The 55,163-nt window shown below is 68.2% G+C and carries 54 protein-coding genes (2 of these 54 running past the window's edge); 34 read left to right on the forward strand and 20 right to left on the reverse strand.

Annotated elements, in window-relative coordinates:
* The 3 genes from A9Z05_RS20755 to A9Z05_RS20765 form a co-directional block, all read left to right on the forward strand.
* On the forward strand, positions 1-101 hold the 3' portion of the coding sequence (locus A9Z05_RS20755; RefSeq protein ID WP_069619727.1) for a LysR substrate-binding domain-containing protein. It extends 862 nt beyond the left edge of the window; 101 of the gene's 963 nt are visible here — the last part of the coding sequence; the start codon falls outside the window, past its left edge; the stop codon is at positions 99-101.
* A 219-nt stretch (positions 102-320) separates the two neighbouring features.
* On the forward strand, positions 321-986 hold the full coding sequence (locus A9Z05_RS20760) for a nitroreductase (RefSeq protein WP_069619728.1): 666 nt from the start codon (positions 321-323) through the stop codon (positions 984-986).
* Positions 987-1,047: 61 nt separating this feature from the next.
* Positions 1,048-1,512, forward strand: a complete 465-nt coding sequence (locus A9Z05_RS20765) for a sodium:proline symporter (RefSeq protein WP_069619729.1) — start codon at positions 1,048-1,050, stop codon at positions 1,510-1,512.
* 81 nt (positions 1,513-1,593) lie between these two features.
* Here the strand turns inward: A9Z05_RS20765 and A9Z05_RS20770 are convergent, their stop codons facing one another.
* From A9Z05_RS20770 to A9Z05_RS20780, 3 genes are all read right to left on the reverse strand, one after another.
* Positions 1,594-1,833: a glutathione binding-like protein gene (locus A9Z05_RS20770; RefSeq protein WP_069619730.1), complete on the reverse strand. Its 240-nt coding sequence runs from the start codon at positions 1,831-1,833 to the stop codon at positions 1,594-1,596.
* Positions 1,834-1,883: 50 nt separating this feature from the next.
* Complete coding sequence (locus A9Z05_RS20775; RefSeq protein ID WP_069619731.1) at positions 1,884-3,056, reverse strand: porin; 1,173 nt, start codon at positions 3,054-3,056, stop codon at positions 1,884-1,886.
* 174 nt (positions 3,057-3,230) lie between these two features.
* On the reverse strand, positions 3,231-5,084 hold the full coding sequence (locus tag A9Z05_RS20780) for an ABC transporter ATP-binding protein (RefSeq protein ID WP_069619732.1): 1,854 nt from the start codon (positions 5,082-5,084) through the stop codon (positions 3,231-3,233).
* 287 nt (positions 5,085-5,371) lie between these two features.
* Here A9Z05_RS20780 and A9Z05_RS20785 point away from each other — a divergent pair, with 287 nt between their 5' ends.
* The 6 genes from A9Z05_RS20785 to A9Z05_RS20810 all read left to right on the forward strand — a co-directional run bounded on the left by A9Z05_RS20785 (position 5,372) and on the right by A9Z05_RS20810 (position 9,576).
* Positions 5,372-5,938, forward strand: coding sequence for a TetR/AcrR family transcriptional regulator (locus tag A9Z05_RS20785; protein ID WP_069619733.1), 567 nt, complete (start codon positions 5,372-5,374; stop codon positions 5,936-5,938).
* Positions 5,939-6,163: 225 nt separating this feature from the next.
* Positions 6,164-6,592, forward strand: coding sequence for an organic hydroperoxide resistance protein (locus A9Z05_RS20790; protein WP_069619734.1), 429 nt, complete (start codon positions 6,164-6,166; stop codon positions 6,590-6,592).
* Between the two features lie 53 nt (positions 6,593-6,645).
* Complete coding sequence (locus tag A9Z05_RS20795; protein WP_069619735.1) at positions 6,646-7,680, forward strand: alpha/beta hydrolase; 1,035 nt, start codon at positions 6,646-6,648, stop codon at positions 7,678-7,680.
* 253 nt (positions 7,681-7,933) lie between these two features.
* Positions 7,934-8,305 carry a CidA/LrgA family protein gene (locus A9Z05_RS20800; RefSeq protein WP_069619736.1) on the forward strand — a complete coding sequence of 124 codons (372 nt, stop codon included), beginning with the start codon at positions 7,934-7,936 and terminating at the stop codon, positions 8,303-8,305.
* On the forward strand, positions 8,302-9,036 hold the full coding sequence (locus tag A9Z05_RS20805) for an LrgB family protein (protein ID WP_069619737.1): 735 nt from the start codon (positions 8,302-8,304) through the stop codon (positions 9,034-9,036). The genes A9Z05_RS20800 and A9Z05_RS20805 overlap by 4 nt, the downstream gene beginning before the upstream one ends.
* A 231-nt stretch (positions 9,037-9,267) precedes the next feature.
* Entirely contained in the window at positions 9,268-9,576 is a 309-nt protein-coding gene (locus A9Z05_RS20810; RefSeq protein WP_069619738.1) for a hypothetical protein, read from the forward strand.
* Between the two features lie 114 nt (positions 9,577-9,690).
* Here A9Z05_RS20810 and wrbA read toward each other — a convergent pair whose 3' ends face one another.
* Positions 9,691-10,293 carry an NAD(P)H:quinone oxidoreductase gene (gene wrbA, locus A9Z05_RS20815; RefSeq protein ID WP_012337108.1) on the reverse strand — a complete coding sequence of 201 codons (603 nt, stop codon included), beginning with the start codon at positions 10,291-10,293 and terminating at the stop codon, positions 9,691-9,693.
* A gap of 61 nt (positions 10,294-10,354) precedes the next feature.
* Positions 10,355-11,080 carry a pirin family protein gene (locus tag A9Z05_RS20820; protein WP_069619739.1) on the reverse strand — a complete coding sequence of 242 codons (726 nt, stop codon included), beginning with the start codon at positions 11,078-11,080 and terminating at the stop codon, positions 10,355-10,357.
* A 129-nt stretch (positions 11,081-11,209) separates the two neighbouring features.
* Between A9Z05_RS20820 and A9Z05_RS20825 the strand changes: the two genes are divergently transcribed.
* The 3 genes from A9Z05_RS20825 (at position 11,210) to A9Z05_RS20835 (ending at position 14,805) form a co-directional block, all read left to right on the forward strand.
* Positions 11,210-12,127, forward strand: a complete 918-nt coding sequence (locus A9Z05_RS20825; protein ID WP_069619740.1) for a LysR family transcriptional regulator — start codon at positions 11,210-11,212, stop codon at positions 12,125-12,127.
* Positions 12,128-12,218: 91 nt separating this feature from the next.
* Positions 12,219-13,340, forward strand: a complete 1,122-nt coding sequence (locus A9Z05_RS20830) for a Fic family protein (protein ID WP_218077817.1) — start codon at positions 12,219-12,221, stop codon at positions 13,338-13,340.
* A 496-nt stretch (positions 13,341-13,836) separates the two neighbouring features.
* Positions 13,837-14,805, forward strand: coding sequence for a lysozyme inhibitor LprI family protein (locus tag A9Z05_RS20835; protein WP_371090906.1), 969 nt, complete (start codon positions 13,837-13,839; stop codon positions 14,803-14,805).
* Between the two features lie 16 nt (positions 14,806-14,821).
* On the opposite strand, the gene A9Z05_RS20840 is transcribed toward A9Z05_RS20835, so the two are convergent.
* Positions 14,822-15,898: a LacI family DNA-binding transcriptional regulator gene (locus A9Z05_RS20840; protein WP_069619742.1), complete on the reverse strand. Its 1,077-nt coding sequence runs from the start codon at positions 15,896-15,898 to the stop codon at positions 14,822-14,824.
* A gap of 242 nt (positions 15,899-16,140) precedes the next feature.
* Between A9Z05_RS20840 and rbsK the strand changes: the two genes are divergently transcribed.
* From rbsK to A9Z05_RS20865, 5 genes are all read left to right on the forward strand, one after another.
* Positions 16,141-17,067 carry a ribokinase gene (gene rbsK, locus A9Z05_RS20845; protein WP_069619743.1) on the forward strand — a complete coding sequence of 309 codons (927 nt, stop codon included), beginning with the start codon at positions 16,141-16,143 and terminating at the stop codon, positions 17,065-17,067.
* A 61-nt stretch (positions 17,068-17,128) separates the two neighbouring features.
* Entirely contained in the window at positions 17,129-18,448 is a 1,320-nt protein-coding gene (locus A9Z05_RS20850; protein ID WP_069619744.1) for an MFS transporter, read from the forward strand.
* A gap of 43 nt (positions 18,449-18,491) precedes the next feature.
* Positions 18,492-19,439 (forward strand): dihydrodipicolinate synthase family protein, encoded by a 948-nt coding sequence (locus tag A9Z05_RS20855; protein WP_069619745.1) that lies wholly within the window; start codon positions 18,492-18,494, stop codon positions 19,437-19,439.
* A 606-nt stretch (positions 19,440-20,045) separates the two neighbouring features.
* A complete protein-coding gene (locus tag A9Z05_RS20860; protein WP_069619746.1) occupies positions 20,046-20,459 on the forward strand; it encodes a DoxX family protein in 414 nt (137 codons plus the stop codon).
* A gap of 194 nt (positions 20,460-20,653) precedes the next feature.
* On the forward strand, positions 20,654-21,619 hold the full coding sequence (locus tag A9Z05_RS20865) for an SDR family oxidoreductase (RefSeq protein ID WP_069619747.1): 966 nt from the start codon (positions 20,654-20,656) through the stop codon (positions 21,617-21,619).
* 38 nt (positions 21,620-21,657) lie between these two features.
* Here A9Z05_RS20865 and A9Z05_RS36330 read toward each other — a convergent pair whose 3' ends face one another.
* The gene (locus A9Z05_RS36330) at positions 21,658-21,915 is read right to left on the reverse strand and encodes a hypothetical protein (RefSeq protein WP_141723451.1); all 258 of its coding nucleotides are present in this window, start codon (positions 21,913-21,915) and stop codon (positions 21,658-21,660) included.
* A 220-nt stretch (positions 21,916-22,135) separates the two neighbouring features.
* On the opposite strand from A9Z05_RS36330, the gene A9Z05_RS20870 reads away from it, so the two are divergent.
* The 10 genes from A9Z05_RS20870 to A9Z05_RS20915 all read left to right on the forward strand — a co-directional run bounded on the left by A9Z05_RS20870 (position 22,136) and on the right by A9Z05_RS20915 (position 31,770).
* On the forward strand, positions 22,136-22,996 hold the full coding sequence (locus A9Z05_RS20870) for a transporter substrate-binding domain-containing protein (RefSeq protein ID WP_059638965.1): 861 nt from the start codon (positions 22,136-22,138) through the stop codon (positions 22,994-22,996).
* 89 nt (positions 22,997-23,085) lie between these two features.
* Positions 23,086-23,808, forward strand: a complete 723-nt coding sequence (locus A9Z05_RS20875; RefSeq protein WP_069619748.1) for an ABC transporter permease — start codon at positions 23,086-23,088, stop codon at positions 23,806-23,808.
* A 12-nt stretch (positions 23,809-23,820) separates the two neighbouring features.
* Entirely contained in the window at positions 23,821-24,567 is a 747-nt protein-coding gene (locus A9Z05_RS20880; protein WP_069619749.1) for an ABC transporter permease, read from the forward strand.
* Positions 24,568-24,595: 28 nt separating this feature from the next.
* Positions 24,596-25,387 carry an ABC transporter ATP-binding protein gene (locus A9Z05_RS20885; protein ID WP_069619750.1) on the forward strand — a complete coding sequence of 264 codons (792 nt, stop codon included), beginning with the start codon at positions 24,596-24,598 and terminating at the stop codon, positions 25,385-25,387.
* Positions 25,388-25,394: 7 nt separating this feature from the next.
* The gene (hutH, locus tag A9Z05_RS20890; protein WP_069619751.1) at positions 25,395-26,888 is read left to right on the forward strand and encodes a histidine ammonia-lyase; all 1,494 of its coding nucleotides are present in this window, start codon (positions 25,395-25,397) and stop codon (positions 26,886-26,888) included.
* 50 nt (positions 26,889-26,938) lie between these two features.
* Positions 26,939-27,694 carry a histidine utilization repressor gene (hutC, locus tag A9Z05_RS20895; RefSeq protein WP_069619752.1) on the forward strand — a complete coding sequence of 252 codons (756 nt, stop codon included), beginning with the start codon at positions 26,939-26,941 and terminating at the stop codon, positions 27,692-27,694.
* A gap of 328 nt (positions 27,695-28,022) precedes the next feature.
* Positions 28,023-29,372, forward strand: a complete 1,350-nt coding sequence (locus A9Z05_RS20900) for a reverse transcriptase family protein (protein ID WP_069619753.1) — start codon at positions 28,023-28,025, stop codon at positions 29,370-29,372.
* Positions 29,373-29,696: 324 nt separating this feature from the next.
* Entirely contained in the window at positions 29,697-30,026 is a 330-nt protein-coding gene (locus A9Z05_RS20905) for an H-NS family nucleoid-associated regulatory protein (protein ID WP_069619754.1), read from the forward strand.
* 302 nt (positions 30,027-30,328) lie between these two features.
* Complete coding sequence (locus A9Z05_RS20910; protein WP_069619755.1) at positions 30,329-31,576, forward strand: MFS transporter; 1,248 nt, start codon at positions 30,329-30,331, stop codon at positions 31,574-31,576.
* Positions 31,573-31,770, forward strand: a complete 198-nt coding sequence (locus tag A9Z05_RS20915; protein WP_069619756.1) for a hypothetical protein — start codon at positions 31,573-31,575, stop codon at positions 31,768-31,770. Before A9Z05_RS20910 ends, A9Z05_RS20915 begins: the two co-directional genes overlap by 4 nt.
* A 73-nt stretch (positions 31,771-31,843) precedes the next feature.
* Here A9Z05_RS20915 and A9Z05_RS20920 read toward each other — a convergent pair whose 3' ends face one another.
* Together A9Z05_RS20920 and A9Z05_RS20925 are read right to left on the reverse strand one after the other, a co-directional pair.
* A complete protein-coding gene (locus A9Z05_RS20920; protein ID WP_069619757.1) occupies positions 31,844-34,252 on the reverse strand; it encodes a hypothetical protein in 2,409 nt (802 codons plus the stop codon).
* A gap of 38 nt (positions 34,253-34,290) precedes the next feature.
* Positions 34,291-35,853: a DASS family sodium-coupled anion symporter gene (locus A9Z05_RS20925; protein WP_256122048.1), complete on the reverse strand. Its 1,563-nt coding sequence runs from the start codon at positions 35,851-35,853 to the stop codon at positions 34,291-34,293.
* A gap of 165 nt (positions 35,854-36,018) precedes the next feature.
* Here A9Z05_RS20925 and A9Z05_RS20930 point away from each other — a divergent pair, with 165 nt between their 5' ends.
* The 3 genes from A9Z05_RS20930 (at position 36,019) to A9Z05_RS20940 (ending at position 39,867) form a co-directional block, all read left to right on the forward strand.
* Complete coding sequence (locus tag A9Z05_RS20930; RefSeq protein ID WP_069619759.1) at positions 36,019-36,804, forward strand: GntR family transcriptional regulator; 786 nt, start codon at positions 36,019-36,021, stop codon at positions 36,802-36,804.
* Positions 36,805-37,183: 379 nt separating this feature from the next.
* Positions 37,184-38,539, forward strand: a complete 1,356-nt coding sequence (locus tag A9Z05_RS20935) for an MmgE/PrpD family protein (protein ID WP_034175433.1) — start codon at positions 37,184-37,186, stop codon at positions 38,537-38,539.
* Positions 38,536-39,867 (forward strand): LLM class flavin-dependent oxidoreductase, encoded by a 1,332-nt coding sequence (locus tag A9Z05_RS20940; RefSeq protein WP_069619760.1) that lies wholly within the window; start codon positions 38,536-38,538, stop codon positions 39,865-39,867. Before A9Z05_RS20935 ends, A9Z05_RS20940 begins: the two co-directional genes overlap by 4 nt.
* 1 nt (position 39,868) lies before the next feature.
* Here A9Z05_RS20940 and A9Z05_RS20945 read toward each other — a convergent pair whose 3' ends face one another.
* The 4 genes from A9Z05_RS20945 to A9Z05_RS20960 are packed head-to-tail and all read right to left on the reverse strand — an operon-like array spanning position 39,869 to position 43,043.
* Positions 39,869-40,708, reverse strand: a complete 840-nt coding sequence (locus A9Z05_RS20945) for an amino acid ABC transporter ATP-binding protein (protein WP_069619761.1) — start codon at positions 40,706-40,708, stop codon at positions 39,869-39,871.
* Positions 40,695-41,480 carry an amino acid ABC transporter permease gene (locus tag A9Z05_RS20950; protein WP_059541707.1) on the reverse strand — a complete coding sequence of 262 codons (786 nt, stop codon included), beginning with the start codon at positions 41,478-41,480 and terminating at the stop codon, positions 40,695-40,697. The genes A9Z05_RS20945 and A9Z05_RS20950 overlap by 14 nt, the downstream gene beginning before the upstream one ends.
* Entirely contained in the window at positions 41,470-42,204 is a 735-nt protein-coding gene (locus A9Z05_RS20955; RefSeq protein ID WP_046423283.1) for an amino acid ABC transporter permease, read from the reverse strand. The genes A9Z05_RS20950 and A9Z05_RS20955 overlap by 11 nt, the downstream gene beginning before the upstream one ends.
* The gene (locus tag A9Z05_RS20960; protein WP_006481078.1) at positions 42,201-43,043 is read right to left on the reverse strand and encodes a transporter substrate-binding domain-containing protein; all 843 of its coding nucleotides are present in this window, start codon (positions 43,041-43,043) and stop codon (positions 42,201-42,203) included. Before A9Z05_RS20960 ends, A9Z05_RS20955 begins: the two co-directional genes overlap by 4 nt.
* 414 nt (positions 43,044-43,457) lie before the next feature.
* On the opposite strand from A9Z05_RS20960, the gene A9Z05_RS20965 reads away from it, so the two are divergent.
* The 3 genes from A9Z05_RS20965 to A9Z05_RS20975 all read left to right on the forward strand — a co-directional run bounded on the left by A9Z05_RS20965 (position 43,458) and on the right by A9Z05_RS20975 (position 45,920).
* Complete coding sequence (locus tag A9Z05_RS20965) at positions 43,458-43,658, forward strand: hypothetical protein (protein WP_069619762.1); 201 nt, start codon at positions 43,458-43,460, stop codon at positions 43,656-43,658.
* A gap of 14 nt (positions 43,659-43,672) precedes the next feature.
* Positions 43,673-44,590, forward strand: a complete 918-nt coding sequence (locus A9Z05_RS20970; RefSeq protein WP_069619763.1) for an AEC family transporter — start codon at positions 43,673-43,675, stop codon at positions 44,588-44,590.
* Positions 44,591-44,834: 244 nt separating this feature from the next.
* The gene (locus A9Z05_RS20975) at positions 44,835-45,920 is read left to right on the forward strand and encodes a sigma-54-dependent Fis family transcriptional regulator (protein ID WP_006481080.1); all 1,086 of its coding nucleotides are present in this window, start codon (positions 44,835-44,837) and stop codon (positions 45,918-45,920) included.
* 55 nt (positions 45,921-45,975) lie between these two features.
* On the opposite strand, the gene A9Z05_RS20980 is transcribed toward A9Z05_RS20975, so the two are convergent.
* Genes A9Z05_RS20980 through A9Z05_RS36335 form a run of 7 tightly spaced genes read right to left on the reverse strand, consistent with a single transcriptional unit; the run spans position 45,976 to position 54,023 of the window.
* Positions 45,976-47,085 carry an LLM class flavin-dependent oxidoreductase gene (locus tag A9Z05_RS20980; RefSeq protein ID WP_059500453.1) on the reverse strand — a complete coding sequence of 370 codons (1,110 nt, stop codon included), beginning with the start codon at positions 47,083-47,085 and terminating at the stop codon, positions 45,976-45,978.
* Positions 47,082-47,834 carry an LLM class flavin-dependent oxidoreductase gene (locus A9Z05_RS20985; RefSeq protein WP_059543307.1) on the reverse strand — a complete coding sequence of 251 codons (753 nt, stop codon included), beginning with the start codon at positions 47,832-47,834 and terminating at the stop codon, positions 47,082-47,084. Before A9Z05_RS20985 ends, A9Z05_RS20980 begins: the two co-directional genes overlap by 4 nt.
* Positions 47,831-48,889, reverse strand: a complete 1,059-nt coding sequence (locus tag A9Z05_RS20990) for an LLM class flavin-dependent oxidoreductase (protein ID WP_006481081.1) — start codon at positions 48,887-48,889, stop codon at positions 47,831-47,833. The genes A9Z05_RS20985 and A9Z05_RS20990 overlap by 4 nt, the downstream gene beginning before the upstream one ends.
* Positions 48,886-49,908 (reverse strand): LLM class flavin-dependent oxidoreductase, encoded by a 1,023-nt coding sequence (locus tag A9Z05_RS20995; protein WP_069619764.1) that lies wholly within the window; start codon positions 49,906-49,908, stop codon positions 48,886-48,888. The genes A9Z05_RS20990 and A9Z05_RS20995 overlap by 4 nt, the downstream gene beginning before the upstream one ends.
* Positions 49,905-51,278 (reverse strand): LLM class flavin-dependent oxidoreductase, encoded by a 1,374-nt coding sequence (locus A9Z05_RS21000; protein ID WP_069619765.1) that lies wholly within the window; start codon positions 51,276-51,278, stop codon positions 49,905-49,907. The genes A9Z05_RS20995 and A9Z05_RS21000 overlap by 4 nt, the downstream gene beginning before the upstream one ends.
* 13 nt (positions 51,279-51,291) lie before the next feature.
* Positions 51,292-53,637: a TonB-dependent receptor gene (locus A9Z05_RS21005; protein WP_084044398.1), complete on the reverse strand. Its 2,346-nt coding sequence runs from the start codon at positions 53,635-53,637 to the stop codon at positions 51,292-51,294.
* A 38-nt stretch (positions 53,638-53,675) separates the two neighbouring features.
* The gene (locus A9Z05_RS36335; RefSeq protein ID WP_141723453.1) at positions 53,676-54,023 is read right to left on the reverse strand and encodes a hypothetical protein; all 348 of its coding nucleotides are present in this window, start codon (positions 54,021-54,023) and stop codon (positions 53,676-53,678) included.
* On the opposite strand from A9Z05_RS36335, the gene A9Z05_RS21010 reads away from it, so the two are divergent.
* On the forward strand, positions 54,022-55,163 hold the 5' portion of the coding sequence (locus tag A9Z05_RS21010) for an SfnB family sulfur acquisition oxidoreductase (protein ID WP_069619766.1). It continues 100 nt past the right edge of the window; 1,142 of the gene's 1,242 nt are visible here — the first part of the coding sequence; the start codon lies at positions 54,022-54,024; its stop codon lies beyond the right edge, outside the window. The genes A9Z05_RS36335 and A9Z05_RS21010 overlap by 2 nt on opposite strands.

The following is a 55,163-nucleotide window of genomic DNA, read 5'->3' on the forward strand; positions in this document are numbered from 1 at the left end:
AGGTCGATTCGCTGCTCAGCTATCACTTCGTGCATGCGAAGGGCGAGAATCGGCCGGAGGTCCTCGCATTGATGGAGCGGATGGTGAAGGCGCTGCGGTAGCGCGCACCCGGCGGTTCGCGCAGGCGAGCGCTTCGGCACGCGCGTCGTGCATGTGGCGGGCCGCTGTCACGTTCGTTCGGCCGCGGCCGCCAAATCGTTACAATGCAGCCGCGGAATACGGCGAGATCGCCGCAGTGAAGCGGAATCGAGCCTTTGCCCGACGGCAGGGCAATCACCAACCATTACAGTACGGGTTCAAATTTGCATAAAAGGGAACCGATGAACAGACCAGACAAATCGTCGAAAGCGCGTGCGGCGCTGGATCAACTTTTTTCCGGCCTGGCGCCCACGGACGCGAAGCGTGAATCGCCGCGTCCGGGCAATCCGTTCGCAACGGACGACGAGGTGTCGAGCGCATCCGGCGGTCGCGGCGGGGTGGAAGTCACGCTGTCGACCCGCATCCAGTTGCGCGGCTATCCGAGCGCCGACGCGTTCATGAAGCGCATGGCCGAAGCGTGGGGCCTCGAGTGGGGCACGTACGACAGCATCCGCGCGGTGGCGACGCTGCCTGCCGGATGGCGCTCGCGCCGGCTTCCCGAAGTCACGCAGATCGTCGACGAGCGCGACGTGCTGCGCGCCGAGAGCAGCCTGCAGGGCGGCGAGATGTCGTATCTGAAGGTGCATCCGCGCTACTACATCGATGCGCGCAAGCGTTTCGGCTGGAGCAAGTCGTCGAAGGCATCCGACGATCCGGATCTCGACGGCCCCGACTGGAACTGCTTCGTGATCGATCGGGAAAAGTCCATCGAAGTGCACGAACTGACGACGTCGTCGTTGAAGGCCGATATGGACAATGCGCGGGCGACGCTGCTGAAATGGCTGGACGAGCACTATCCGAAACATCGCGATCCGTTTGCGTACTGGTCGGACTGCGAAGGGGCGTAGTACGCCGCTTTGCACGGCGGTGCGCTCGATGCATCGATCGGCCCCGCCATGAGGACGAGCATTGAAACAAGCGCGTGTGGTTTCGATTCTCTGGGCAGCATTTGGCGCGGCGGTCGGATCGACCGTCGTCGAGTTGCTGCTCTGGGCAATCGCCGGCGACGACGCCGTCCAGAATCTGTTCCGCGACGCGCGCCTCACGGCCGCGATCGTGATGGGGCGAAGCGTACTCGGTGCGCCCGGCGGCTTCGATCCGCTGGTGATGGGCGTGGCGACGCTCGTGCATGCGATGCTTTCGTTGGCCTATGCGGCCGTGCTGGCACGGCTGGTTCACGGTCTGTCGTGCGTGGCCGCGCTGTTCGCGGGCGGCGCGTTCGGGCTTCTCCTGTACGGCGTGAACCTGTACGGGTTCACGGCGATCTTTCCGTGGTTCATCCCGGTGCGCGGTGCGATCACGCTGATCGCTCACCTGATCTTCGGGATTACGGCGGCCGCGGTCTACTATGTCGCCCGACGCGAATCGGCGTAATGGCTTCGAACCGGGTGCGTTGCGGTATGGCCCGCGATCGCGTCGTGCGCGAGGCGGCGACGCTGCCGCCCTCGCACCCGCTCAGCCGCGCTTTCCGCGCAGATCGTCGAATGGAATCGTCACGTGCGTGCGATACGCGGGGCGCGCCTTCAATCGTTCGTACCACGCGGTGACGGGCGGCACGTCGGGTCGCGCGATATCGAGTTCGAAATACCGGTAAAGGTGCGTGCCGGTCGCGATGTCGGCGAGCGTGACCGCATCGCCGGCAAGAACCGGCTGCCGGGCCAGCACGGTGTCGAGCAGCCGGAATACCGCGCGCATTGCGCGATGCACACGGTATCGCGCTGCTCGGGCGGCGTGCAACGCGACGATCAGAACTTGTGGCGGATGCCGACGATCGCGAGTTCCTGCGTATCGGTGCCCGAGTTCACGCCGTACGAGCCGACCGACGCGGCCGCTTTCACGGTCGCCCCGCTCGCGTTGAGCGTATTGCCGCTCGCTTTCTGATAGCCGAACAGCGCATACAGGTCGGTGCGCTTCGACAGCGCGTAATCCGCGCCGAGGTTGACCTGGTTGTAGTGCGCGGAAGCCGGGCCCGTCAGCGACGTGTAGTTGTAGCCGACGCCCGCGCGCAGAGCCGGCGAGAACTGCCAGTTGAAGAACGCCGAGCCGTTGTTGAACTTCGCGTTCTGGCTGAACGCCGACAGCGTGTCCGCGCCGTACTGCGTATTCGAATACGCAAGGCCGAAGGTCGCCGGCCCGGCCACGTACTGGCCGGCCACGCGCACGATCTGGATCGACTTCGCGCTCGAGAAACCCTGGTTGATCACGGTGTTGAACAGCGTGTCCGAGCTGCTTGACCACGTGCGCACGCCGTTCGCGACCGTCGTGCCGCCATTCGCGTAGAAGAAGCCGGCGCCGAGCGACAGCGGGCCGTTCGCATAGCTCGCGCCGAAGCTGTACGTGCGGCCGCTGCCGGTCGCGCCCGCGACGCCGCCGAAGCCGTACAGCGCCTCGAACTGGAAGCCGGAGATCAGCGGGCTCGTGTATTTCACCGAGTTGCTGACGCGCAGGCTGTTGTCGTAGTTGTCGAGATCCCCCGGCGTCGCGAACACGCCGCCGAAGTAGTTGTCCTGCGTGAGGCCCTGCACGAGATCGACGACCGGATCGTACTGGCGGCCGAGCGTCACGGTGCCGTACGTGCTGCTCGCGAGGCCGACGACGGCCTTGCGGCCGAATTCGCGCTGGCCCTGGCCGAGCGCGCCGGTGCCGATGTTGAAGCCGTTCTCGAGCTGGAACAGCGCGGACAGGCCGCTGCCGAGATCCTCGATGCCGCGCAGCCCCCAGCGGCTGCCCGACAGGTTGCCGCTGCTGAACTTCACGAGGCTCGACGCGTTGCTGCCGTTCGCGTTCTGCGCGTTGTGGACGTACGCGATGCCCGCGTCGGCGATGCCGTACAGCGTGACGCTGCTTTGTGCGTGGGCGCCGGCGGCGACGAGCGCGGCCGGCAGGGCGAGCAGCGCGAATGACCGGATCTGTTTCATGGTTGGATTCCCCCGTTGGTCGATTGGTCTGACGAATCGGTGAACGATACGGACGGCGTATCGTCGAGGGAACCAATAAATTGTCGGATCCTTATGAGGCGGCGCGGCGATGGATGCGCATGCAACGGATTGACGCGCGGCGCGCGGATATCTCGTGCATCGTGCAGGCAGTCCCTACTGCGCCACGCTTTCCGCTTCCGCCGTTTCGCCGAGGAACCCGCCGCTCTGGTGCGCCCACAGCGCCGCGTAAATGCCGCCCGCCTGCAGCAACTGCTGGTGCGTGCCTTCCTCGACGATGTGCCCTTCGTCGAGCACGATCAGCCGGTCCATCGCGGCGATCGTCGACAACCGGTGTGCGATCGCGATCACCGTCTTGCCGTTCATCAGCGTGTCGAGGCTGCGCTGGATCGCGACTTCGACCTCGGAATCGAGCGCGCTGGTCGCTTCGTCGAGCACGAGGATCGGCGCGTCCTTGAGCATCACGCGGGCGATCGCGACGCGCTGGCGCTGGCCGCCCGACAGCTTCACGCCGCGTTCGCCGACTTCGACGTCGTAGCCGCTGCGGCCGTGGCGGTCGCGCAGCCGGTCGATGAACTCGGCCGCTTCCGCGCGCACGGCCGCGTCCTGCATCTCGCGCTCGGTCGCATCGGGGCGGCCGTACAGCAGGTTTTCGCGCATCGTCCGGTGCAGCAGCGACGTATCCTGCGTCACCATCCCGATCGCGGCCCGCAGGCTGTCCTGCGTGACGTGCGCGATGTCCTGCCCGTCGATCCGGATCGCGCCGCCGTTCACGTCGTAGAAGCGCAGCAGCAGGTTCACGAGCGTCGACTTGCCGGCGCCCGAGCGGCCGATCAGGCCGATCCGCTCGCCCGGCCGGATCGTCAGGTTCAGCCCGTCGAATACCGCGCGATCGTTGTCCTCGTGCGCGAACTGCACGTTGTCGAACACGATTTCGCCGCGCTGCACCGTAAGCGGCTTCGCATCGGGCGCGTCGACCACGCTGCGCACCTTCGTCAGCGTGTTGATGCCGTCCTGGATCGTGCCGACGTTCTCGAACAGCTCCGTCATTTCCCACATGATCCAGTGCGAGTAGCTCGACAGGCGCAGCGCCATCGCGATCACGGCCGCGACGACGCCCGCGCTCGCCTCGCCGTGCATCCACAGATACAGCGCGAGCCCGGCCGAGCCGACCAGCAGCAGCGTCGACAGCAGGTGGTTGACGATCTCGAACGCACTGACGAGCCGCATCTGCGCGTCGCCGGTCGCCTTGAACGCTTCCATCGCGCGGCGCGCGTGGTCGGCTTCGCGCCGCGTATGCGAGAACAGCTTCACGGTCGTGATGTTCGAATACGCATCGGTGATGCGGCCCGTCATCAGCGCGCGCGCGTCGGCCTGCCGGCTGCCGACGGCGCCCAGGCGCGGCACGAAATACGCGCATGCCGCGCCGTAGCCGAGCGCCCACAGCACGAGCGGAATCATCAGCCGCCAGTCGAAGCTCGCGGCGAGCGCGAGGATGCCGATCAGGTAAGCGGTGACGCCGATCACGACGTCGACCGACATGAACAGCGCGTCGCGCACCGCCAGCGCGGTCTGCATGATCTTGGTCGTCACGCGGCCCGCGAACTCGTTCGCGTAGAACGACAGGCTCTGGTCGAGCATCAGCCGGTGAAACAGCCAGCGCAGCCGCATCGGAAAGTTGATCGCGAGCACCTGGTGCTTGACCATCGTATGCAGCGCGATCAGCAGCGCGCTGCCGACGAGAATCGCCGCGAAACCGGCGAGCGTGCCGAAGTGGCGGCCGCCGAATTCGGCCGGCGTCGACGACGACAGCCAGTCGACCACGTGTCCCATCATCGCGAACAGCGCGGCTTCGTACGCGGCCAGTGCGGCCGACGTCAGCGCGATCAGCAGGATCCAGCCGCGCGCGCCTTTCGTGCACGCCCAGACGAACGAGAAGAATCCCTTCGGCGGCGTGACGGGATCTTCGAGCGGGAAAGTCGGCAGGCGCCGTTCAAACCACGAATACATCGACTTGTTCTCCTTATGCGGCCTGACGCGGCGGGCCGGCCGGTGATGCCGGGCCGGACGCGATATGGTGATCGTGCGCCGGCACGTCCGTCCAGCCGACAGACGTTGCGCCGCGATCGTATGGCCCGGCGCCAAGTGTCGCATCGATTCGATCGTGCTGCAGGCCGGTTGTAAGTCGCGTCGGCCCTGCGAATGACGCCGGACCGGCGCATCGGCTCGCAGGCGGTTCATCACGCCCTTAAAAAAACCGCTTGACTATCTATCTATGAGTAGATAAAGTTCGATCCATGGAAACGAAACCGACCGTCCGCGAACAGATTCTCGACCACGCGATCACACTGATGATGCAGCGCGGTTACAACGGCTTCAGTTATCGAGACCTGTCCGACCTGGTGGGCGTGAAGACGTCGAGCATCCACTACTACTTCCCGTCGAAGGACGATCTCGTGCTGGAAGCGGTGGCGGCCTACAGCGATGAAGTCCTCGCGGCCGTGCGGGCGATCGATCCGGCGTTGCCGGCCGACGTGAAGCTGAGCCTGTACACGAAGATGTTCGGCCGCACGCTCGGCGACGGCAACCTGATCTGCCTGTGCGGGATGCTCGCGTCCGACATCGAAACGTTGCCGGAGAACGTGCGGCAGGCCGTGCAGGCGTTCTTCAAGGCCAACGAAAGCTGGCTTGCGGAATTGCTCGCACAAGGCGCGAAGGAAGGCACGCTGCAGTTCAGCGGCGAGCCGGAAACCGCGGCGCGCACGTTGTACGCGGCGTTCCAGGGCAGCGTGCTGGCCAGCCGGTTGTTTCACACGCGGGCGCGTCTCGAGGACGTCGAGGCCGTCTGGAAAACGCGGCCCTGACGGGCGGCGGAAGCACTGAGGCGGTTCGCCGCCTTTTTATTGAATCTCGTTGTCTATCATGCAGTAGATAGACAATCTGGCGCAGACGGATCATCCGGCTGCATTTTTTGGGGATGTTTATCTATCTATGAGTAGATAAACGAATGCGAAGCCGAGGCGGGAGCCGCCGGCGCGCGCTCCCCGGTTCGAAGATTGTTTCATTCATTTGCTGAAAAGGAGTCTGTCATGTCGATCGAAAAAGTGCTGTACCGCGCCCATGCAAAAGCCACCGGCGGCCGCGACGGCCGTGCGACGGTGCCCGAAAGCGGCCTCGACCTGAAGCTGACCACGCCGCGCGAGCTCGGCGGCGCGGGCGGTGCGGGCGCGAACCCCGAACAACTGTTCGCCGCCGGCTACAGCGCGTGCTTCATCGGCGCGATGAAGTTCGTCGCGGCGCGCGACAAGATCGCGATCCCCGCGGACGCGGCGATCGAAGGCAGCGTCGGTATCGGCGCGATCCCGAACGGTTTCGGCATCGAAGTCGAACTGAAGATCTCGCTGCCGGGCCTCGATCGCGACATCGCGCAAGCGCTGATCGACCGCGCGCACGTCGTCTGCCCGTACTCGAACGCGACGCGCGGCAACATCGACGTCACGCTCACGCTCGTCCAATAAGTCGCCTGCCAGCCATTCATCGTCATTCGAAGATTCGACCAAGGAGTCGCACCATGAAGATCGTCAAGCCGCTGCTGATCGCCGCCGCCGTCGCAGCCGCACTGTCCGCCGTACCTGCCGCGTTCGCCGCCGGCGCCGATGCCGTCGGTCCCGATGCGAAGACGAGCGCGTTCCTCGCCGCGCTGAACGGCCAGAAGGGCCCGGGCCTCGAAACGTTGAGCCCCGCGAAGGCGCGCCAGGTGCTGGTCGACGCGCAGAGCGGCGTGAAGGTGGATCTGTCCGGCATCGACGTGTCGAACCGCACGATCGAACAGGACGGCTTGTCGGTGCCGGTCACGATCGTGCGCCCGCAAGGCGTGACGGGCACGCTGCCGGTATTCGTGTTCATCCACGGCGGCGGCTGGGTGCTCGGCGATTTTCCGACGCACGAGCGCCTCGTGCGCGATCTCGTCGTGCAGTCGGGCGCCGTCGCGGTGTTCGTGAACTACACGCCGTCGCCGGAAGCGCATTACCCGGTCGCGATCAACCAGGCGTATGCGACGACGAAGTGGGTGGCCGCGCACGGCGCGGAGATCGGCGTCGACGGCAGCCGCCTCGCGGTGGTCGGCAACAGCGTCGGCGGGAACATGTCGGCCGCCGTCGCGCTGATGGCGAAGGACAAGGGCGGCCCCGCGATCCGCTTCCAGGGGCTGATGTGGCCGGTCACGGATCACAATTTCAACACGGGTTCGTACAACGCATACCAGCAGGGCCACTTCCTGACGCGGCCGATGATGAAGTGGTTCTGGGACGCCTATACGAAGAACGAAGCGCAACGCAACGAGATCTACGCATCGCCGCTGCGCGCGAGCCTCGCGCAGTTGAAGGGATTGCCGCCCGCGCTGATCCAGGTCGCGCAGTTCGACGTGCTGCGTGACGAAGGTGAAGCATACGGCCGCAAGCTCGACGCGGCCGGCGTGGATGCGACGACCACGCGCTACGACGGCACGATCCATGATTTCGGTCTGCTGAACGCGTTGGCCGACGATGCGCCGACGAAGGCCGCGACGAAGGCGATGGCCAATGAAATCGCGACGCGGCTGAAGTAACGCGATCGGCGATCGTTCGAAGCGGCGCGACAGGACGGCGGGCAGGTGCCCGCCGTTTTTTGCGTGTGGGTGTTTCTCCGATACCGGCAGCAGGTCGTGCGAAACGGTTGAATGGCGAACGCGCCGTCGCACAATCGCGCCCGGCCGTCGGCATTGTTGGTACGATCGCGCGTATCGTTCACGCCGGCGTCGCCAGCCGCCGGCTCATCGGCCGGTTGCACGGTAGCGCGGCCACGTTCGGGAGAAGCGGTTCATGTTGCAGGCGTTCGCGGTCTTGCTGATCTTCCAGTGTCTCGGGGAAGGCGTGTCCTATCTGTTCGGCCTGCCGGTGCCGGGCCCCGTGATCGGCATGCTGCTGTTGTTCGGCTTCGTGATGCTGCGCCCGCAGGCGGCCGATGCGATCGAGCCGACCGCGCTCGAGCTGCTGCGTCACCTGTCGCTGCTGTTCGTGCCGGCCGGCGTCGGCATCATGGTGTCGGCCGACCGCGTGCGCGGCGACGCGGTCGCGGTCGTCGTCGCGCTGGCCGTCAGCACCACGCTCGCGATCGCGGTGACGGCGCTCGTCACGCGCGCGCTGCTGCGACGCCAGCACCGCGCGGGCGGCCCCGCGAAGGGCGCGCAATGACGGCGTTCCCGAAGCTCGGCGCGATCTGGGTCTATCTCGCCGCGAGCCCGCTGCTCGGCCTGACCATCACGCTGGTCGCGTATCTGTTCGCGCAGGCCGTTTATGCGCGGGCGCGTTTCAATCCGCTCGCGAATCCGGTGCTGATCGCGGTCGCGATGATCGTCGTGCTGCTGACGCTCACGCATACGCCGTATCCGACGTATTTCGAAGGCGCGCAATTCGTCCACTTCCTGCTCGGCCCCGCGACCGTCGCGCTCGCACTGCCGCTGTACCGCCAGTGGTCGAAGCTGCGGCGCGCCGCGCTGCCGCTGCTCGTGGGCCTGCTCGCCGGTTCGCTGACCGCGATCGTGTCGGCGGTCGGCATCGCCGCGCTGTTCGGAGCGTCGCACCAGACGATCGCGTCGCTCGCGCCGAAATCGGCGACGACGCCGATCGCGATGGCCGTCGCCGCCGAGATCGGCGGCATTCCGTCGCTCACCGCCGTGCTCGTGATCTCGACCGGGATCTTCGGTGCGGTGTGCGCGCGCGGCATTCTCAACGTGCTGCGGATCGACGAGCCGGCTGTGCGCGGCTTCGCGCTCGGCGTCGCGTCGCACGGGATCGGCACCGCGCGCGCGTTCCAGGTCAGCGAGGAAGCCGGCGCGTTCGCCGGGCTCGGGATGGGGCTGAACGGCGTGCTGACGGCGTTCGTCGTACCGATCCTGCTGCCGGTGCTGTCGCGCTGGATCTGAGCGCCGGCCCGCGTCCGCCCCGGGGTATCGGTTTCCCCGATGGCGCGGACGGCAGGCCGAAAGGACCGCGCACCCGGCGCACATGTATCGTCGACGTTATCAGGACAATTCAGGAACGCACACGGACATTTGCGCGCCGATCGGCTAACGTTGCATCGGCGCCGTTGTCGCAAGCCGTCGCGTGCACGCCGGTGTCCGACCCACACTCAACAATCGACAAGGAGATCGGCCATGAAGCAGTCTCGCGTGGTTTCGGTGGCAGTAGCAGTAGCGGCGTCGTTCGGCCTGTTGTTGACCGCCGCGCCGGCGGCATACGCGCAGGACGCGGCGTCGTCCGCGCCGACGCAGAAGCAGCTCGCCAAGGCGCAGAAGAAGGCGGCGCGCAAGGCGGCCCGCGCGCGGCACGCGTCGGACCTGAAGGCGATCGGCACCGGCAGCGGCTACCGGTTGACCAACGACCAGAGCAACTATCCGCAGAACGCCGTGCAGAAGGCGCCCGCGGCGAACGCGGCGCCGGCCGCGCCGGCTTCGGGCCAGTAACGGTCGAACGCGTTGCACAGGACGAACGGCGCCGGTCGACCCGGCGCCGTTCGTTCATGTGCGCAATGGCGGGATAGCAGGACAGCAGGACTGCGGGCCCGCGAGGCCCCCGCGTTACGACGCGAGCTTGCTCGCGAGTTCCGCCACGTGCTTGCCCTGGTAGCGCGCGATGTCGAGTTCGTTCGCGCTCGGCTGGCGGCTGCCGTCCGCGCCCGCGAGCGTGGTCGCGCCGTACGGCGTGCCGCCGGTGATTTCGTTCATGTTGACGAGGCCGCTGCACGCATACGGCACGCCCACGATCACCATCCCGTGATGCAGCAGCGTCGTGTGGAACGACGTGATCGTCGTTTCCTGGCCGCCGTGCTGCGTGCCGGTCGACGCGAATACGCTGCCGATCTTGCCGACGAGCGCGCCTTTCATCCACAGGCCGCCGGTCTGGTCGAGGAACGTGCGCATCTGGCCGGCCATGTTGCCGAAGCGGGTCGGCGTGCCGAAGATGATCGCATCGTAGTCGGCGAGTTCGTCCACCGTGGCGACCGGCGCAGCCTGGTCGACCTTCACGCCGATCGCGCGGGCCTGGTCGACGGGGATCGTTTCCGGCACGCGCTTGAGCGTGACCTCGACGCCGGGCACCGATTTCGCGCCCTCCACGATATGCTGCGCCATCGTTTCGACGTGCCCGTAGGACGAGTAGTACAGAACGAGAACCTTGGCCATGTTGCGAATCTCCGATTAAAAGGGCCCCGCGCTCAGCGGGGCCCGGTTTCCCGAACGGGCGTCACGCCCATTCGGCCGTCACTTCGACCGGACGCAGATCGAACACCAGCACCTCGGCATCCTTGCCGTCGGCGATCGTCAGCGCCTGTTCGCCGCGGATGCGCGCGCCGTCGCCTTCGCCGAGCGTCACGCCGTTGACCGTCACGCTGCCGCGCGCCACGTGCACGTAAGCAAAGCGGTCTGGGTCCAGTTCCAGCGTAGTGCTTTCGTCGCCGTCGAACAGGCCCGCGTAAATCCGGGTGTCCTGCCGGATCTTCAGCGAACCGGCATCGCCGTTCGGCGACACGACGAGGGCGAGCTTGCCGCGCTTGTCGTCGGCCGCGACATTCGTCTGCTGATAGCGCGGCTCGGCACCCTTTTCGGCCGGCCCGACCCAGATCTGCAGGAAGTGGACCGGCGTGTCCGGCGAGTGATTGAACTCGCTGTGGCGCACGCCCGTACCGGCGCTCATCAGCTGCACGTCGCCCGGCACGATCACCGAACCGGTGCCCATCGAGTCCTTGTGTTCGAGCGCGCCGTCGAGCACGTACGACAGGATTTCCATGTCGCGGTGCGGGTGCGTGCCGAAGCCGCGGCCCGGGGCAACGCGGTCGTCGTTGATCACGAGCAGGTCGGAGAAGCCGACTTGCTTCGGATCGTAGTAATTCGCGAACGAAAACGTATGACGGGAGCTGAGCCAGCCATGCTCCGCACGGCCACGTTGGTTTGCTGCACGGATATCGATCATGATTTTTTGTCCTTGAAGTCGCCGGACCTCGGAAGTGGGCTCGGCCGTTCGTTGAGATGAATCTTAGGTCAATCGATTTGACAAATAAATCGCTGTAGAGATAATGACTGTCGCTATGGAGTGGACAATATGGAACTCAACGACCTGAGGATCTTCGTCGCGACCGTCGATGCAGGCAGTTTCACGGCGGCGGCCGATCAGCTGATGCTGTCCAAGCAGTTCGTCAGCCGGCGCACGATGGCGCTGGAGGCGTCGCTCGGCGTGCGGCTGCTGCATCGCAATACCCGCAATCTCGCGGTCACCGAATCCGGGCAGGAGTTTTATGCGCGCGCGCAGCGGATCCTCGCGGAGATCGCCGATGCCGAACAGGCGATGTCGGTGCGCAGCACCGAGCTGCATGGCTCGCTGAAGATCAGCGCGCCGCTGTCGTTCGGGATCACGCATGTGTCGCCGCTGATCGCCGAATTCCTGTCCGCGCACCCGGCCGTGCGGCTGAACCTCGACCTGACCGACCGGCGCGTCGACCTGATCGGCGAGGGCTTTGACCTCGTGCTGCGGATCGGCTCGCTCGAGGATTCGACGCTGATCGCGCGTCCGCTCGGCGCGTGGCGGATGATCGCGTGCGCGAGCCCAGCCTACCTGAAGCGGCACGGCACGCCGCAGACGCCGGCCGATCTCGCCGGCCACACGTGCTTGCTGTACGGGCGCGAGCGGCGGGTCGGCTGGGAATTCCGCGTCGACGGCGCGGCGCGCACGTTCGACGTGCAGGGGCCGCTCGTCGCGAACAACGGCGAAGTGGTGCGCGACGCCGCGATCGCGGGGCTCGGCATCGCGCGGCTGCCGCACTTCATCGTCGGCGCGGCGCTCGACAGCAGTGCGCTCGTGCCGGTGCTCGACGCGTACGCACCGCCGCCGATCACGCTCAACGCGGTGTTTCCGCAGCACCGGGAAGGGTTCGTCACGCTACGCACGTTCATCGGGTTTCTCGCGGAGCGGCTCGGGGAGCCGGCGCCGGCGGGAGCGAGCGCGGCGGGCCGGGTACGGTAGCCGGCTGCTTGCGGCGAATGGGGGCATAATCTCCGCAAGATTTGCGGAGGTTGTTGAGTCATGCGGCGAATGGGCGGACAATCTCCGCATCATGAGCGGAGATTGCACCTTTATCTGGGAATCGGCCGACTGGCCGGCCTGGCGCTTCGACCTTCCGGTCCTCGCCGCGCCGCTCGCCGACGTCAGTCGTGCGCAAGGCATGCTCGTCGGCCGAGTGGCGGATGTCGGCCTGACGTTGCGCGACGAGGCAAGCCTGGCCGCGCTGACGGAGGACGTCGTCAAGACCAGCGCGATCGAGGGCGAGAACCTGAATGTCGCGTCGGTCCGGTCGTCGATCGCGCGCCGGCTCGGGGTCGACATCGGCGCGCTGGCGCCGGTCGATCGCCACGTCGAAGGCGTCGTCGACATGGTGCTGGATGCGACGACCGATTCTGCCGCACCGGTCACCGAAGCGCGGCTGTTCGGGTGGCATGCCGCGCTGTTTCCGACCGGCTATTCGGGGCTGTCGCGGATCACGGTCGGCGGGTGGCGCACGGAGGCGAGCGGGCCGATGCAGGTGGTCTCCGGGCCAATCGGCCGGCAGCGCGTGCATGTCGAGGCGCCGCCGGCCCCCCGCCTGTCGCGCGAAATCGGGCGCTTTCTCGCGTGGCTCAACGCGCCGCCGGCCGAGCCCTTGCTGATCCGGGCCGGCCTCGCCCACCTGTGGTTCGTCACGCTCCACCCGTTCGACGACGGCAACGGTCGTATCGCGCGCGCGCTCGGCGATCTGGTGCTGGCGCGCGCGGATCGAAGCCCGCAGCGTTTCTACAGCCTGTCCGCGCAGATCCAGCGCGAGCGCAACGCGTATTACGACGTGCTGGAGCGCACGCAGCGCGGCTCGCTCGACGTCACGGAGTGGCTCGCGTGGTTCCTGAATACGCTGGGGCGCGCCATCGATCATGCGCACACGACGCTCGATGCGGTGCTGATCAAGGCGCGCTTCTGGCAGCGATGCGCGGGCGTCGCGATGAACGAGCGCCAGCTCAAGGTCATGAATCGCCTGCTCGACGGCTTCGAAGGGAAGCTGACGACCACCAAGTGGGCCGCTCTCGCGAAATGCTCGCAAGACACGGCGCTGCGCGACATCACGGAACTCGTCGAGCAGCGCCTATTGCGGCGCTCGCAGTCCGGCGGGCGGAGCACGAGTTACGAACTGGTGCCGTTCGACGGCTGACGTCATTGCCGGCTCGTCCTGCGCGCGAAAGGCATCGTGTGCGTGGCCGATGCAGCGGGTGCGATTGCCACCCGCGTGTGGCAGGTCGCCGCGCGGCGCATCCGGTTCTCGTCGCTGGAAGACGACGGCCGACCACGCGGACGGCGCTCGCGTGATCGTGTTCATCGGGATCATGGGTCGCGAGACGAAAGCGGCGTTGCGCGACGGTATCGTGCGTCGCAGCGCGGTCGCCGACTGGGTTGCGACGACATCGAACGTCGATTGATCGGCGTCGCGCATTCGGGTTACGCTTCGCCGGGCGGCGCCATGCGCCGCATGCCGGGCCGGGCGTTTTTACCTCGAATGTCGCGTGCAGGTAGCTTCTACGGTGCGCGACTCAGCGACGATCAAGCCGATGAGAACCCAGAACCGATCGAATGCGCGCGAGCGTGCTGCACGTTGTGCAAGTGGCAAGCGGAGCACGTACCTGTCATCCGTCGCGGCGGCCGTGTTGTTGATGTTGCTGCCACCCGTCGCGCATGCGGCCGGCTTCGACTGCGCGAAGGCCGCGTCGCCGACCGAGAAAACGATCTGTGCGGACACCGCGCTGTCGAAGCTCGACGGCGAGCTGTCGACGGCGTGGAAGAGGGCGCTCGCGAAGGGCGGCGATACGGCCGCGCTGAAGGCGGCGCAATTGAAGTGGCTCAAGCAGCGCGACCAGTGCGGCAGCAATGCGTCGTGCCTGGGCGACCGCTACCGCGAACGGCTCGCGAGCCTGAACGGCATGCCGCTGGCGGCCGATCGCTGGCAGCAGACGTGGTATCTCGACAGCGACAACCCGTCGTTCGGCGGTGTGCTCACGTTTACCGGCACGGTGCCGCGCTTGCATTTCGAGCTGAGCGCCAACAACGGCGCCCATGATGGCGGGCTCGACGGCAACATCGTGCTGCACGGTGACAGCGGAACCTATCGCCGGGACAAATGCCGGCTTGACTTCGACCGGAAGGGCGGGCGCGTCCGCGTCACGCAGCAGGGTGCCGATGTCGATTGCGGCGCCGGTATGGGCGTCATGTACGCAGGCGACTACGTGACCGCCGCGCAGGCGCAGTCAAAGCCGCCGGCCGACCTGCTGAGCCTCAAGGTCGTCGCCGACGCACAGCAGAACGCGGCCGCGCACAAGCTGCTCGGCGCCGACTATCGGACGCTCGTCGACGTGGTCAATCTCAGCGCCGACGAAAAGGACCTCGACGGCCTCAACGCACACGTGACGTCGTACTGGGTGCGCGGCATCGCGACGACGAACGCCGCGATCGTGATGCGCCGCGGCATCGATCTGTGGATCGGGCTGCTTGTGTTCGATGCGAAGAACAATGTCCGGATGCGTTACTACTCGAACGTGCCCGCGTGGAAGAAGACGGTGCCGAAGACGATCAACGCGTGGCACGACAATCTCGACAAGACGCTGCCGATCGACGTGATGCAGTAAGCAGGGCGCTGCCCCGCTACGTCTTGCTCTTGCGCGCCGCGCGGGCCTGCGTCTGCGTCGGTGGCGCCGCGGATTCCCGTATGCGCAACTCGGGCTGGACCGCATGGCCGGGCCCCGTGGCGCCGTTCTCGAGCGCGTCGAGCAACGCGTGCGCGGCCTGGCGCCCGATCGCGTCGGTGTCGACCCACATCGTCGTCAGCGGAGGCTGGATCTCGCGCGCGAGCGCGATGTCGTCGAACCCGGTGATCGACAGCTGCGAGGGCACGTCGATGCCGAGCGCCTGCGCTTCGAGCAACGCGCCGAGCGCGAGCGCGTCGTTGCCGCAGATCACGGCGGTGGGCCGTGTCGCCGCGTCGCCGTCGGCGATCGCGCGCAGGCTCGCCCGCCCGAACGCGATCGTGGCCGCGCCTTCGTGCTGATGCACGGGGCGCACCGCGAGCCCGTGCGCGGCCAGCGTGTCGTGAATGCCGCGCAGCCGGGCCTGCACGCGGTCGTTGTCCGTCGACGGCTGCATGATGATCGCGAAATCGCGATGACCGAGGTCGAGCAGGTGCGTGGTGAGCCGCGCGAACGCCGCGCGGTTGTCGAAGCCGATGCAGCAGTGCGGGCTGTCGTCGCGGTACGCATACGTAACGACGTACGGCACGCGATGCATCGCAAGGAGTTCGAACAGTTCCGGCGGATACGCTTCGCCGACCAGCGACACCGCTTCCACGCCGCGCGACAGCATCGCGCGCACCTGCGCGAGCGCCTGCGCGGGGTCGTAGTTCGAGCAGCCGAGGAACAGCGTGATGCCGTGCTCGGCCATGACCGTCTGCATGCCGGCGACCTGTGATGCAAACACCTGATCGTCGAGGGTCGGAATGATCGCGCCCGTGATGTGGGTGCGCGTGGACGCGAGTGCGCGGCCGGCCGCATTCGGGATCCAGTTCAGTGCGAGCGCCGCGTCACGCACGCGCCGCTGCACGTCGGCCGACACCTTGCCGGGATCGTTGTACACGCGCGAGACGGTCGCGGTCGATACGCCGGCGAGTTTCGCGACGTCGCCAAGCACCGAGCGGCCGCTGCCGCGGCGTGCGCGGGGCGTGCTCATCGGCCGTCTCCGCGTGTGGCGGCCGTGCCGCTGCCGTGTGCCGTCAAAAGCGTCATTGTTTACCCTCGATTCGTGATGCCACCGCTTGCATTCTCGACCAAGCCTGCGAGAATGTAAGCGCTATCTTGTTGCTGCTTCCCTATTATGTCAGACACTCGTTCAAACCGTATGTCGAACTTTTCCGAGACGACGACCATTCCGGTCATTTTGTCGGTCGCGAATGTAAGCGGTTACATCAAGCAATGAACAGCCTTCGGTTACCGCGTATCGCCGTCGTCGGCAGCGTCAACATCGATCTCGTCACGCGCGCGCCGCGCCTGCCGGTGCCGGGCGAGACGCTCCTCGGCACGACGTTCGAGACCGTTCACGGCGGCAAGGGTGCGAACCAGGCGGTGGCGGCCGCGCGCCTCGGCGCGTCGGTCGCGATGATCGGCAGCGTCGGCGACGACGCGTTCGGCGCGCGCCTGCACGCGGCGCTGGCGGCGGAGCGCATCGACGTGACGCACCTGCACCGGATCGGCGGCACGGCGACCGGCGTCGCGACGATCACGGTCGACGACGGCGGCGCGAACAGCATCGTCGTCGTGCCGGGCGCGAACGCGTGCGTCGATGCCGACCGGATCGACGCGGCGCGCGACGCGATCGCCGGGGCCGCGCTGCTCGTGTGCCAACTCGAAGTGCCGGTCGCCACCGTGGCGCGCGCGATTGCCTGTGCCAGCGCGCATCACACGCCGGTGCTGCTCAATCCCGCACCCGCGCAGCCGCTCTTCGATGCATTGCTGGCGCGGGTCGACTATCTCGTCGTCAACGAAACCGAGGCCGAGTCGCTGACCGGCATCGCCGTCGGCGACGACGCGTCGGCCGCGCGCGCCGCCGATGCGCTGTGCGCGAAGGGCGCCGGCAACGTGCTGGTCACGCTCGGCGCGCGCGGCGTCTGCTGGCGCGGCAGCGCAGGGAGCGGCCGCCATCGTGCGATCGCGGTGGCGGCCGTCGATACGACCGCGGCCGGCGACACGTTCGTCGGCGGGTTTGCAGCCGCGCGAGCCGGCGGCGCGTCGATGGACGACGCAATCGGCTTCGGCCAGCGTGCGGCCGCGATCAGCGTCACGCGCCACGGCGCGCAGACGTCGATCCCGACGCGCGACGAAGTCATACGGTCGGACACCTGAATTCCGCATGCGACGGAACGGCCGAACCCCGGCCCCTTACAGTGACACGGAGACAATCGACATGAACGACAACCAAGCTGTTCCGCACGCGCCGCCCCGGATTCGGCGCGGTCAACGCATCGCGCTCGCGCTGTTGATGGCGAGCGGGATCGTCAACTATCTCGATCGCGGCACGCTGGCCGTCGCGAGTTCCGCGATCCGCGGGGACCTCGGCTTGTCGCTCGCGCAGATGGGGCTGCTGCTGTCGGCATTCTCGTGGAGCTATGCGCTGTGCCAGTTTCCGGTCGGCGGGCTGGTCGACCGCATCGGCCCGCGCCGGCTGCTCGGCATCGGGCTGATCGTCTGGTCGTTCGCGCAGGCCGCGGGCGGCATCGTGTCCACGTTCGGCTGGTTCATCGTCGCACGCATCGTGCTCGGCATCGGCGAGGCGCCGCAATTCCCGTCCGCCGCGCGCGTGGTGAGCAACTGGTTTCCGCTGCGGGCGCGCGGCACGCCGACCGGCATTTTCAATGCCGCGTCGCCGCTCGGTACCGCGCTTGCGCCGCTGCTGCTGTCGGTGCTCGTGGCGTCGTTCCATTGGCGCTGGGCGTTCGTCCTGACCGGGGCGCTCGGCCTCGTCGTCGCCGTCGTGTGGTTCGCGCTGTATCGCGACCCGGTGCGCGCGCAACTTTCCGCTGCCGAACGCCATTATCTCGATGCCGATGCGCAAGGCGTCGCCGCGGCGCCGAAGCTGACCTTCGCCGAATGGCGCAGCCTGTTCTCGCACGGCACGACGTGGGGGATGCTGATCGGCTTCTTCGGCTCCGTGTACCTGAACTGGGTGTACCTCACCTGGCTGCCGGGCTACCTGACGATGGAGCGGCACATGAGCCTGATCCGCACGGGATTCGCCGCATCGGTCCCCTTCCTGTGCGGGTTCGTCGGTTCGCTGGTCGCCGGCTGGCTGTCGGATTTCGTCACGCGCCGCAGCCGGTCGCCGGTCGTGAGCCGGCGCAACGCGGTGGTGGCCGCGATGCTCGGAATGGTCGCGTTCACGATTCCGGCCGCGCTCGTGCAGAGCAATACGGTTGCGCTCGCCTGCATTTCGGTGGTGATCTTTCTCGCCAACGCGGCGTCGGCGTGCTCGTGGGCGCTCGCGACGGCGGCCGCACCGCCGAGCCGCATCGCGTCGCTCGGCGCGATACAGAATTTCGGCGGCTTCATCGGCGGCGCGCTGGCCCCGATCCTGACCGGCATCATTGCGCAGAAGTGGTCGTTCGTGCCCGCGCTGCTCACCGCGGCGGCGATCGCGTTCGCCGGCGCGATGGCCTATCTGCTGCTCGTGCGCAAGCCGATTCCCGAACAGGCCGCGAACGCCGCGCCCGGACCGTTGCCGGCGTGATCGTGCAGCCTGCATTCGCATTCACTGAAGGAAGGAGAAACCGATGCAACATCCGCAGCAATCGAACGTGACCATCGAGGGGATCGTGCCGGTGATGCTGACGCCGTTCGACGACGCCGGCGCGATCGACTACGCCGGGCTCGAGCGGCTCATCGAATGGTATCTGGCGCACGGCTCGGATGCGTTGTTCGCGGTCGCGCAATCGAGCGAGATGCAGTTCCTGAGCCTGGCCGAACGCGCGGCGCTCGCGCGCTTCGTGGTCGAGCGCGTGGGCGGGCGCGTGCCGGTCGTCGCGTCGGGCCACATCAGCGACGATCTCGACGCGCAGGTCGCCGAACTGTGCGCGGCGGCCGAATCGGGCGCGCAGGGCGTCGTGCTCGTGACCAACCGGCTCGATCCGCAACGCAAGGGCAGCGCCGCGTTGCTCGACCATCTGCACCGGCTGCTCGCGCGACTGCCGTCGGATCTCCCTCTCGGGCTGTACGAATGCCCGGCACCTTACCGTCGGCTCCTGTCGGATGACGAATTGCGCGCGTGCATCGACACGGGCCGGTTCGTGATGCTCAAGGACGTGAGTTGCGATCTCGCGACGGTGAAGCGGCGCGTCGCGCTTGCCGAGGGATCGCCGCTGAAGATCCTGAATGCGAACGCCGCGATTGCGTGGGACGCGATGAAGGCCGGGTCCGCCGGTTTCAACGGCGTGTTCACCAACTTCCATCCCGATCTCTACCGGTGGCTGCGCACGCAAGGCGAGTCGAATCCGGCGCTCGCCGACGAACTGTCGACGTTCCTCGTCGTCTCGGCGGTATCGGAGGCGCTGGGCTACCCGGCGCTCGCGAAGCTGTATCACCAGCGGATCGGCACGTTCGCATCGATCAAATGCCGTGCGATCGACTACGACGTGCGCGAACGCTTCTGGGCGCTCGACGCGGTGCTCGACAAGATCGTGGCCGGCACCGAGCATTTCCGCGGGCGGATCGCCGCGTTATAACGGAGGGCGTGCGCCGCGCCGGCGGCGCGTGATCGCGGCCCGCGCGGTGCATGCGGCCGGTACGCCCGTTGCGTGCCGGAACGATTCGTCTTGCGCGATGCATCGCGATCGCGGCGCAATCCAATCATCGCGATTCCCATCCCGTCGGTGGCGGCAACGCGTGCCGCCACATCACCACACCGTCCGACTGTCATTCGCCCCATCACGACCTCTCGAACCGCCCGCGATCCGCGAGCGCGGTGTCGACTATCAACTGATTCCGTAACGTAAAGAAGCTTCACCTTGCTGACAGGCGGAGGCGGCGGTTTGCGTAGCCAGCAGACGTCGCGTGACGGATGGATCTTCGCCGATTGTCCACTAATTCGAGACAGCGAATCATGGTTTGGCGGATTGATGATTTTCAGCGGGACAGTAGACTGCACCCGTGCTTCGCCAGAACCGGTCCGGAGCGCGCCGCCTGCCGCGGCGCCACCAGGCGGATTCTTCGGCGGCAGGCCAGATGGCTTGCCGTCCGATTGCGAAGAGCGGTCCGTTGCCGGCATCGCGCGCCGATTCGGCGCGCAGCGGCACCGGACGCATCAAACCGTCAATTCAAGGGTGATTGCTATGCGTTACGTTTCGCTGGAGTCGAAGAAGGACGAGCTGCTGCTGGCGGCTCGCGTGCTGATGATGATCCTGTTCGTGCTGTTCGGCTGGCAGAAGCTGACCGGTTTCTCGGGCACGGTCGCGTACATGGCGTCGACCGGCAACCCGGCGCCCGAGCTGGCGGCCGCGATCGCGGTGGCGGTCGAGCTGGTGGGCGGCGTGCTGATCGCGATCGGCTTCTATACGCGTCCGCTCGCGCTGGCGTTCGCCGCCTATACGCTCGCGACCGCGCTGATCGGCCATCGCTACTGGGCGCTGCAGGGGATGGAGCAGTACATGGCGATGATCAACTTCTACAAGAACGTGAGCATCATCGGCGGGCTGCTATTGCTCGCGTTGAGCGGGCCGGGGCGGTATTCGGTCGACCGGAAGTAACGCAGGGCGACGTTTCCGTTCGGTATCGGGAGCCCGGCGCGCGCGAGTGCGCCGGGTTTTGCTTTTTCGGGCGACGGAGAGATCGGTGCGCATGTTCGCGGATGCGAGCCAGTAGACTGAAGCGTTGCGCCGCGATCGTTCCTGCTATTCAATAGGCTCGATAATCCATTCGTTTTCCGTGATTGATCGCACCGATGCCAAACCCATTCCCGTCGACCCTGCGCAAAACCGTCCTCCTCATCGGCGCCTCCGGCCTGCTCGGCCGCGCGGTTGCGGCCTCCCTGGCTCGCGAACCGTCGCTGACCCTGCTGGCAACCATCCGGAACCCGCAAACCGCCGGCGCGAAACTGCTTGCGTTACCGCCGGAAAACATCGCCGAACTCGATGTCCTCGACCAGCCGTCCCTCGAACGCGTCTTTGAAACCCACCGACCGGCAGCGGTGATTCTCTGCGCCGCCGAACGCCGCCCCGACGTCTGCGAACGCGACCCGGCCGCCGCCCGCGCCATCAACGTCACGGCACCGGCCCGCATCGGCGCGCTCGCCGCGCGATGCGGCGCATGGACGCTCGGCATTTCGACCGACTACGTCTTCGACGGCAAGGCCGCCCCTTACGGCGAAGACGCGGCCCCGAACCCGCTGAACATCTACGGGCGCACCAAACTGGAAGGCGAGGCCGCGCTCCTGGCCACCTCGCCGCTGTCATGCGTGCTGCGGCTGCCGCTGCTCTTCGGCCCGATCGCCGACTGGAGCGAATCGGCCGTCACGAGCCTCGTGCCGGCCGTCGTCGCGTCGGCACAGCCGGGCGCCGACGCAGTCGGCATGGACGCATGGGCGATCCGTTACCCGACTTACACGCCGGACGTCGCGCAGGTCATCCGCGACCTGACGCTGCGCCATCTCGCGGGTGAATCCGTCACGGGCATCCGCCATTGGTCGAGCGAGGAGCCGATGACGAAGTACGACATCGCGCAGCGAATCGCGGCCGCGCTCGGCATCGACGCGTCGCTCGCGCCAATCACCCAGCCGACCGATGCGACACCGCGTCCGTACGACTGCCATCTGGATGCCGCGCGCGTGCGCGCGCTCGGGATCGATTACGCGACGCCGTTCGATACCGCGTTGCGGTCTGTGCTGCGCGATGCGCCGCCGGCGCGGTAGGATCGGCGTCCTTCACGCTCGTGGTACCTCCGCCGACGTTACCCGCCAATCCGCTGCGGATCGGACAGCGGCTCAATCCCCTCTTCGGGAGTCAGGCGACCTGCCGCCCGATATTCATTGGACGAACGCAGCACTCGCGCCGCTGACGATGGCGGGCCAATCGAGTCCGATGCAAATGCCGTATTGCGCGGCGCCATCGCATCCGGCAACGCGCAGGCGTTCCGCGCGCCGCCAATCCTCAGATGTGTTTCCCGGTCGCCCGGACGGGCGATCGAATTCAAAATTTGTCTAGTCATCCTTGAGATTCGATTAGTCGAATTGCACCAAACATGTGCCGGAATTCCCCGCGACGATGCACGCTAGACCCTTGAAATTAGGGGATTTCCCGCGTTTCCGCCGTTTTTATTGACCACAGCTTGCTTCGCTGTTTTTCTTCTTGCATGCTTGTATAGACAAATTCCTGAGGCGGCTTGCTGCACCGAAGGGATGGCGAACCTCAACGCAAGGAGAAATCTCGTGAACGGCAAGCGCATCAAGTGGGCAATCAGGACGATCGGCGTCATCGCGGCTGCGGCGGCAACGCTTGCGGCGCCCGTACAGGCCAAGGAATGGAAGACGGTGACGGTCGCGCTCGAAGGCGGCTACGCGCCGTGGAACCTCACGCTGCCGGGCGGCAAGCTGGGCGGTTTCGAACCGGAACTGCTCGCCAACGTGTGCGAGCGGATCAAGGTGCAGTGCAACATGGTCGCGCAGGACTGGGACGGGATGATCCCCGGCCTGCAGGCCGGCAAGTTCGATGTCCTGATGGATGCGATTTCCATCACGCCGGAGCGCGAAAAGATCCTGCTGTTTTCGCGTCCGTATGCGGCGACGCCGGCGACGTTCGCCGTCACCGATACGAAGATCCTGCCGAAGGCCGCGCCCGGCGCGCCGATCGTCAAGCTCACAGGTGACGCCAACGCGGACAAGCCGACCGTCGACACGCTGCGCAAGCAACTGAAGGGCAAGACGATCGGTATCCAGTCGGGCACCGTCTACACGAAATTCATCAACGACAGCTTCAAGGACATTGCGTCGATTCGCGTGTACAAGACGTCGCCCGAACGCGATCTCGATCTGGTCGCCGGGCGCATCGACGCATCGTTCGACGACGTCACGTACTACGCGGCGAACAACGCGAAGAAGGACAACGCATCGATCGTGCTCGCGGGGCCGAAGCTCGGCGGCCCGATCTGGGGGCCGGGCGAGGGGCTCGCGTTTCGCAAGCAGGATGCCGACCTGAAGACGAAGTTCGATACGGCGATCGGCGCGGCGCTCGCGGACGGCACCGTGAAGAAGCTCGCCGACAAGTGGTTCAAGACCGACGTCACGCCGTAAGCGCGGGTTCGGCCGCCGCGTAAGGGCGTCGAACGACGCGCGGCGGCGCGCATCCAGCGGTTTCATTCAACGCATGCAGGGAGGCACGCATGGAGATTCTTGAAATGCTCGGCTTCGGTACCGAAGGCTGGGGCGGTGTGCTGCTTCTCGCCGCATTGATGACGGTCGCGCTGACGCTCGCGGCGCTCGCGGTCGGCGCGGTGATCGGCGCGGCGATCGCGGCGGCGAAGCTGTCGCGCTACCGCACCCTCCGCCTGCTCGGCGATCTGTATACGACGGTATTTCGCGGCGTGCCCGAACTGCTCGTCATCTATCTGTTCTATTTCGGCGGCTCGACGCTCGTGACGGCCGTCGGCCAGTGGTTCGGCGCGGAAGGCTTCATCGGCGTGCCGCCGTTCGTGATCGGTGCGCTCGCGGTCGGGATGATCTCGGGCGCCTATCAGGCAGAGGTCTATCGCGCGGCGGTGCTGGCGGTGTCGAAAGGCGAACTCGAAGCGGCGCGCTCGATCGGCATGCCGCGCAGCATGGTGCTGCGGCGCATCCTGGTGCCGCAGGTGCTGCGCTTCGCGCTGCCCGGTATCGGCAACGTGTGGCAACTGAGCCTGAAGGACTCCGCACTGATCTCGGTCACCGGTTTCGCCGAGTTGCTCCGCACGAGCCAGATCGCCGCCAATTCGACGCACCAGTACTTCGTGTTCTTCGTCGCGGGCGGTGCGCTGTATCTGCTGATGACGGGCGTGTCGAACCGCGTGTTCAACCGGGCGGAAGCGATCGTCGGCCGGTCGTTCCGCCGCAATTTCGCGCGCAACTGACGGAGAACGGGCATGTCCATCGATTTCGCTTTTCTCGTCGATACGCTGCGCCAGCTGCTCGCGGCCGTACCGACCACGCTCGGCCTGTTTTTTGCATCGCTCGTGCTCGGCGGCCTGCTGTCGCTCGTGATCGTCACGATGCGTGTGTCGCCGAGCTGGCTGCCGAACCGCTTCGCGCGGGCCTACATCCTCGTGTTTCGCGGCTCGCCGCTGCTGATCCAGATGTTCCTCGTGTATTACGGGCTCGGCCAGTTCGGCGTGATCCGCGACAGCTTCATGTGGCCGGTGCTGCGCGAGCCGTACGTCTGCGCGGTGCTGTCGCTGGCGCTGTGCACCGCCGGCTATACGGCCGAAATCCTCCGCGGCGGGTTGATGGCCGTACCGGTCGGGCAGATCGAGGCCGGCTATTCGATCGGCCTGTCGGGCTTCGCGCTGCTGCGGCGCGTGATCGGCCCGATCGCGCTGCGCCAGTGCCTGCCTGCGTATTCGACCGAGGCCGTGCTGCTCGTCAAGTCGACCGCGCTGGCGAGCCTCGTCACGGTGTGGGAAGTGACGGGCGTCGCGCAGCAGATCATTCAGCAAACCTACCGGACGACCGAGGTGTTCGTCTGCGCGGCCCTCATCTATCTGGGCCTGAACTTCATCGTCGTGCGCCTGCTCGGCGCGCTCGAATGGCGGCTCTCCGGGCACCTGCGTGCGCCGAAGCCGTCCGGTGCGCCCGCCGCGGCGGCGCGCAATCCTCAGCGCGCCGCATCCTGAGCGTCGCAGTCCTTTCAAAGAGAATCCGATGAACACTCCTGCTCCCGTTGCGCTGTCGGTCAGAAACATCCACAAGTCGTTCGGCGATCATCATGTGTTGAAGGGCATTTCGCTCGACGCGCACGAGGGTGACGTCATCTCGATCCTCGGCGCGAGCGGATCGGGCAAGAGCACGTTCCTGCGCTGCCTGAACCTGCTCGAGACGCCCGACGACGGCTCCGTCGCGCTCGCCGGCGAAGAACTGGCGATGAAGCGTGCGCGCGACGGCAAGCTGCATCCGAGCGACCGGCGCCAGGTCGACCGGATCCGCTCGCAGCTCGGGATGGTGTTTCAGAACTTCAACCTGTGGTCGCACATGACGGTGCTCGACAACCTCGTCGAAGGGCCGCTGCGCGTGCAGAAGCGCAGCCGCGCGGAAGCGGTGGAGGAGGCCGAGGCGCTGCTCGCGCGCGTCGGCCTCGCGGACAAGCGCGGCTACTATCCGGCGCATCTGTCCGGCGGCCAGCAGCAACGCGTCGCGATTGCCCGCGCGCTGGCGATGCATCCGAAGGTGATGCTGTTCGACGAACCGACGTCGGCGCTCGACCCGGAGCTGGTCGGCGAGGTGCTGCGCGTGATGCGCTCGCTGGCGGAAGAGGGGCGCACGATGCTGGTCGTCACGCATGAAATGGGTTTTGCACGCCACGTGTCGAATCGCGTGATGTTCCTGCATCAGGGCGAGGTCGATACGGACGGGACGCCCGATGAAGTCTTCGGTGGGCAGACTTCCGAGCGCTTCCGGCAATTCGTGTCGAGCCACCACGACCGCACGACGAACTGAGGCTGCCATGACCGTATTCCGTGCGGCGCGGCCGCTTGACTGGCGACAGGTGGCGGCCGTGGCGGCCGGCGAGCCGCTCGCGTTGGCCGACGATGCACGCGCGCGTGTCGTGGCCGCGCGCGAACTCGTCGACGAGATCGTCGCGCGCGGGATTCGCGCGTACGGCGTCAATACCGGCGTCGGCGCGCTGTGCGACGTGATCGTATCGCCGGCCCAGCAGAGCACGCTGTCGCACAACATCCTGATGAGCCATGCGGTGGGCGTCGGCATGCCGCTCGGCGCGGCCGAAACGCGCGCGATCATCGCGGCCGCGATCAACAACTATGCACACGGGCATTCGGGTGTCCGGGCCGACGTCGTCGAACAGCTCGTCGCGCTGCTGGAGCACGATTGCCTGCCCGAAGTGCCGGCGCACGGCTCGGTCGGGTACCTGACCCACATGGCGCACGTCGCGCTCGTCTGCGTCGGGCACGGCCATGCGCGCCATCGCGGCGAACGCATACGCGGCGACGAGGCGCTGCGGCGCATCGGCCGCGAACCGCTCGTCCTCGGCGCGAAGGAGGGGTTGAGCCTCGTCAACGGGACGCCGTGCGTCACGGGGCTGGCGGCGCTCGCGCTGGTCCGCGCCGAACGGTTGCTCGACTGGGCCGACTGGATCGCGGCGATGAGCTTCGAGAACCTCGGCGGGCAACTCGCCGCATTCGATCCGGCTTCGCTCGCGCTGCGCATTTCGCCCGGTATCGGGCAGGTTGGCGCCCGTTTGCGGGCACTGCTGGCGGACAGCGGCATGCTCGTCGCGGCGAGCGGCCGGCATACGCAGGATCCGCTGAGCCTGCGCACGATTCCGCACGTGCATGGCGCGGCGCGCGACGTGTTCGACGTCACGGCGGAGGTCGTCGATCGCGAACTCGCGTCGGTCACCGACAATCCGATCGTCGCCGGCACGCGGGAGGCGCCGGCCGTGCATTCGCAGGCGCATGCGGTCGGCGCCGGCATCGCGCTCGCGATGGACAGCCTCGCGGCGGCGATGGCCCAGGTCGCGGCGATCGCGGAGCGGCGTCTCGACCGGCTCGTGAATCCGCTCGTCAGCGGGCTGCCGGCATTTCTTGCCGCGCCGGGAGGCAGTTGTTCGGGTTTCATGATCGCGCAGTACACGGCGGTCGCGCTGGTCGCGCAGAACCAGCGGCTTGCCGCGCCGGCGAGCCTCGACGGCGGCATCACGTCGGGGTTGCAGGAAGATCACCTGTGTCACGCGACGCCGGCCGCGCTGAAGGCGCTCGACATCATCGAGAACACGACGCGCGTGCTCGCGATCGAACTGCTGGCGGCCGCGCAGGCGTACGACTTGCAGCCGGCCGAAACGGGGCGGGCCGCGTCGACCGACGCGCTGTGGCGGCATGTGCGCGAACGCGTGCCGGCATATCACGACGACCGGCCGCTCGCGGACGATATCGCGATCGCGGCCGGCATCGTCGCCGGTGTGCCGCCGTCGTTGCAGTGACGACGGTCAAGGACGGGCCGATCACTCCACATTCATCCGGTCGAGGGCGCATGAGCGAAACGGAACGCAGACTTTCCGCACGGCGGGCGTTGGCATCGCTCGACACCGTACCGGCACGGGCGCTGCCGGCCTATCAGCAGATCAAGCGCTACGTCGTCGAGCGGATCGCGAAGGGCGACTGGAAGCCCGGCGCCGCGATCCCGACCGAGGCGGAGCTGGTCAAGGAATTCGGCGTGGCCCGGATGACGGTGTCGCGCGCGCTGCGCGAACTGACGGCCGAGCGCGTGCTGACGCGCATCCAGGGCGCCGGCACGTTCGTCGAGCGCCGGCATTACGAATCGACGGTGCTGGAGATCCGCAACATCGCGGACGAAATCGCCGAGCGCGGCCATCGGCACAGTGCGCGCGTGTTGATGATCGAGCGCAGCGTCGACCCGGATGCGATCGACGCGCTCGGACTGCGCGCGGGGCCCGTGTTTCATTCACGTATCGTGCATTACGAGGAGGACGAACCGATCCAGTTCGAGGATCGCTACGTCAATCCGGCCTTGTTTCCCGCGTATCTGGAGCAGGACTTCACGCTCGAGACGCCGAATCATTACATGGTGCGGCTGGCGCCGATCCAGCGTGCGGAGTTCCAGATCTACGCGGAGAAGCCCAATGCGCAGGTGCGCCGGCATCTCGTGATGGAAATCGGTGAGCCGTGTTTGCTGTTGCGACGCCGGACGTGGGTCGGCGAGCAGGTCGCCACGTCGGTCAGGCTGTGGCATCCGGCGTCGCGGTTTCATCTGGCGGGCAATATGTAGGGAAGCAGGGTGGGCCTGGGCGGAGCGGGCGGTTTGCCGTTTCGGCCGGGCGCGTCGGGAAACCGGGCGACCGCATCGCGACGCCGCCGCGCATCGCGCATCGCCCGGCTCGATTTGACACCTGGCGTCGTCGCCGCTTAAAGTCGCGACGCGGGGCGGCGGGTCAAGCACACGCCAGGAACAGGCAGCCGATGTTCCAGGACTACGGGGCTACCCCGTGGATCAGATCGATACGCCGATGCGTCGCAAGGGGCGCCGTTGCGCGTCGCGCAACATGACCCCTCGCAGTACCAGCCACGTTGGCTCGTCGTCCCGCCCATCTTCGTCCATGCACTCATCCCTGCGCGACACCACCCGAACGATTGCCGAGGCGATGCTTGCCGGTTCGCCGGAACGTGACGGCATCGTCGCGCGGATGGCCGCCGTGCTCGGCGACACACCGCCGTGGACGCACGAATGCGCGGACGCCGCGCTCGTCCGCTTCGGCGCGAACTGGGCCGATACCGACACCGACGCGCTCGCGGCAGTGCTGGCCGAGGCGCCCGCGTTCGTGCGGGCATGGTATGGCGACCGTCGGCCCGTGGTGGTCCGCGTCGTGCGGCGGCCGCTGGTCCAGCGACCGCCGCCGGCGCCACTCACCGGTTGCGACGTGCCGCAATGGCCGACGCCCGGCGATCTCGCCGGCTGGCTCGGCGTGAGCCCGCCGGAACTCGACTGGCTGTCCGATCACTGGCGCGTCGACGCGCGCGGCAGCGCCACGCCGCTGCATCACTACACGTACGTCCCGGTCGACAAGCGTAGCGGCGGGTGCCGTCTCGTCGAAATTCCAAAGGGGCGGCTGCGCGAGGCGCAGCGCCGCATCCTGCACGGGCTGCTCGATCGCATTGCGCCGCACGGCGCGGTACACGGTTTTCGCAAGGGACACGGGATCGTGTCGTTCGCGGCGCCGCACGCGGATCGCGATGTCGTCGTGCGTTTCGATCTCGCGGATTTCTTCGTGTCGGTGCGCGCCGCGCGCGTCCATGCGCTGTTCGCGACGCTCGGGTATCCGGCCGAAGTCGCGCGTGCGCTCACCGGCTTGTGCACCAACCGCGTGCCGTCGGCACGACTGCTCGCGCCGGACTTGCGCGATCGGTTCGACTGGATCGGCCGCCAGCGCTATCGCGAACGGCATCTGCCGCAGGGTGCGCCGACGTCGCCGGCGCTCGCGAACCTGTGCGGGTTCCGGTTCGACATGCGGCTTGCCGCGCTCGCGCGTTCGCTCGATGCGACCTACACGCGCTATGCGGACGATCTCGCGTTTTCCGGCGGCGGTGCGCTCGCGCGCGACGTCGAGCGGCTGCAGATCCGGGTCGCTGCGATCGCACTCGAGGAAGGCTTCGCGCTGCAATTGCGCAAGACCCACGTGATGCGGCGCGGCGCGCGCCAGCAACTGGCCGGCGTGGTCGTCAACCGTCATCCGAACCTGGCGCGCGACGCGTTCGATCGCCTGAAGGCTATCCTGACCAACTGCATCCGGCATGGCCCGGCGTCGCAGAATCGCGACGCGCATCCGGATTTCCGCGCGCATCTGGCCGGCCGCGTCGCGCACGCGACGGCGCTGAATGCGGCGCGCGGCGCGAAGCTGCGCGCGCTGTTCGACCGGATCGCATGGGATGCCGGCGGCGAAGACCGCTGAACCGTCGGGCCCGCATCGACTCCGGTCAGCGACTTCTGCAACACGGCGCCGCGCACTGCTATCATTCGCGCCATGCCGCGCCCGTGTCGGGTGCGGCGGATCACTTGCCGCCGCCGTTCGCCCGTGCATGCGTGCGCGGCGTGCCGCCCGTTGCCGGCCTGGTCCTGCCTGCCACTGACGCACGACGTCGTTTGGTGCGCATCGCGCAAATCATGCCGGCTCAGGTGGACGATTCACCGATTTGACAGCCCCTATCGGCGGAACTTCGTGGTAGGTTCGCCCATCGGAGCTTTTTGCAAAAACATGCCCAAAGAGGATGAATACATGACCCAGGCCCTGCAGGAACTCGAAGCACAACTTCGGGACCTGAACATCAAGCTGTCAGAGGCGAAGCAGAAGGAGAAGCAAGCCGCGCTCGCGGCGTTCAAGGAACAGGTCGAGCTGTTGGGAATTTCGCAGCAGGAAGTGCTGAGCGCGCTCGGCTACATCGTCCAGCGCAAGCGCAAGGCGCCTGCCAAGTACTACGATCCGTCGACCGGCCGCTCGTGGTCGGGGCGCGGCCCGCGGCCGAAATGGCTCGAAGGCAAGGATCTCGACACGCTCGCCGTCGACCGCGAGGCCAAGACCTGGTGGCCGGGGGACGATCAGGGCTGAAGCCCGCGCCGCCAGGCCATCCGGCGCCGTCCGGTCCGCACAGGCGGGCCGGACGGCCATCCTCCGCCAGCCTGCCGGTTTTCATCCGGTGTCCGGCCTGATCGCGGCATCGCCGGCCTCGCCGCCGCACCGGATCGACGTTTTCCGCTTTCCCTTTCCGTTTTTCGCCGTTTCCAGCCATTTTCCGCCGTTTCCCGCCATTTCGCGCCAGCCGTCCGGGCAGCGCGGGCCGGCGCGCGTCCGCCTCCTTCGTTCGCGGGCCCAGGCCTTAGAATGTCGCCGGACATTCGTGGCAGGACACCATGGCAGCAAACATCAAATCTTCGGCGCTCGGCGGCCCGTCGGCCCCGCGCGTCGAGCAGGTCGGCGCGTACGCGTGGAAGGCGCTCGCCGGGTCGGCGATCGGCTATGCGATGGACGGCTTCGACCTGCTGATCCTCGGCTTCATGCTGCCGGCGATCACGGCGGCGTTGCACCTGACGCCCGGGCAGGGCGGCGCGCTGGTCACGTGGACGCTGATCGGCGCGGTCGCGGGCGGCATCGTGTTCGGCGCGCTGAGCGACCGCTACGGGCGCGTGCGCGTGCTGACGTGGACGATCCTGCTGTTCGCGATCTTCACCGGCCTGTGCGCGTTCGCGCGCGGCTTCGAGGATCTGCTCGTCTATCGGACCATCGCGGGCATCGGCCTCGGCGGCGAGTTCGGGATCGGCATGGCGCTCGCGGCGGAAGCATGGCCTGCAGCCAAGCGTGCCCGCGTGTCGTGCTACGTCGCGCTCGGCTGGCAGGCGGGCGTGCTGCTGGCCGCGCTGCTGACGCCGTTGCTGCTGCCCCACATCGGCTGGCGCGGCATGTTCGTGGTCGGCGTGCTGCCCGCGCTGCTCGCGTGGGGGATGCGCAACACGCTGCACGAGCCGGAAGCGTTCGTGCAGCGCGCGACGCAGCCTGAATCCAACGCGTTCCGCATGCTTGTCGCCGACGGCCGCACCGCGCGCACGAGCGTCGGCATCGCGATCCTGTGTTCGGTCCAGAATTTCGGCTACTACGGGATCATGATCTGGCTGCCGACCTTCCTGTCGAAGCAGATGGGCTTCTCGCTGACGAAATCGGGGCTGTGGACGGCGGCGACCGTCGTCGGGATGATGATCGGCGTCTGGGTGTTCGGGCAACTGGCCGACCGCATCGGCCGCAAGCCGACGTTCCTGCTGTACCAGCTCGGCTCGGTCGTGACGGTCATCGCGTATGCGCGGCTGTCGGACCCGACGGCGATGCTGTGGGCCGGCGCGCTGATGGGGATGTTCGTCAACGGGATGGTCGGCGGCTACGGGACGCTGATGTCGGAAGGCTATCCGACGGCCGCACGCGCGACCGCGCAGAACGTGCTGTGGAACATCGGCCGCGCGGTCGGCGGCTTCGGCCCGGTCGCGGTCGGCGCGCTCGCCGCGCACTACGGGTTCCAGACGGCCATCGCGCTGCTCGCCGGCCTCTACGTGCTCGACATGGTCGCGACGCTGTTCCTGATCCCCGAGCTGAAGGGCGTCGAACTCGAATGAGCACGGTGCACGGGCACCGGACGGCCGAGGAGGTCGCGCTCGCGCGGCACTGGCGCAAGCCGCTCGTCTGCTTCGGGCCGGACGGCGCGTTTCGGTCGCTTGCGGCGGACGCGGTGTGCACGTCGTCGCTCGACGACGTGATCCGGTTCGTCGACGATGCGTTTGCGGTGGAGCGAGCGCAGGCGTCGCGATAAGCGGATCGATCGACGTTGAACCGGAACCGGTGAATCCGGGACGGCGATGCGGAAAGCGACATCGCCAGCCCCGTTAGTCGAACGTGATGAACTGCGCGGACGACCACACCTTGCTGTCGTTACGCTGCCGTCCGAAGAAATAGACGGGGCGGAATCCGAACGATGCGTTACGAGGCGCGACATCGATGCTGCCCGCCAGGTCGACGGGAAGCGCGTGGTCCGTCAGACGCTCGACTGCGACGAACAACTCCGTGCCGCCGAGCGCATGCATCGCCGTCCCGCGCGCGAGCAGCTCCGCGCCGCTGATTTCGAAGCGGAACGCCGGCGCGTGCACGAACGGGTTGCGCTGCAGCGGATCGCCGACCTTCGCGAAGCTGTCGATCGTGCCTTCGACCACGATCGTCGCGGCGGCGAGATTGCCGATGTCGAGCTCGATGCTGTCCGCGTCGCCGTAGGTGTCGCTGTGGAATTCGACGTCGGTCGCGCCGGACCGCCATGCCGATTCCTCGACATGCTCGAACCCGTTCGATCCGAAACGATGGATCGTGCCGTTGACGATGCGGATCCGGCCGCGCCATGCGGCCCAGCGGTAGCGGTCGCGAATGCGGGCGCCGCCCCAGCGCACGCGGACCAGGCGCTCCGCGTAGCCGAGTTCCGCATGCAGGTTGCGTTCCCACAGCAGGCCGTCGTGATCGTACGCGGCCACGTATTCCCAGCCCGACTGGCCGAGCAGACGATAGTCGAGCCGCGCCGGCCCCTGATGCGCGAATGCGTCGCCTTGCCAGTGATCGCCGCAGCGCACCAGCAGCGCGCTGTGCTCGCCGGTGGTCGCCCACGTACGGCGCGCGCGCAGCGCTTCGCCGACGTGCTTGCGGTCGAGCGCGGGCGAGAGTACGCCCGTCAGCCCGCCGTGTACGCCGAACACCTGCACACCGGGTGCGCCGCCGCCCGGCCGGCCGCGATGTTCGTCGCCGCTGGCCGCGACGCCGAGCCGGTAGCCGCGCTCGATCACGTCCTGGTACAGCCAGCCGAAGTGGCCCCACGACGACGCGATCTCGACGAGGCGCTCAAGCTCGGGATGGTGCCAGTCGGGGATGTAGCGGCGGCCGCCGACGTGCGGCATCACGAGATGCTGCGCGGCATCGTCCGCATACGCGTCCCACAGTTCCTCGACGGGCCAGCGGCCGAGTTCGACCGCATTGCCCTTCATGTCCTCGTTCCAGACGAGCGTGCGATTGTGCTCGCCGCGCGCGTTGTACGGAAAATCCGGTCGCGCGTCGCCGAGGAACACCACGTTGTGATCGCCGCCCGCGGTCGAGCTGCCGCACCATTCCTGCACCGGGTACACGACGAAGCGGCCGGGCTCGTTGAAGCGCTCGACCGCATCGACGCCGAGCTGCCAGTTCTCGTCGGTGATCTGGAAGTCGTTCGCGGTATAGCCGAGCACGTCGATGCCGCCGATGTCGCGTGCGTAGCGCGCGTTGTACTCGGGGCTGTTGGTGCCGACCGTGTCGTGTGCATGCACATGAAGATCCGCATACAGCGCGCGCGGCGCGGGCAGCGACGCGTCGACCGTCAGCCACGCTTCGGCCGCGCGCACGTCCGGGCGCGCCGGCACGTCGGCGACGATGCGCAGCGTGCCCGCGTCGACCGGCAGGTCGTCCACCGCGCAGCTCGCAAAGTCCGTGTCGGGCAGCGCGTGTTCGCGCCGGTAGACGATCTCGCCACGGGCGTCATACGCGACGACCCGCGCATGAGCGCCGACCTCGCGGCACGCGTTGCCCCAGCGGTCCTGCAGCGACAGCCGGAACGGGGCGCGCGTGCCGGGCTGCACGAAGCGCGGGCCGTTCAGCAGCACGTCGGAGGGCGCGCCGGCATGGATGTCGATCGATACGTCGCCCGGCACCGCGACGAACCGCGACGTGCCGAGCGGATCGACGTAGAGCCGGAAGCGGAAGTTGTCTTCCGCGAAGGTCTGCACGCGCGTGCCGGGGCCGCGGCGGCGGTCGCCGAGGCGGATCACGATCCGGTCGCCGGCGTTCACGTAGCCGTCGACGACGTCGACGATCACGGCCTTCTGGAACGGCCGCTCGTGCCCCTTCTGGTCGAAGCGCACGTTCAGCGCCTGCACGGTGGCCGGGCTCTGGCCCGGCACGAGCGGCGCCGCGTGGTACTCCGCGCTGATGTAGTTCGCGGCGCTCGGGTCGCTCGTCTGGAACAGCGCCCAGTCCGAATAGAACTTGAAGGTCGCCTTCAGCCAGCCGCCGTCGGCGATGCCGGACGAACCGACCTCGTAGTCGAGCACGATCTCGCTCCACTCGCCGGCTTCGAGACGCGTGACGTTGCATTGCACGCGTCCGGCGAACGGCAGGCGCTTGTGGCGTTCGTACAAGCCTTGGGGCGCGACGTGCGGGCCCAGGCGGTCGCGCAGCGCGGCGGCGCGCGCGGCGACGGTATCGATGGCGTCGTTGGATGCGTTCATGGGGAATTCGAGGAGATGTCGATGGAAGACCGCGCGCTTCAATGCGCGAACGGCCAGGGCGCGCTCGCGTCCCAGACGGGAATGCCCATGTACGCGTACCACGGAGCGATCACGCAGAGGCCGTAGACGATCGCGATCAGCACCGACACCGCGCCGACCTTCGCATAGTCGGCCGTCGAGAACGCGCCGCTGCTGTACGCGATGACGCCGGCGGTGATTTGCGTCGGCAGCAGATACGCGAAGCTGTCGGTATCGCTGACGAGCATCGTGAACGCGACCGGATGCAGCCCGAGGCGCGGCGCGAGTGCGAGCGCGATCGGCGCGATCATCGTGACGGCCGCGACGTTGGACAGCATGCCGATGCGGATCACGTGCGTGCCGAGCATCACGATCGCGATCGCGAGCCACCAGCCGTGTCCGCGTGCGGCGACATAGACGTGATCGGCGGCCCAGTTCGCGAGCCCCGATGCACTGATCGCCGACGACAGCGACAACGCGCCGGCGAGCAGGAACAGCGTGCCCCAGATCGTGCGCTGCTCGACCTCGGCCCAGCCGAAGCGCAGCACGCCGGGCGCGAACAACAGCGCCAGCGCGATCAGCGCGACGATTTCCGACGGCAGGTGATGCAGCGGCTCGGTGGCCCACAACACGGCGACGGCCGCGAACAGTGCGAGCACGGCCCAGTCGTTGCGTGCCGCGCGCGGCTGCGCGCCGCGCATCGCCGCGATCGCGCCGGGGCCGCCGGGAATCGCGATGGCGCGCGAGCGGAAATGGAACTGCACCCACGCTTGCGTGATCGCGAACATCCCGAGGTACGGCCACTGCAGCTTCAGCCACGTCAGGTACGAGATCCGGATGCCGAGCTGCTTCTCGAGCAGGCCCGACACGACCATGTTCGGCAGATGGGCGGTCAGGATGCACATGCCGCTGATCATCGCGCCGTACACGAGCGTCTGGATCACGATCGCCTTGCGCGCGGCGCGCTCGCGCGGCGTTTCGCCGAACAGCCGGACGATGCCGTTCGTGACCGGCAGCAGCGTCGCGGCGCGTGCGTTCGCGGCCGGCACGACGAGCGCCATCACGCAGTTCACCGCGAACATCGCCCAGATCACGCCGTTGGCCGTGCGCACCTTCAGCCGGTCGAGCAGCAGCAGCGCGATGCGGCGATCGAGCCCGCTCGCCTGCATGATCGCCGAGAACAGGAACGCGGCGAGACACAGGAACACGACCGGCGCGGCGAAGCCGCTGGCCGCCTTCGGAAACGACGGGCTCGCGTGCGACAGCACAAGCAGCATCGGCAGCAGGATGCCGCTCACGCCGACGGGAATCGCCTCGGTGATCCATACGATCGCGACCCACGCGACGACGGCGAGCGTCGCCTTGCCTTCGGCGGACAGATGCGCAGGCGCAGGCAGCCACCACGCGATCGCGAAGAACGCCAGCCATGCGGCGGCGAAGCCGATTGCGGCACGCCACTGTGCGCTGCGCGAGCGGCCCGTCGCGTGCGGATCGGTGCGCGGCGCCGCGGCCGGTTCGGCCCGCGTCGGCCGGCTGGCCTGCGCGCCGTCGAGCGGCGGCGTGCCGATTGCGTTGTCAGTCACTGATATGCTCCCCGTGCGTCGGGCCCCTTGAAACTGAAACGGCAGCCCTGATCGTGTGTCGAGATGTCATAATACGTATTAATACAAGTTGAGCGATCCAATTGCTTTTCATATCGATATCGGGGATCGCGCATAGCGCGAGCCGAGCACGGAGAGGAACATTCGATGACGCTGGTGCGTGACGACGCGACGTCGCTTTACGAGCAGATCGCGACGACGCTGCGCGACGAAATTGAACGCGGCGTGTACGAGCCGACCGGCAAGCTGCCGTCCGAGGCCCAGTTGAGCGAGCGCTTCCAGGTGAGCCGCGTGACCGTCAGGCTCGCGCTCGACCGCCTGGCCGATGCGCGCATCGTCGAGCGCAAGCAGGGCAAGGGGACGTTCGCCGCGAAGCAGCGCCTGCGGCATCGGCTCGACGTGCTGCGCGGGCTGCACGATTCGATCGCCGGGCAGGGCGCACGCGCGCGAATGGAATTGCTGCGAATGGAAACATGTGACGTACCGCCGGGCTTGCAGCAGGTATTCGCGGCCGACGTCACGCGCTGCATTTATCTCGAACGCCTGCACTGGGTCGACGACGAGCCGATCGCGCTCGCGCAGACCTGTCTGTTGCCTGAGGCACGTGACGTCGCTTATGCGCAGGCCGATAGCATGCCGACTTACGAACTGCTGGAGCAGTTGCTCGGCTGGCGCATTGCCGATGCCGACATGTCGGTGACGGCCGTGGCCGCGCCGGACGATATCGCCGCCCTGCTAAAGACCGGCAAGCAGGGGCCGTTGCTGGTGTTGCGGCGTACGTCTCGTCTGGCTGACGGCCGCACGTGCGAGTCCACGCTGTTTCATATTCGGCCGGAGCGCTTCGACCTGGTCGTGCGAAGCGGTGTCGAAGCGCGATTTGTCGCCTGCGGCGCGCCTTCCGTCGCGGATCATGGCGATGACGCCGCGCAGTAAAGCGATTGGACAGTTCATTCAGACGCCTGGGAAATCCCGTCCTGATTCAGCTTTCCAATTGATTCTTCCGTGGAATTTCGTCGTTCCGCCATGTCGGCGGCACGGCTCGTGTCGACTGCCGGCCTGACGCATCATGGCAGCAGCACGCTGCCGGTCGGCAATCACCCGGTTCATCGACGGCGTCATGCACGGAGCGAAGTTATCTGGCTCCCCTCAGGCTCCCCTCAGGCAGCGCTGAATACGCGATATAGAAAGCTCGAATACTTGGTTGGGCCCGTGCGAATGCTTCGCTAGTATCCGACGCTCCCATCGGAGCCGGAACCGGAAGGATCCGGCTGCGCCGCCCGTTGCGGCATTTCGCGACTTCCCAACTGCCGACATGTCTTCCCACTCGATTCCCGACGGCATCACGCGCCGGCTGGCCGCCGCGATCGCGTGCGCCGAGCCCGCGCGTGATCCATCCGCCATCGCAGCCGCGCGGCGCGGCCTGCTCGATTTTCTTGCCGCCGCGTTCGCCGGCGCGCGCGACAGCGGTTACCGCAAGCTGCTGGCGGTGTGCGGCCGCGATTCGGCCGGGGCGGCAGCGGTCATCGGTCGCGCGACTCCGGCGTCGCCGCACGATGCGGCGCTGCTCAACGGCTATGCGGGCCACGCGCTCGACTACGACGACGTGCACAGCAGCGTGCGCGGCCATCCGGGCACCGTGCTGCTGCCGGCGCTGCTCGCGCTCGCGCAGGTGCGCGCACGCAGCGCGCTGGACCTGCTCGACGCATACGTCGTCGGCGTCGAGACGATGGCGCGGGTCGGTCTCGCGCTCGGCAGCCGCCACTACGAACTCGGCTTCCACAACACCGCGACACTCGGCACGCTCGGCGCGGCCGCCGCCGCGGCACGTCTGCTCGGGCTCGATGCGGCGGCCACCGACAACGCACTCGGCATGGCCGCGACGCAATCGGCCGGGCTGCGGCTGCAGTTCGGCAGCGAGGTCAAGCCGTTGCACGCGGGCCTGGCGGCGCGCGCGGGCCTGTTCGCCGCCGAACTCGCGGAGGCGGGACTGGCCGGCGCACCGGGCGCACTCGACGGCCCGGAAGGATTCTTCGCCGTGTTCGGCGGCGGCGCGGCGCAGCCGGCGCGCGTGCTGGCCGACTGGGGCGCGCCGTGGCAGATCGTGACGCCCGGCCTGTACTTCAAGCCGTGGCCGTGCTGCACGGCAACCCATTACGCGGTACAGGCCGCGCTCGATCTGCGCGCTCGCCACCGCATCGCGCCGGCGGACATCGATGGCATCGCGGTCACCTTCCCGCCAGGCGGCGACACGCCGCTGTCGAACCGGCTGCCGGCAACCGGCCTCGAAGCACGCTTCAGCGTGGAATACGCGGTGGCCGCCGCGCTGACGGACGGGCCGCCCGGTGTCGCGACGTTCGCCGACGTGCCCGTGCGCGACGACCTGATCGCGCTCGCCGCGCGCGTGTCGCGGCGCCACGATGCCGCGGCGCCGCGCGCGTCGACCGATCCCGCGACGCGCTTCTCGGTCGTCGAGATCGCGCTTCGCGGCGGCGACACGCTGCAGCAGCGCACCGAACGCCTCGTCGGCACCGACGATCTCGCCGCGAAGTTCGCGGATGCAACCGCCCACGATCCCGCGCTCGCGTTCGTGCCGGAACTGATCGACACGATGCGAAGCACGGCCGATCTCGCACGCCTTTTCCACACCTTTACGTCGCTTCAATCATGAGCACCGATCGCAGCACACCTTCCCGCCGGCAGATGCGCCTGGGGCTGTTCCTCCAGGGCGCCGGGCACCACGTCGCCGGCTGGCGCCACCCCGACGCCGAATCCGGCAGCGAGAACTTCGACCTGCTGCGCCGCGTCGTGCAGACCGCCGAGCGTGCGAAGTTCGACATGGTCTTCCTCGCCGACGGCCTGACGAGCGGCCCGGACGCGCACCCGTCGATGGCGATGCGCTTCGAGCCGCTGAGCCTGCTGTCCGCGCTCGCGATGCATACGCGGCACATCGGCCTCGCGGCGACCGCGTCGACGACGTACAGCGAGCCGTACCACATCGCACGCGTGTTCGCATCGCTCGACCACCTGAGCGGCGGGCGCGCGGCATGGAACGTCGTGACGACCTCGTACGACCGCACCGCCGCGAACTTCACGCGCGGCAACCATCCCGATCACGCGCAGCGCTACGAGATGGCCGGCGAATTCGTCGACGTCGTGAAAGGGCTGTGGGACAGCTGGGACGACGACGCGGTCGTCAGGGACAAGGCGCGCGGCGTATATTTCGACCCGGCGAAGGTGCACGTGCTCGATCACGCAGGACGCTTCTTCAACGTGAAGGGGCCGCTGAACGCGTCGCGCCCGCCGCAGGGCCATCCGGTCGTGATTCAGGCCGGCTCGTCGGGCCCCGGTCAGGCGCTTGCCGCGCGCACCGCTGAAGTGGTGTTCACCGCGCAGCAGACGCTCGAGGAAGCACAGGCGTTCTATCGCGACCTGAAGGGGCGGCTCGCGGCATACGGCCGCGCGGAGGACGCACTGGCCGTGATGCCGGGTGTATTTCCGGTGATCGGCCGCACCGAGCAGGAGGCCAAGGACAAGTATGCGCAGCTCCAGCAATGGACGGACACGTCGGGCGCGCTGACGCTGCTGTCCGACCGTCTCGGCCACGACGTGTCGAAGTATCCGCTCGACGGCCCGCTGCCCGACCTGCCCGAATCCGATCAGTTGAAGAGCCGCGCGAAGCTGCTGACCGATCTCGCACGCCGCGAGAACCTCACGCTGCGCGAACTCTACTATCTCGTCGCCGGCGCGCGCGGGCACCGGATCGTGTGGGGCACGCCGACGCAGGTCGCGGACGCGCTGCAGGAATGGTTCGAGGGTGGCGCCGCGGACGGCTTCAACATCATGCCGCCCTACTTCCCGGGCGGACTCGACGATTTCGTCGAGCATGTCGTGCCGGAGCTGCAACGGCGCGGCTTGTTCCGCACCGAATACGAGGGCACGACGCTGCGCGACCATCTCGGGCTCGCGCGGCCGCCGAGCCGCTACGCAGCGCGTTGACTCAGACCGCGAAGCGCGTCAGGTCGAGTGCGATCGGCGCGCTGTCGCGGCTGGCGTGCGGGCTGCCGGCCGGGCCGAGCGCATGCGCGAGGAAAGCCCGCGTGCGCGTGCTTTGCGGCGCCCGGAACAGTTGCGTGGCCGGCCCGTGCTCGACGATCACGCCCGCCTCGGTGAAGTAGACGACGTCGCTGATTTCCTCGGCGAACCGCATCTCGTGCGTGACGAGCACGCAGGTCATGCCGTCGCGCACGAGATCCCGGATCACCGCCAGCACGTCACCGACGGTTTCCGGATCCAGCGCGGACGTCACCTCGTCGAACAGGATCAGGTCGGGCTGCATCGCGAGCGCGCGAGCGATCGCGACGCGCTGCTGCTGGCCGCCCGACAGCTCGCCGGGGTACGCATGCGCCTTGTCGCCGAGGCGCACGCGTTCGAGCAGCGCGTGCGCGGTGCGCACGGCTTCGGTGCGATCGCGGCCGAGAATCCTGACCGGCGCGGCGACGAGGTTGTCGAGCACGCTCAGGTGCGGAAACAGGTTGTACTGCTGGAACACGAAGCCGACGCGCTTGCGCAGCGCGATTTCGTCGCGCTCCGATGCGAGCCGGTCGACGCGCGTGCCGTCGACGTCGATCAGGCCGCGCTGCGGCCGCAACAGCCCCGTGATGCAACGCAGGATCGTCGATTTGCCGGAGCCGGACGGACCGATGATCGACACGGCCTGGCCGCGGTGCACGTCGAGATCGATACCGCGCAGCACGGGCGTCGTGCCGTAGGACAGATGCACGTCGCGCAGGCGGACGAGCGGCTCGTCCGCGCCGCGCGGAATTTCAGTGGAATGCATGACGTCGTTCGAGAAGGCGGGTGAAACGGGCAATCGGGTAGCAGTACGCGAAAAACAGGCCGAGTACCGTGAAATAGACGACGACGGTGAAGTCGGCGCGCGCGACGGTATTGCTCGCGACCTGCGCGGTGTCGAGCAGGTCGTGCACGCCGACGAGCGACGCGAGCGCGGTGGCCATCGTGATGCTCGCGTACAGGTTCATCCACGGCGGCAGCATGCGGCGCACGCATTGCGGCAGGATGATCCAGCGGAACACCTGCACGCGGCTGAACGCGAGCGAGCGTGCGGCGTCCCACTGCGCATGCGGAATCGACTGGATCGCGCCGCGGAAGATTTCCGCGAAGTTCGCGCTCGCCGGCAGCGCGAGGCCGAGCGTCACCTTGAACCAGTCCGGAAACGGCAGCGACGCATGGCCGAACCTGATTTCGAACGGGAATACATAGGTCGAGAAATAGATCAGCACGAGCAGCGGCGCATTGCGGAACACCTGCACGTAGGCGCGCGCCGCAACGCGTGCGATGCCGAGCCGCGACAGCGTCAGCGGGCCGAGCACGAGGCCGGCGAGCGTGCCGAGCGCGATCGCCAGCGCGCTGATGCCGATGTTGACGAGCATCGCGTTGCCGAGCGCGGGCAGCCACGTGACGAGCGCGACGAGCGTCGGGTGGCGGCGACCGGCAACGGCCAGCGCGACGACCGCCAGCGCGGCCAGTGTTGCCGCGACCGCGGGCCAGCGCACGAGGCGCGCGGGCGATGCGAGCGTGTCAATGGCCATAGCCGGGTATCCTCAAGCGGTGTTCGAGCCAGCGTCCCGCGAGGTTGACCGTGAACGTGAGCGCGCCGAAGAAGAGCAGGATCAGGATCATCAGCTCGAGCACGTTGTCGCGCTGCGTCCAGATCATGATCGACGCATAGGTGACATCGCCGACTGCGATCGCCGACGCGACCGTCGTCATCTTCACGAGGTCGACCAGGTTGTTGACGAGCGCCGGTAGCGCGAAGCGCACCGCGAGCGGCAGCTGCACGTGCCAGAGCCGCTGGCGGCGGCTGTAGCCGAGCGACTGCGCGGCTTCCAGCGTGGCGCGCGGCACCGCTTCGAGGCCGGCGCGCAGCGCTTCCGCATGGAACGCGCCCTTGTGCAGCGAGATCACGATCACGCTCCAGATGAACGGCGTCAGCGGATTGCCGCCCAGATCGCGCAGTGCGGCGCTGATCAGCATGTTGACGACGAGGAATGCGCAGAACAACTGGACGAGCGTCGGTGTGTTGCGGGTGACTTCGACGAATGCGCGCGCAGGTCGCGCCAGTGCCGCGCTGGGCGACACCAGCAACGCGGCGAGCGCGACACCGCAGGCGAGGCTGCCGAGCGCGGTCGCGATCGACAGTTCGAGCGTCACGCCCATCCCGTGCACGAACGACGCGCGTTCGTCCGGGGCCAGCACGAAGCTGTAATCGAGGCCGAGCTTGCGGAGCGCGTCGACGGCGGCGGCTGCCGTCATGTGCGCTGTGCCTTGAGCTTCGCGTGCAGGTCGAGCACGCCTTGCGACGGCGTCATGCCGTTCCTGCGCTCGACGTCGAGCAGCCAGCCGCTGCGATGCCAGTCCTGGACGATCCGGTCGAGCGCGCTCTGCGTATCGGTCTCGCCCTTGCGGACCCAGATCACCGCCGGCGACGGAATCAGGTCGGTCGGCAGCGGCGTCGCATAGTCCTTCCAGTCCGGATTGCGCGCGACGAGCATGCGCAACGTCGGCGCGACGTGCACGGCGGCCACGCAGTTGTTGCCGCGCAGCGCGAGCAGCGATTCGGGCTGGCCGCGGAACGCCTTCACCTGCGCGCCGTATTCCGTCGCGAGCGGCTTCGTGTAGTTGCTGCCCTGCGACACGCAGACCGGCTTGCCGCGCACGTCGGCCCAGGTCTTGATGCCGCTGTCCTTGCGCGCGATCAGTGCGCCGCCGATGAACTCGAACGGCGTCGGCGCATACGACAGTATTTCCGCGCGCTCCGTCGTCAGCTCCATGTTGGCGATCAGTGCGTCGACCTTGCCCTGCTGCAGGAACTGCACGCGGTTCGACGGCTGCACCGGTGTCAGCTCGACGTCGACGCCGAGCCGTTTCGCGACGTCGTTCGCCAGATCGACGTTGAAGCCGACCGGCTTTTGCGTCGCGGGATCGAGCGAGCCGAACGGCGGCCCCGACAGGATCACGCCGATCGCGATCTTGTGACGTTGATGGATGCGGTCGAGCGTGCTGTCCGCGCGAGCAACACCGGAAAAAGCGGCAAGAAGGGCGGCGACGAGCAGCGCATGGCCCGACGTAGTGCGAAACGATCTGCTGAACATGGGAAAGAGGGACGTTGTTTGGGTGAAGCGGGGCGGCGCGTCGCGCGCCCGGTTGTCGGGAGCGTGTATTTTCTGGATGCGGTACGCATCCAAGAACCAAGAAATTCTCATACCGTTATCTGGTCCTCCGATTTACGCAGAGGAACACGACGCTCCCGCGGCCGGAATGGCGATGTGGCGGAGGGCTTTCACCAGCATGGGCGGCGACGATCTTCGTGAATCAGTGGTCCGCTCCTGCTACGCGGCCCGGCGTTGCGAGGCTGGAGGCGCGCGCCGTTCCGCCCTCGCGATCGTCCGATCATCCCGACGGTTGTCCAAATTACCTTTGGATCTGGATTTCATATTTTTTATTCTTTTTATGAATTTCACGATTCTGTCATATTGCTGGGCACCGCCTTTAATCGGACGAGAAAAATGTCAAAGACCACCATCGTCGCGACGATCGGGCCTGCGCCGAATACCGCTGAAACGCCGCTTGCGCTGCACCGTGCGGCGATCTCGCGCGACTACCTGCTGTTCGCGCGGGCCGGTGCGCCGTTGTACGAGCGCGCAATGGCCGCATTCATCGGCGTCCATCGCGCGGTCGTGCTGGCGAAGACGCGTGTCCTCGCGTGACGGGATCCCAACCGATGCAGACCGTCCTGACCGCGCTGGTTCCGATTTTCGTGCTGATCCTGACGGGATTCGTGCTGCGGCAGCGCCGCCTGCTGCCGGACGCATTCTGGCTGCCATGTGAAACGCTGAACTACTACTACATGTTTCCCGCGCTGATGTTCGGCCAGGTCGCGAAAGCCAATCTGACGCAGTTTCCGGTGCGGCCGATCGCGGCCGCGATCCTCGGCGCGGTGGCCGCGAGCGCGGCGCTGCTGTATGCGTGGCGAGCGTGGAGCCGGCAGCCGGGGGCGGTGTTTTCGTCGGTGATCCAGGGCGCATTGCGGCCCAACACGTATGTGGGCGTCGCGGCGGCCGCCGCGCTGTACGGCAGCGTCGGTCTCACGCTCACGTCGATCAGCATCGCGGTCGCGATTCCGCTGCTGAACGTCGCGTCGATCATCGTGCTGATGCAGCACGGCCGCGGCGGCGCGCCGTCGGCGCGGCAGATCGGCGGCGCGCTGCTGAGAAACCCGGTCATCATGTCGGTCGTGCTCGGCGCCGCGTTCAACCTCAGCGGGCTGCGTTTGCCGGACGTGGTGGCAAGCGTGCTGTCGATTCTCGGCGCCGCGTCGCTGCCGCTCGGCCTGCTCGCGGTGGGCGCGGGCCTCGACGTGAAAGCCGCGAAGGCAGCGCGCGGGCCGGTATTCCAGTCGTCGGTGATCAAGTTGCTGCTCGTGCCGCTCTTGACCTTCTGGATCGGTTTCAGCCTCGGCATCCGGGGGCCGGCACTCACGACGATCGTGCTGTTCAATGCGCTGCCGTGCACGCCGTCCGCCTACATCATGGCGAAGCTGCTCGGCGGCGATCACCGTTTGTCCGCCGGCATCATCACGGTGCAGACGGTACTTGCGGCCGTCACGATGCCGCTGGTGCTGCTCATGTTCCACGGTTGAACCGGATTCGCGCGACCGGGCGTGGCGACGCGCAGAAGGCCGGCAGCGCGCGGCGGACCGGCCTTTCAAGCGCCGACATCCGCACGCATCGGACCGCACGCTGCGCGACGCACACGGGATTCGTTATCTGCGCACGACAGCGAAGCATCACAGCAATCGGTATTTTGCGCGCGCTCGAGGTTGACTAAGATCAAACCCTCGAGCGGACGCCCGTATCGCCAACCGGTCCGCCCACGCCCGAATCATGGACAACCGCACAGATTCTCCCCCGCTCATTGCGCTGCCGGAAAGCGAGCAGCGCCCCCTTTCGGTGCGCGCGAAAGCGCTCGTGTTCGCCGATCCTGCATCGCGTGCGGTACTGCGCTTCGTCGAGCAGATCGGGCCCAGCGTCGCGCCCGCGCTGATTCTCGGCGAAACGGGCACCGGCAAGGAACTGGTCGCCCGCCATATCCACCATGTCAGCGGCCGCACGGGTGCGTTCATCGCGGTCAACTGCGGCGCGATCAACCCGCAGCTCGCGGAGAGCGAACTGTTCGGCCACGAGGCCGGCGCATTCACGGGCGCGCAGGGTCGCCGCATCGGCTATTTCGAGGAAGCGCACGGCGGCACGATCTTTCTCGACGAGATCGGCGATCTCGCGCCGCCGCTGCAGGCGAAGCTGCTGCGCGTGCTGCAGGAAGGCGAAGTGACGCGCGTCGGCGCAACGCGTGCGCGGCCGGTCGACGTGCGCGTCGTCGCGGCCACCAACGTCGATCTCGAACAGGCCGTGCTGGCCGGCAATTTCCGGATGGACCTGTTCTACCGGATCAATCTCGCCCGCGTGCGCCTGCCGCCGCTGCGCGAGCGGCCGCAGGACATCCTGCCGCTCGCCGAGCATTTCCGCGGGCGCTATTGCGCGCAACTGAAGCGGCCGCAGCCGATGCTGTCCGAGGGCACGGTCCAGGCGCTGCATGCGTATCCGTGGCCCGGCAATATCCGCGAGCTGGAAAACGTCATGCATCTCGCGCTGCTCGTGTCGAACGGCAACCTGATCCGCCCGGAGCACCTGAAGTTCTCGGAGGCGCTTGCCGGCTATGCGCGCGCGGACGACGCGGCGGCGCTGCCGCAGGACGACATCCGCGCGGGCGTGCGTCGCCTGTTTCGCGCGCCCGGCGAAAGCCTGTTGCGCGACATCGAGGAACTGGTCGTGTGCGAGGCGTTCGAGCACTGCCGGTTCAGCCAGGTGCGCACCGCGGCGCTGCTCGGCGTCACGCGCAATACGATGCGTACGCTGCTCGCGCGTTACGGGCTGCTGAACGAGCCGCGCGCAGAATCGGCGTTCGACGACTGACCGGCCGGCGCTCCGGCGGCCCCGCAGCCCCGCGTCGCGGCGGTGCTCCAGCCGGTTACGGCACGCTCGTGCGCGCCAGGCGCGTGCGGACGCGCGGCAAGACATCCTCGCCCACGCGTGCCGCTTCCTCGAGGTTCGGATACGACGACAGCAGGAACGTCTCGATGCCGAGCGCGCGGTATTCGTGAATGCGTGCGGCGACCTGGTCGTAGCTGCCGACGATCGCGGTGCCCGCGCCGCCGCGGATCAGGCCGACGCCGGCCCACAGGTTCGGATACACCTCCAGCTCGCGCAACGAGCGCAGCGCGCCGCGGCTGAGCGCGGTCTGCCGCTGCTGGCCGACCGATTCGTACGCGGCCAGCTTGCGCTGCGCGTCGACATAGGTCTGGTCGGAAATCTCGCTGAGCAATTCATCGGCGCGCGCCCATGCGGCGCGTTCGGTCGCGCGGGCGATCACGTGCACGCGCAGCCCGAAGCGCAACCGGCGGCCGTGCATCGCGGCCAGCGCGCGCAGCCGCGCGAGCCGCTCGCGCACGGCGTCGGGCGGCTCGCCCCACAGCAGGTACGTATCGGCCTGGCTCGCGGCCACCTGCTCGGCGAGCGTCGACGCGCCGCCGAGATAGAGCGCGGGCGGGGTCGCGAGCGGCACGCCGGCATGCGCGGGGCTCAGCGTGTAATAGCGGCCGGCGACGGAATGGCCGCCGCCTTGCCACAGACGCCGCAGCACCCGCAGGTATTCGGACGTGCGCTGGTAGCGTGCGTCGTGATCGAGAAAATCGCCGAGCGCGCGCTGCTCGTAGGCGCTCGAGCCGTTCACCGCGAACAGGCGCAGGCGCGCGCCGCTCATGTGCTGCAGGGTCGCGGCCTTGCGCGCGATCTGTTCGGGCTGCTCGAGCCCGGGCCGGAACGTGACGATCAACGCGATGCGCTGCGTCGCGCGCGCGAGCTGCGCGCTGACGAGCCACGGATCCTCGAAGCCCGCGGCCATCGGCAGCAGCAGGCTGTCGAAGCCCGCAGCCTCGGCCGCGCGGGCGACGCCGCGCAGGTATTCGGGCGTCGCCGGCCGATAGTCCTGCATGAAGGTCGGCGGGCGCGGCAGCCCGCTGTTGGCCAGATGCGGCCCGTCGCCGTTGGTCGGCAGGAACCATGCGAAATCCACGCTCATGCATCCCCTCGTCGGCGGTTCGCCCGCTGCGCGGCGCGTGCGCGGCGCGCGGCGTCGAACCGGATCATGCGCCGGAGCGCGACGCCGGCCGGCGGCGGCGCGAGCCCGCGTGCGCGATACGCGTGTTCGACGGCCGCCGCGAGCGGCGGCGCGCTCGCGGGCACCAGCAGGCCGTCGCACCACGGCGCGGCGAACGCGATCTCGTGCCGCTCCGCGACCGACCAGTAGACGGGCGGCCGCTGCGCGGCGAGATCCGGCAGGCGCGCATGCTCGGCGCGGTAGTAGGTGCCGCGATACTGCAACGGCGACTCGGTCGCCCACAGCGCGCGCAGGATCGACAGGAATTCGGCGCTGCGCGCGAGCCGCTGGTCGCGGTTCAGGTGCATCGCGCGGTCGGTCGCGTCGACGTCCGGCGCATCGGCTTCGAGTGCCAGACATGCACGGCCGCGGCTCAGCGACTGCAGGCTCTGCGCGAGATGCGCGGCGGCGATGGGCAGCATCGCGCCCGCCTGCAGCGTCACCATCACGCGCAGCGCCGGCAGCGCGTCGACGAGCGCGGCGGCCGCCATCCACGGATCGGGGCCGGTGCGCTGCACGGGCAGCAGGATCGCATCGCAGCCGGCCGACACGCCGGCCTCGGCGATCGCGATCCAGTCGGCGACCAGGTCGCGCCGCGTGGTGTTGCAGCCGGTGTCGCTACCGATGTCGTAGCCGGTATCGAGCCGCAGCAGCAGACGCGGCGCGCTCATGCAGCGGCCTGCGCCGGCTGCCAGCCGAGCGCCGGCGCAATCGTTTCCGCAAGCGTGCGCAGCCGGGCCAGCGCATCGTCGAGCGATGAGCTTTCCGATTGCACGACCGGCAGGAAATAGTCGGCGAACGGGAACAGTGCCGGGTCGCCGCGCAAGCTTTCGATCACGTCGTCCGGATGCCCGTAATGGACGTTCAGCAGCCGCACGATCTGCTCGGGCTCGGTCACGTCGGGATGGCCGCTCGCCGCGAGCCACGGGATATGCCGCACGACGTCGGGCGCCAGCGCGGCGAGCGCAGTGCGACGGTCCCGCGCGGGAAACACTGCGCGCACCACGCCGATGCGCGGCCGCGCTGCGTCGGCGTTCGCGCGTTCGCGCCATGCGTCGAGATACGCGTGCGCGAGCGGCAACTGCACGGTGCGCGGATCGTGCACGGCGGTGCCGAGCAGCAGGCCGTTGCCGTGCCGCGCGGCGAACCGCGCGCCGTCGGGCGATGCGTGCGAATGCCACAGGCGTTCGCGCACGCCCGGCGCCGCGGGCTGCAGCACGAGCGGCGGCGCATCATCAGCGGCGCCGCGGGTGACCGGCTGGCCGGCGAGCGCATCCTGCAGGCGTTCGAGCGCGGCCGCGAAGCGCGCCTGGCGCGTGTCGACGTCGAAGCCGAACGCGGCGAACGCGTCGAGGTTCGCGCCGCCGCTGCCGAGCCCGAGTTGCAGCCGGCCGCCCGCCAGCGCATCGAGTACCGCCGCATCCTCGGCGAGCCGCAGCGGATCCTCGAGCGACAGCGTGACGATGCCGGTGCCGAGTTCGATGCGGCGCGTGCGTTGCGCGACGGCGGCCAGCAGCACGAGCGGCGAAGGCAGCCGGCCGTACTCCGCGCGGAAATGATGCTGCGCGACGAAACCGCCGTCGAAGCCGAGCTGTTCCGCCGCGACGAACAGCGTCTCGAGATCCGCGTACACGCGGCGCGCGTCGCCGGCGCCGTGCACGTGCGTGAGAAAGCCGAGCTTGAACGGCCGGCGCGCGGCCGGTGCGGGGGAGGACGAATGGGTCATGTCGGGATCGGATCGGAGGTGAGCGAAGCGGCTTCAGGCCCGGCGGCGGCCGGCGTCCAGCCAAGCGCCGGTGCGATCGCTGTTGCGACGGCTTCGAGCCGTCGCAGCGCGTCGCGGTGCGAGGTGCTCGCGGTCTGCACCTGCACGACGAGTTCGGTCGTGCCGGGCAGCGCGGGATCGGCATGCAAGGCCGCCACGATGTCGGCGGGCGTGCCGCGCAGCACGCCGAAGCGGTCCAGCAACGCGGGGACGTCGGCCGGCGCGGGCGCCGATACGCCGCCGGCCCGCGCGAGCCGTTCGGCGTAACGCAGGATGTCGGGGCCGAGCGTGGTTTCGACGCTCGCCGCATCGTCGCCGGGCACGACTGCTCGTACGAGTGCGACGCGCGGGACGTGCGGATGCGTCCACGCGCGGCGATAGCGCGCCACGAGTGCCGCTTCGCCGTCCTGATCCGGGCGCGTGCGCGCGACGATCAGCCCGTGACCGTTGCGTGCGACCGCTTCGGCATCGCCGGTCGCTTGCCAGACACGTGCGGCCAACGTGGGCGCGGGCGGTTGCAGCGTCGCCCCGGCCGGGGTGACCGGCGCACCGTCCAGCGCGCGCCGCAACGACGCGAGCGCCTCGGCCTGCAGCGCCGCGCGCGCAGCGAAATCGCGGCCGAACGCGGCGAACACGTCCGGCTCGAAGCCGGCGCCGACGCCGAGCTGCAGCCGGCCGTCGGCCAACGCGTCGAGCACGGCCGCATCCTCGGCGACTCGCAGCACCGACTCGAGCGGCAGCACGATCACGCCGGTGCCGAGCGCGATGCGCCGCGTGCGGCGCGCGGCCGCCGCCAGCAGCACGAGCGGCGACGGCAGGCGACCGGTTTCGCTGCCGAAATGGTGCTGCGCGACCCACGCGCTGTCGAAGCCGAGCGCTTCCGCCGCGTCGATCAGTGCGAGCGTGTCGTGCAGCACGTGCGGCGACGGGTCGGGCGCGTACACGCGCGTGAGCACGCCGAGACGAAACGGGCGCGTCATGCGGCACCTCCGCCGACGGGCGCGACCGTATCGCCGCGCAGCGACGACGGGCGACGGAAGAACGGCGGCCGCGGCAGCCCGAGCTGATCGCGCAGCGTCGGGCCTTCGTACTCGGTGCGGAACAGCCCGCGGCGCTGCAGTTCGGGCACGACGAGGTCGACGAAATCGTCGAGGCCGCCGGGCACCCATGCGAACGCGACGTTGAACCCGTCGGCGCCGTACGACCGGAACCATTCCTCGAAGCGATCGGCGATGGTCTTCGGCGTGCCGGTCACGACGCCCGCGCTGGCAAAGCGCTCGTAGAGCTGGCGGATCGTCAGGTTCTCGCGGCGCGCGAGATCGACGATCAGTTGCTGGCGGCTCTTGCTGCGATTGCTCGGCGGCAGCTCGGGCAGCGGGCCGTCGAGCGGATAGCCGGACAAGTCGAAATCGCCCGTGTTGTCGGCGAGCAGCCGCAGCCCGAGCACCGGGTCGATCAGGTCCTGCAGCGCGCGCAGCTTGTCGCGCGCGTCGGCCTCGGTCGCGCCGACGATCGGCATCACGCCGGGCAGGATCTTCAGGTGTTCGGGGCGGCGGCCGTATTGCGCGAGGCGGCCCTTGACGTCCGCATAGAACGCCTGCGCGTCGTCGAGCCGGTGCTGCGCGGTGAAGATCACTTCCGCGCAGCGCGCCGCGAGCTCGCGGCCCGCGTCCGACGAGCCGGCCTGCACGAGCACCGGATGCCCCTGCGGCGCGCGCGCGACGTTCAGCGGGCCGCGCACGCTGAAATGCGGCCCGTGATGATCGAGCACGTGCAGCTTGCGATGATCGAAATGCAGGCCGGCCGCCTTGTCCTCGATGAATGCGTCGTCTTCCCAGCTGTCCCAGAGCCCGGCCACGACGCGCTGGAACTCGTCGGCGCGCGCGTAGCGATCGGCGTGCGCGAGGTGCGGCGCCGCGCCGAAATTCGCCGCTTCGTCGGGCACCACCGACGTCACGAGATTCCACCCGGCGCGACCGCCGCTCAGGTGATCGAGCGACGCGAACTTGCGGGCGATGTGGTACGGCGCGTTGTAGGTCGTCGTCGCGGTCGCGATCAGCCCGATGCGGTGCGTGACGGCCGCGAGCGCGGCGAGCAGCGTGAGCGGCTCGAACGTATCGGCGCGCGCGCTGCGGCGTAGCGAATCGATGTGGCTGCCCTGCGTGGCGACCACGTCCGCGACGAACAGCGCATCGAGCTTGCCGCGCTCGGCCGTCTGCGCCATCCGGCGGAAATGCGCGAAGTCGCGGTTGCCGTTCGGTTGCGCGAGCGGATGACGCCAGCCGACCACGTGGCTGCCGCCGCCGTTCAGCATCGCGTTGAGTTTCAGTGTATCGGTGCGGCGCGTCATTCGGCGGGACTCCTCAATACGTGTAGGTCACGCGCACGCCGACGGTGCGCGGCTCGCCGGCCGCGGCGACGTTGGTGCCGGGCAGGAAGAAGTTCTTCGTCAGGTCGTACTGGCGGTTGAACAGGTTGCGCGCCCACAGCGCGACGTCCCAGTGCCGGTCGGGCGACGTGACGGTCAGGCTCGCGTTGACGAGCCAGTAGCTGTCGACCGTGTAGTTCGGGCCGAGCAGCAGCAATTGCGAATACGCGTCGCGGTAGCTGTAGTTGGTCTCCGCGCGCAGCCGGTAGCCGCCGGCGAGCCAGCTGTACGCAACTTGTCCGCCGTAGCTCAGGCGCGGGAAGCTGAGCGCGCTGCCGTTGTAGTCGGTGAACACGTTGTGGCCGCTGGCCGCCGACGCCTGCGTGTTGTACGTGACGAACGGCGACGTGTACTTGCCGCTCTTGTAGCCGACGTACTGCGAGATTTCCAGCCCGCGCACCGGCTGCCATTTCAGGTCGGTCTCGAAGCCGTCGATGCGCGATTTCGGCGCGTTGACGAACGTGCCGATCAGCGATTGCGAGTTCGGGTCGAAGGTGGCCGACAGCACTTGCTGATCGCGATAGTCGTAATGGAACGCCGACGCGTTCCAGCGCAGCGTGCGCGTGAGGTCGGCCTTGAAGCCCACTTCGTACGCGGTCAGCGATTCCGGCTTGAACGGCGCGAGCGCGTTCGAATTGCCGGTGTTGTGCGCGGTGAAGCCGCCCGACTTGTAGCCGCGGCTGACGGTCGCGTAAAGCATCGTCGCCGGCGCGAGATCGAATTCGAGGCCGACCTTGCCCGACGTGCCGTTCGACGTCAGCGACTGGTTCGCGTCGCCGCCCTGGAAGCCCGCGAACGGCACGAACGACGGCGTCAGCATGCCGGACGCGAAGCCGCGCAGTTCGCGCTTCTCGTGCTCCTGGCGCACGCCGACGATGCCGCGCAGGCGCCTGGTGATGTCGTAGGTCGCCTGGCCGTAGACGCCGAGCGTATCGACCGACTGGCGGTAGCGCGTGAGCGCGATGAAACCGAGCCGGTCGCTGAAGTCGGAATAGAACTTCTCGTCGAGATCGTCGTGCGAGTAGAACAGGCCGGTGACCCAGCGCAATCGCGTGTCGCCGCGCGACGACGCGCGCAGCTCCTGCGTGACTTCGTTGACGGTGTCGTCGAAGTATTCGTCGGAATCGTGGTATCGCGTCGCGTCCCAGTCCGAATACTCGCGACGGTGCAGGTAGTTGTACGCGGTGATGCTCTTCAGCTCAACCGGGCCGAGGTTCCACGTCGCGGTCAGGTCGACGCCGCCGTTCACGTTGTCGCGCCCCGGCTTCGCGTCGGTCGACAGGCCCGTCGCGCGCGAAAACGCGGGGCTCACGCCCCAGCCCGTCTTCGTGTGGTCGGCGTCGGCCGGGATCACCTCGCCGGTCTTGGTCGACGTGTAAGGCGAGAACAGGTAGAGCCCCGTGTTGTCGGACTTGTCGAAGCCGCCGTGTGCGCCGAAGTGCAGCTTGAAATCGCGCGCGACGTCCCAGTCGAGCTGCGCGCGTGCGGCGGCGCTGTCGTGGTTGCCGAGCGTCTGGTTGGTCGCGCGGTTGTTCTGCCACGCGCCGAAGTCCTGCGTCGTGAACGCGAAACGGCCGCGCACGCGCTCGCTCAGCGGCCCGGACACGTAGCCTTCGGTCGTCAGCAGGTTGTGCGTGCCGTATTCGACGCTCGCGCCGGCTTCGAAATCGCGGGTCGGCTGGTTCGTGATGAAGTTCACCGTGCCGCCCGTCGTGTTGCGGCCGTACAGCGTGCCCTGCGGGCCGCGCAGCACTTCGACGCGCGCGATGTCGAACAGTTGCCCCTGCGTCTGGATCGGCAGCGCGTACGCGACGTCGTCGACGTTGATGCCGACCGTCGACGCGTTGTTCGACGTGTAGTCGTTGAAGCCGACGCCGCGAATCCGGAACTGCGGCTGGCCGCCGCCGAACGCGGGCTCGACTTCGACGCTCGCGGTCGCGTGCTGCAGGTCGTTGACGGTCTCGACGTTCAGCGTCTTCAGGTCGCTGCCCGACAGGACCGACATCGACGTGCCGACCCGCTGCGCCGATTGCTGCCGCCGCTGCGCGGTGACGATCACGTCCTTCAGCTGGGCCTCCGCGACCGGCGCGCTGCCGTTCGCATGCGCCGCGCCGGAGGCCGCCGCCGGGTTGCCCGATGCAGCCGATGCACCCGGTGTGATCGGTGTTGCCGCGGCCGCCGACGCGGCGATCGGCGCCGCGATCGCGGCCGGCTGCTGCTGCGCATGCAGCGCCGGCGCGGCGGCCAGCAGTGCCGATGCGCCGAGTGAAGCGCTCAACATCGTGTATTTCATCCGTCTATCCCCAAATCGAAGCGTTGTTATGCGTGTGGTCCGGCGCGGCGCGCATCGGATCGGCGGCGGCGCGGCTCGGCAGTGCGTGAGCGGAGCTTTGCAACTGGCGTGCCAATGGGCGCTCGGGCGCGCCCCATAACGGCCTGGCGCCGAAAGCACAGGCCGGATGCCGCCGCATGCGCACCTGCGTTCCAGTCGTTTTGCTGGATTTCCAGCAGCGCCGCCGCGCCGCGCGCGGCGTGCTGCATTTGCGGCATCTCGCTGGAAATCCAGCGCGCCGCACGCGGTGCGATGACCGCACAGGCCGACAGGCCGGTATTGGCATGGTGCTTGCTGTCGACGGAAGCCATGCACCCGTCCACGAGGATCTTCATGAACGCTTTCACGTCCGCCGACACGCCGGCCCGCGCGTCGTCCCCGCTGTCCTCCCGTCCGCCCGCGAGCCTCATCGCCGACGACGCGCACGCGCTCGAAACCGCGCGCCGGCTCGCCGACGAACTGGCGCGCGACGCGGCGTTGCGCGACCGCGAGCGGCGCCTGCCGTTCGCGGAGCTCGACCTGTTCTCGGGCAGCGGGCTGTGGGGCATCACGGTGCCGCGCGCGTTCGGCGGCGCGGACGTGTCGCTCGCGACGCTCGGCGAAGTCGTGCGGACCATCGCGCAGGCGGACCCGTCGATCGGCCAGTTGCCGAAGAATCATTTCCACGCGCTCGACGTGATCCGGCTGACGGGCGACGATGCGCAGCGCCGCAAGTTCTTCGGCCTCGTGCTCGACGGCGCGCGGATCGGCCATGCGGCGTCCGAGCGCGGCACGAAGAACGCGCTCGAGATCGGCACGCGGCTGTCCCGGCGCGGCGGGCGGCTCGTGCTCGACGGCCAGAAGTTCTATTCGACGGGCGCGCTGTTCGCCGACTGGATCGCGGTGCTCGCGCTCGACGACGACGGCCGCTACGTGCAGGCGCTGGTCGAGCGCGACCGGCCGGGGCTCGACATCGTCGACGACTGGAGCGGCTTCGGGCAGCGCACGACGGCGAGCGGCACGCTGACGTTGTCGGGCGTGGAGGTCGACGAGCAGGACGTGGTGTCGATCCAGGCCGCGTTCGAGCGCCCGACGCTCGCGGGCCCGGTATCGCAGTACCTGCACGCGAACATCGACGTCGGCATCGCGCGCGCGGCGCTGGCCGACACGCTCGACTTCGTGCGCACGCGCAGCCGGCCGTGGGCCGACAGCGGGATCGCGCGCGCGTCCGACGATCCGTACGTGATCCGCGACGTCGCGGACGTGCAGGTTCGCCTGCTCGCGACCGAAGCGCTGCTCGACCGTGCGGCCGCGGCGCTCGACGCGTTGCCGGCCGAACTCGACGACGCGCAGGTCGCGCATGCGTCGGTGCAGGTCGCGGCCGCGAAGGTGCTGAGCACCGAACTTGCGATCCTCGCGACCAACAAGCTGTTCGAACTGTCGGGCACGCGCTCGGTGCTGAGCGAATACAACCTCGACCGTCATTGGCGCAATGC

It is taken from the genome of Burkholderia sp. A2 (assembly GCF_001729305.1).
Taxonomy (GTDB): domain Bacteria; phylum Pseudomonadota; class Gammaproteobacteria; order Burkholderiales; family Burkholderiaceae; genus Burkholderia; species Burkholderia sola.

What these genes read in the sequence shown, in the direction of transcription:
- A9Z05_RS20820 (WP_069619739.1), bottom strand. Translation starts at nt 11,080, where the DNA reads ATGATCGATATCCGTGCAGCAAACCAACGTGGCCGTGCGGAGCATGGC.
- A9Z05_RS21000 (WP_069619765.1), bottom strand. Translation starts at nt 51,278, where the DNA reads ATGACGCGCCGCACCGATACACTGAAACTCAACGCGATGCTGAACGGC.
- A9Z05_RS20835 (WP_371090906.1), top strand. Translation starts at nt 13,837, where the DNA reads ATGTTGCTGCCACCCGTCGCGCATGCGGCCGGCTTCGACTGCGCGAAG.
- A9Z05_RS20830 (WP_218077817.1), top strand. Translation starts at nt 12,219, where the DNA reads ATGAGCGGAGATTGCACCTTTATCTGGGAATCGGCCGACTGGCCGGCC.
- A9Z05_RS20985 (WP_059543307.1), bottom strand. Translation starts at nt 47,834, where the DNA reads ATGAGCGCGCCGCGTCTGCTGCTGCGGCTCGATACCGGCTACGACATC.
- A9Z05_RS20920 (WP_069619757.1), bottom strand. Translation starts at nt 34,252, where the DNA reads ATGAACGCATCCAACGACGCCATCGATACCGTCGCCGCGCGCGCCGCC.
- A9Z05_RS20900 (WP_069619753.1), top strand. Translation starts at nt 28,023, where the DNA reads ATGCACTCATCCCTGCGCGACACCACCCGAACGATTGCCGAGGCGATG.
- A9Z05_RS20970 (WP_069619763.1), top strand. Translation starts at nt 43,673, where the DNA reads ATGCAGACCGTCCTGACCGCGCTGGTTCCGATTTTCGTGCTGATCCTG.
- A9Z05_RS20780 (WP_069619732.1), bottom strand. Translation starts at nt 5,084, where the DNA reads ATGTATTCGTGGTTTGAACGGCGCCTGCCGACTTTCCCGCTCGAAGAT.
- A9Z05_RS20955 (WP_046423283.1), bottom strand. Translation starts at nt 42,204, where the DNA reads ATGACGGCAGCCGCCGCCGTCGACGCGCTCCGCAAGCTCGGCCTCGAT.
- A9Z05_RS20805 (WP_069619737.1), top strand. Translation starts at nt 8,302, where the DNA reads ATGACGGCGTTCCCGAAGCTCGGCGCGATCTGGGTCTATCTCGCCGCG.
- A9Z05_RS20790 (WP_069619734.1), top strand. Translation starts at nt 6,164, where the DNA reads ATGTCGATCGAAAAAGTGCTGTACCGCGCCCATGCAAAAGCCACCGGC.
- A9Z05_RS20850 (WP_069619744.1), top strand. Translation starts at nt 17,129, where the DNA reads ATGAACGACAACCAAGCTGTTCCGCACGCGCCGCCCCGGATTCGGCGC.
- A9Z05_RS20905 (WP_069619754.1), top strand. Translation starts at nt 29,697, where the DNA reads ATGACCCAGGCCCTGCAGGAACTCGAAGCACAACTTCGGGACCTGAAC.
- A9Z05_RS20860 (WP_069619746.1), top strand. Translation starts at nt 20,046, where the DNA reads ATGCGTTACGTTTCGCTGGAGTCGAAGAAGGACGAGCTGCTGCTGGCG.
- A9Z05_RS20760 (WP_069619728.1), top strand. Translation starts at nt 321, where the DNA reads ATGAACAGACCAGACAAATCGTCGAAAGCGCGTGCGGCGCTGGATCAA.
- A9Z05_RS20975 (WP_006481080.1), top strand. Translation starts at nt 44,835, where the DNA reads ATGGACAACCGCACAGATTCTCCCCCGCTCATTGCGCTGCCGGAAAGC.
- hutH (WP_069619751.1), top strand. Translation starts at nt 25,395, where the DNA reads ATGACCGTATTCCGTGCGGCGCGGCCGCTTGACTGGCGACAGGTGGCG.
- A9Z05_RS36335 (WP_141723453.1), bottom strand. Translation starts at nt 54,023, where the DNA reads ATGAAGATCCTCGTGGACGGGTGCATGGCTTCCGTCGACAGCAAGCAC.
- A9Z05_RS20915 (WP_069619756.1), top strand. Translation starts at nt 31,573, where the DNA reads ATGAGCACGGTGCACGGGCACCGGACGGCCGAGGAGGTCGCGCTCGCG.
- A9Z05_RS20945 (WP_069619761.1), bottom strand. Translation starts at nt 40,708, where the DNA reads ATGCATTCCACTGAAATTCCGCGCGGCGCGGACGAGCCGCTCGTCCGC.
- A9Z05_RS20810 (WP_069619738.1), top strand. Translation starts at nt 9,268, where the DNA reads ATGAAGCAGTCTCGCGTGGTTTCGGTGGCAGTAGCAGTAGCGGCGTCG.
- A9Z05_RS20875 (WP_069619748.1), top strand. Translation starts at nt 23,086, where the DNA reads ATGGAGATTCTTGAAATGCTCGGCTTCGGTACCGAAGGCTGGGGCGGT.
- A9Z05_RS20940 (WP_069619760.1), top strand. Translation starts at nt 38,536, where the DNA reads ATGAGCACCGATCGCAGCACACCTTCCCGCCGGCAGATGCGCCTGGGG.
- hutC (WP_069619752.1), top strand. Translation starts at nt 26,939, where the DNA reads ATGAGCGAAACGGAACGCAGACTTTCCGCACGGCGGGCGTTGGCATCG.
- A9Z05_RS20865 (WP_069619747.1), top strand. Translation starts at nt 20,654, where the DNA reads ATGCCAAACCCATTCCCGTCGACCCTGCGCAAAACCGTCCTCCTCATC.
- A9Z05_RS20855 (WP_069619745.1), top strand. Translation starts at nt 18,492, where the DNA reads ATGCAACATCCGCAGCAATCGAACGTGACCATCGAGGGGATCGTGCCG.
- A9Z05_RS20990 (WP_006481081.1), bottom strand. Translation starts at nt 48,889, where the DNA reads ATGACCCATTCGTCCTCCCCCGCACCGGCCGCGCGCCGGCCGTTCAAG.
- wrbA (WP_012337108.1), bottom strand. Translation starts at nt 10,293, where the DNA reads ATGGCCAAGGTTCTCGTTCTGTACTACTCGTCCTACGGGCACGTCGAA.
- rbsK (WP_069619743.1), top strand. Translation starts at nt 16,141, where the DNA reads ATGAACAGCCTTCGGTTACCGCGTATCGCCGTCGTCGGCAGCGTCAAC.
- A9Z05_RS20795 (WP_069619735.1), top strand. Translation starts at nt 6,646, where the DNA reads ATGAAGATCGTCAAGCCGCTGCTGATCGCCGCCGCCGTCGCAGCCGCA.
- A9Z05_RS20950 (WP_059541707.1), bottom strand. Translation starts at nt 41,480, where the DNA reads ATGGCCATTGACACGCTCGCATCGCCCGCGCGCCTCGTGCGCTGGCCC.
- A9Z05_RS20980 (WP_059500453.1), bottom strand. Translation starts at nt 47,085, where the DNA reads ATGAGCGTGGATTTCGCATGGTTCCTGCCGACCAACGGCGACGGGCCG.
- A9Z05_RS20995 (WP_069619764.1), bottom strand. Translation starts at nt 49,908, where the DNA reads ATGACGCGCCCGTTTCGTCTCGGCGTGCTCACGCGCGTGTACGCGCCC.
- A9Z05_RS20930 (WP_069619759.1), top strand. Translation starts at nt 36,019, where the DNA reads ATGACGCTGGTGCGTGACGACGCGACGTCGCTTTACGAGCAGATCGCG.
- A9Z05_RS21005 (WP_084044398.1), bottom strand. Translation starts at nt 53,637, where the DNA reads ATGTTGAGCGCTTCACTCGGCGCATCGGCACTGCTGGCCGCCGCGCCG.
- A9Z05_RS20800 (WP_069619736.1), top strand. Translation starts at nt 7,934, where the DNA reads ATGTTGCAGGCGTTCGCGGTCTTGCTGATCTTCCAGTGTCTCGGGGAA.
- A9Z05_RS20880 (WP_069619749.1), top strand. Translation starts at nt 23,821, where the DNA reads ATGTCCATCGATTTCGCTTTTCTCGTCGATACGCTGCGCCAGCTGCTC.
- A9Z05_RS20935 (WP_034175433.1), top strand. Translation starts at nt 37,184, where the DNA reads ATGTCTTCCCACTCGATTCCCGACGGCATCACGCGCCGGCTGGCCGCC.
- A9Z05_RS20840 (WP_069619742.1), bottom strand. Translation starts at nt 15,898, where the DNA reads ATGAGCACGCCCCGCGCACGCCGCGGCAGCGGCCGCTCGGTGCTTGGC.
- A9Z05_RS20965 (WP_069619762.1), top strand. Translation starts at nt 43,458, where the DNA reads ATGTCAAAGACCACCATCGTCGCGACGATCGGGCCTGCGCCGAATACC.
- A9Z05_RS20960 (WP_006481078.1), bottom strand. Translation starts at nt 43,043, where the DNA reads ATGTTCAGCAGATCGTTTCGCACTACGTCGGGCCATGCGCTGCTCGTC.
- A9Z05_RS36330 (WP_141723451.1), bottom strand. Translation starts at nt 21,915, where the DNA reads ATGACTAGACAAATTTTGAATTCGATCGCCCGTCCGGGCGACCGGGAA.
- A9Z05_RS20775 (WP_069619731.1), bottom strand. Translation starts at nt 3,056, where the DNA reads ATGAAACAGATCCGGTCATTCGCGCTGCTCGCCCTGCCGGCCGCGCTC.
- A9Z05_RS20770 (WP_069619730.1), bottom strand. Translation starts at nt 1,833, where the DNA reads ATGCGCGCGGTATTCCGGCTGCTCGACACCGTGCTGGCCCGGCAGCCG.
- A9Z05_RS20785 (WP_069619733.1), top strand. Translation starts at nt 5,372, where the DNA reads ATGGAAACGAAACCGACCGTCCGCGAACAGATTCTCGACCACGCGATC.
- A9Z05_RS20825 (WP_069619740.1), top strand. Translation starts at nt 11,210, where the DNA reads ATGGAACTCAACGACCTGAGGATCTTCGTCGCGACCGTCGATGCAGGC.
- A9Z05_RS20885 (WP_069619750.1), top strand. Translation starts at nt 24,596, where the DNA reads ATGAACACTCCTGCTCCCGTTGCGCTGTCGGTCAGAAACATCCACAAG.
- A9Z05_RS20910 (WP_069619755.1), top strand. Translation starts at nt 30,329, where the DNA reads ATGGCAGCAAACATCAAATCTTCGGCGCTCGGCGGCCCGTCGGCCCCG.